The organism is Azomonas agilis, assembly GCF_007830255.1.
Classification (GTDB): Bacteria; Pseudomonadota; Gammaproteobacteria; order Pseudomonadales; family Pseudomonadaceae; genus Azomonas; species Azomonas agilis.
Genome location: NZ_VLKG01000003.1, coordinates 115,344 through 171,749, shown reverse-complemented (window position 1 = coordinate 171,749; position 56,406 = coordinate 115,344). Strand labels below are relative to the sequence as shown.

Genomic DNA, 56,406 nt, shown 5'->3' with positions numbered 1-56,406 from the left:
TACACGACCAGCCTCCTAGCTCCATTAGTTCGTGTAGGGTTGTGCCTGCTTGGGCGTGCCACGATGCCCAAGTATGGCGCAGGTCATGCCATCTGAAGTCTTTGATTCCTGCCCGCTCCAAAGCCCTTTTCCAAGCAACTGTGCTGGTTCGGTCTACTGGGTGTCCCTGATAGACGAATACCCATTCTGAATGCTTTCCCTTCTGTTGGTTCAATACGTCCAGTGCTACGGCATTCAGTGGCACTGAGATGGCCTTGCGTGACTTGAATTCGTCCGCATGAATCCAAGCCATTCCCCGGTCAAGATCGACTTGATCCCAACGCAGGTAACTGACGTTACGCTGGCGTAGGCCCGTAGACAGGCTAAAACGAGCCATAGCAGCGAGATGAGGGGGTAACTCATGCAGGAGACGGGATGCTTCGTCAGGAGTGAGCCAGCGCACTCGTTTGCGGGGTTCGTGCAGCATACGGACGCGAGGGGCGCGGGCAATCCATTCCCATTCATCGCGGGCCATATGAAGAATGGCGCGAATCAGGGCTAGGTAACGGTTGACGGTGGCAGGCTTTGAGCTGGTGAGTTTGATCTGTGCTATGTCGTCAATCAGGTCGCGGGTGATTTCGTCCAGGTGAAGACCAGATAGGTGCTGTGCCAACCAATTCAGTTTGGCCTGATCCTTGGCATGGTCGGCTTTATGAGTGGTTTCGCGGATCCAGCGAACAGCGGCCTCATCCCATGTGTGTCGTGCCTTTAACATCATCGTTTTCTCCAGAAAACGAAAAGCGGCTTACTAGGCACGGGAGGGTCTTGTGTTGATGAACGTCCGTATTTCGCGGATTGGCTATCGTGTTGTTGCAGATTGGGTTCTTGGCCTTGTGCTTGGGTCAGGTTAGGGCCGCTTCGCGGGCTCCAGCGCATTAGCACGGGGGGTTTCACGAAACCCCGTGCCTGCGCTTTATGACAGGCCAAGGCCTGTCAGTCCGAGATTTTGCGAGTTTCCGCTTTTTTATACACCTCGTTTCGTTCTCTGGGGCCAACTGCAATAACAACAATCAGTATTTCGGCATCGCGGACTTCATAGACCAACCGATACCCCACACCCCGTAACTTGATTTTGTATCTGTCCTTACTCCCTGAAAGCTGGGCCGAGGGAATACGGGGGTTTTCACAGCGTTCAGAGAGTTTTTTGCTAAACATGCTTCGGGTGTTTGGATCCAGCTTGCGCCATTCCTTTAACGCCGAATCCAGAAAGCCCAGTTCAAAGGTCACTGAGTTTTACCTTCACAACGGCCTCACCCTGACGTGCATCGGCAATGGCATTTAGCTCTATGTCTTCAAGCCGTTCCATCATGGCTGCATAGACAGATGCCGGAACACAGTAAAAAGCCGGTTCATTACGGTTAAGAATGGCTACTGCTGCACCGTCACCAGCAGCGACAGTGGCCATAGGGTTCTTTTTCAATTCTGAAACACTGGCAGCGACGTTGGCAAAAATGGGATATACCATGAGAAAACGCTCCAAGACCTATTAACAGCATGAATAATAGGCCTTTAAAGCAGTCAATTAGAAGAAACTACAGAAAGAAATGAGCAAAGAAAGTGCCCGCAATGAAAGAAATCAGAACGAGGCAGAAAACAGCAAGACCAGAAAAAGCCAACGATTCTGTACGAGTTTCAGCCTTCCAAGGACAAGAATCGACTGGCTTAGATTGAGATTTGTGTGTTCGAGTTGAAGCCGATTTTGCTTTAGGTTCTGAACTGTAAGTGGATCCAGACGAACTATTAGAAGAATTAGCACGCCGATCCTGATCTTCTTTAAACCAATCCCTGTCTTGTAGTCCCATTTTACTCTCGCTCAAAAGTGATCTGACGGTCAGCTATCAAAACAGAATCACGCTGACGTTGTTGCAGATACTGCCGTTTAAAGCGCTCTGAATCAAATAGAGACAGCCAAAGCAAATACGGGCCCCAAACAGCCCAAAAAGCAAAACGGGCTAGGCGCTGACCAAACGACACCGAAGCAGCAGGCGATGTGATATAGCGGCCTTTAACGTGATATGCAGACAAAACAGAGTACATAGCGCGCATATCGACCAGATCATTACCATGAAACTCTAAGCCATCGCTGAAACACTGGCGTGTGTCGTAAGCGGCATACAGCTCAGTACCACGATACACCCAGCGCTCAACGAAATTGCCTTTATTCGCAGTAGTGCCGTAGTAAACGGTTGCGATATGAAAGCGAGGCAGACGTACTTTAAAAACGCGGTAACGATCCATCCTTCTGCAAATTACCAAGTGCTCACAGAGCGCACGGACAATTTGACCATCACAGGCTTCAATGTCTTGAATGAGAAAAATCACATCCCATCTGTGCTTTCTCGCGTGTAGAAACCAGTCAATAAGAGCTCGTCTTCCCTTGTCATTCCATTCTCGTGAGTTAAGCCAGGTCCCGCACTCGTCAAGAACAATAAGACCATACTTAGACTCAGTATTATCGCGAGGGTCGTCTGATTCATATCCAGAACCTAGGGCTTTCATATCTTCAATACGCGGCTTATCGGGTAAACGCACAATGGAAGATTTGTTATTGGTAAACATGGCATCTAAGTAAATATCGAGATTAGTAGCAACTCGACGACCCGCTTCCAAGTATTCGCGGATTTTACTTACGCTCATTAACGACTTACCCGAACCTAACTTCCCCGTTAAAAAATAGACAGTCATAAGAAGTCCTCAATTAATAGATGCGGGGTGTAGACGGCCTCCTAGAGGCCGCTACACCCCGCCTCAAGAGCTAAACACGACCTTTGATCGTTATTAATGTAGTGATCTCAGTGTATGTCCAAGAAGCCGCATAAGCGGCAGCAATAGCCGCGATACAGGGAAGAGTATTAGATGGAAGAAGGTCTAAAGCATCTTGAACCCAACTTGGTACAGATGAATATAAGTTGCCACTTAATACACCGAGTGCAATCAAGAAAGCAGAAACAGCCGCTAACCAAGCGGCAACTACAACCATCCTAATGGTGTATTTAATACCGAGCCACTTAGTAACGAACGAAGCTAAGTTAGTAAATATTGAAACCAGAGCAGTAATAATTGCCTGCATTATTTAGCCCTCACAATCTGAGTAGTTTCACGCGCGATATGAAAGATATGTAAAACAGTCCAGAGGTAGAAAAAGAACGCTAATGTAGGACGTACATATTGCTCGTGTATCGGGCAATAGTTGGTAGTTAAGTTTCCAATTACCGGCAATTGAAACGTCCATTCACTACAGCCTCCACCACCCATACTAAAAGTGGGAGAGTACGGTAAAAAACTTAGGCCCCCAGAAGTACCACTAATATCAGCAGGGACATCTGTCCAAGGCTCAATAGATAAAAGAGGAAGGGTAGGAACAGTTACTGTCTCAGTTTTAGTTGTAGTAGTACCGTTAGAATTAGTTGTTGTAGTAGTTTGATTCTCAGTATATTCAATCGAATTATCATTATACTGAATACTTACTTCAGACTTATTATTAGTTGTTGTTGTATTAGTATCACCGTTTAACGTGATCTCAGTAGTAGAAAAATCGAGATCAGGTAAATCAATGCTGTCGGGGCCGTCTAATCGCCTACGATCCGGCAAGCTGTCATAACAATCTTTAGGCTGTGCTTTAACTTGACAGGATTCTTTAATTAAATCTTTCTGAAGAGAAACCGGAGAATTTTTAATAAAGTCATCTAAAGCGGTGGAGTTATCAATATCAGCAGAAGTTAAAGGAACTCTAGTTTGGCCAATACAGCCGCCAGCCGTTGTGTTATAAGTTGTGCCAGTTGGGCAAGTTGAACCATAACGATAAGCTGTAGCTAAAGGAGAAGAAAAGCCAGTGTAATAACAATGAGCTCTAAGCTGACCAGAATAAGTAAAAAACTCAAAACGAGAAAATGAATAATGAGGATGAATAGTAGAACAAGCAGAAGAAGGATCAGAATATTTAGTAGTGCCTGAACCGATCCAGTAATAATCAGTAGACGCACTACCTAAAACGGGAGCCCCATTAACTTCTTTAGATATCACCTCCCCTTCAATCACCCAGTCAACCGCTTCTAATAACGCAACAAAAGCAACTGTAGTTAGAGCAGTAGCAGGCGTATTTTTAAGAGTACCCTTAACTAACGAGACAATATTAGATTGCGGAACTGACGTTATAGACTGAACGGGAACAGTCAAAGCCCCACGACTAGACTCAATAAGAACACCTGAAATAGCGGCAGCAATATCTAACGAAGTGCCGTTCTTAGATGCAGTGCCCGATGCAATAACATCAGAAACAGGAGGATGAGCTACATCTTTGCGCGCTGCAAACGCATCAGCAGAAAGAAGAAAGGCGACCGAAGTCGCCAACACTAGGGCCGCCTTTCTCATTAGCTAGCCCCTTTGCGCAGCCATTTTTTGGCAACACCAATGCCGATATCACCGGCAAGCGAGACGAGCAAAATAGCGACACAGGCACCGATACCGAGGCCAACGTAAGTCAAGACTTGACCCTGCAACGAAGCAATGCCAGCAGTAACTTGATCACCGCTACCAGCCTCTTGAGCCAGCGCAATTGCTGGAAGAAAAAAGGCAGCAACTGCTAAAAAGACACGGTTAGACCGTTCTTTTAAACGCCGAAGGTAAGAGAGCATAAAAAACTCCTAAACAACTTTACTAAAAATGCGTCGATAAAAACGAATGACGCTGCCAAAGCCGTACCCCGTTACCCAGAAAAGGCAACAAAGTCCGGCAATTAAAATTGCTAATTCAACTTCCTCAGTCACGAAGTCACTCCCGCTGAATAGCCACTTCCAAAACTAATAACAAAGGCAATGCCAGATATTAGATAATAAATATGATCTAAAGTGATTAAACCAACTTCCATTAACACTTACCCTTCGACTTAGAAGTAAACTCCATAAATAAACAAAACAAAGAAAGACCAGAAACTATACAGCCTGCTAAAACTAAGTAATAAAGTCCGTCAATGTCTGATTGAGTCATAAATACAACCCACTCAAGCAGTACGAGTTATAGGAGCTGATGAAACTCCTGAGTTAGCGTTAGAAGTCCTTAACCGAGGCTTAACTTGCAAATCGGAAAAACGACCTATAAAGAAACTCGAATCATCTAAGTCATACCGACCAACCGGATAAGGAGACTGATCTTCCTCTAAACTAATTGAAAAGCCAGTTGGGTATTTTTGACCCGACTGATGCAAGTAAGCACGTTGCTCACGAATGGTATAAGGCTTACCCGTCCTAGCAGAAACCCCAGAGCGTGACTTAATTTCTAAACTATCAATTTCAATGTAAATAGACATAGCTACTCCTTTAGGCGACATCGGCCCATGAATTAACAAGTTGAGCTTCGATAATGCGGCGACGCAGTTGAACAACTCGACCGGCACTAATGTCCGCATCGCTCAGACCGGCCTTTCTGATTATTTCTAAATGCCGATACCAAGTTGTTTTAGAGAAAGCTTCACGGGCCCGTTCCCAGCCTTCGCTTTGAATCATGAGCCAACAACCATAGGCGGCTTTTCCACGAGATTCCGTTTCAGCAGCAGTAACAATGCGAGTTCTCAAGTCAGTGTCTTCCACGATCTCTGCTCCCCCAATCATTCGTCCGAAGTATTCGTTCCATTCATTTGTCAGCATTTCAGCGGTCACTGTTTGCCATGGATTACGGGCAAACCACTCACGACCCAGCGTTAGTTCTAGGCGCAATAGCCTTTGAGCGAAAGCAAGTTCGGCTTCGTTGTAGCGGCGACCTGTGTAGGTCTTTTTGTCGAGTAAATGGTGTAGGTGTGGGCCTTTGGCGTAAGCCTTGCCCTTACGCAGCTTGGAGGCGTTCGACCAATAGACGGTATCCCCTTCGGTCGCGGAAACGCGATAGCGTCCCCCTTCCACGCCGCGCAGGATGGACAGACCTATGCGAACATCCGCTAGCGACCCCAACAGTAGGTTGCCGGTAACATCCACACGACTCACAAGCCAATGGCTAGCGTCTGGAAGCGCAACACCCAACTGGGTAGCCAAGAAGGAGATCATGCGCTGTAAGGCGGCAGTGATTTCCAGTGAACGGGAAGCTCCAGCCCCAAAAACCGTATCTCCATCCCCAATCACACGGGCGGGTGAGCCTTGAACCCATAAATCTGATCCGGCGCGAGCCACGATCTGGTGGCTGTCAGAGCGAACAGACTCCCACCTAGAGGATTCATACCGAACTATGCCTGTCTTGGGGCAGTAACAGCAGACACGATCATTCAGCAACCGAACGCACTCACGAGCTTCAGGCGTAAGGTGCTGTAGTGGAATGCGAGCTGTAATCCAATCGAGCAGCATAAGAAAAACCCAAAAAACACTGAAAAAAGGCTTGTCGTAAAACCGACAAAGCTGATCATTTTTTAATCAAAAAATGCACTAAGGTGGTGCAAAAACAGTGTTGTCTGGTAGGTCAGTCCCACCCATGGGACAAAGTGGCGGTGTTACAAGGATCGCCACTGCCCTCCGAGCCGACCCAAAAATCGAAAAGCGAATCACCGAAGCCGGAGAAACGGTCAGGGCAAAAGTGCGATGAAGGTCAAAGGAAGAAATGCGAGGTAAGGCGAGAGGAAGGCAGTCCATTGAAAAAAGACTCCATGCTTAGTCAGACTTAGTACTAAGAGAAAATTAGCATTGAAAGCCAGACGAATGCAAAGGCAAACTTAGTATCGGTAGCGGTAGATGCCCCTAGGAGGCTCTAAAAGCGATGAAATCAATTAAGTGGATTGATCTGCTGATCAAAAAGAAAAACCTGCCTAGCGATCGTCAGGCGGCTCTATTGCTGGGAATGTCATCGGCACTAATGAGTCAGCACCGTACAGGAAAGGTGATAACACTAGATGATCAAAACGCTTACAAACTAGAGAAGCTCTTAGAATTACCCCACGGAAAAATCGTCTTAGACCAACATGCTGAAAGGGAAAAAGACCCAGAAGTTAAAAGCATGTGGCAAAAACTGGCAGGGTCAGTAGCAGTGGTAACGCTTTCAGTCGTGGTGCTGATGCCTAATAAAACCGAGGCAAGTCAGCTAGTTAGCACCGGCACAGTAATTGAAAATCCCCGTGTCGGTGGTTCGATTCCGCCTCTGGGCACCATATATGTTTCTCGAGTCATACCGAAAAGACTCGGAACCCCGAGAAAACCGGCTATTAGCCGGTTTTTTTGTCCCCAAGCATTCCCTAAACGTCCCTTGTAAGCCCAAAAGATTGTGAGTAGATTTGTGAGTAGATCCGGTTCGGTCATTAAATCTACTCACACCCAGACTGCTCATGGCGCTTTCAGATAGCTCATGTAATGACCCAGCGGAATCTGCTCAGGTTATACTGCTAATGCGTAGGCCTCAGCAGGTGTCTTCATGGCCAATGCCTGATGAGGGCGCTGATGGTTATAAAACTGGATCCAGTCACCGATCGCTCGACTGGCATGCTGTAAACTCTCGAAGCGTTGGCGATGCACGCATTGCTCCTTGAGTGTACAAATGACCCGCTCAACCATTTCATTCTGCTGCGGACAGTGCGGAGTGATGAACTCCTGCCTTAGGCCATAGCTACGTACCAAGCTTGTGTAGTGGCGTGAAGTGAAGACCAGTCATTGTCCGAGCGCAGCAGAAAACTGGCCGGAACACGCCCCAGAGTACCGAAACGGGCAACCAGAGCATGCTCCAAAGCACTCGCTGCTGTCGTGGCCTTGCCGGTACGTGACAGATGCCAGCCTAGCAACTCACTGAGTTTTATCTTCACAACGGCCTCACCCTGACGTGCATCAGCAATGGCGTTTAGTTCTATGTCTTCAAGCTGCTCTATCATGGCCGCATAAACGGATGCCGGAACACAGTAAAAAGCCGATTCATTACGGTTAAGAATAGCTACTGCTGCACCCTCACCCGCTGCAACCAAGTGAGGCCGTATAGCGCGCTGGGATACGTCCCACCAGAGCAATATGCAAAATAATGGATCTCATCCGAGTGTTGGTACTAGCTGAGGAGGGTCATTCGTATCCAGTCCAACATATGGGAATTCCTAAATGAACTGGCTCCGTAAAGTTAGACACCTAACTGAGTTAAGGTGCAATTCAAGTCGGTCGGGTTGGCAAGGGGTTACGCTGGGTTTTGCTAAAAACTCAGGGCAGAGCTCAGGGTGGGGTCTCTCGCGCAAAAATGGATGACCCGCTATAATTCCCCAATCTCTTACATGACACTCCAGTCATGCCCGCCACCCATCCGAGGGGCGCTGCACCAGGTTACACCTGTCAGGCTCGGAAGGGACGTTGCTACAACGCATCAACGGCGCCCAACTGCACTAGACCATTAATGGAGACTCATTGCATGAGTGCTGTTCTGTCGCCTGTTCCTTTTACCGACTACAAAGTCGCTGATATCAGTCTGGCCGCTTGGGGCCGTAAAGAAATCATCATCGCCGAATCCGAAATGCCAGCCCTGATGGGCCTGCGCCGTAAGTATCTGGCTGAGCAACCGCTCAAGGGCGCTAAGATCATCGGCTGCATCCACATGACCATCCAAACCGCCGTGTTGATCGAAACACTGATCGCACTGGGCGCGGAGGTGCGTTGGTCATCCTGCAACATCTTCTCCACCCAAGACCAAGCCGCTGCCGCTATTGCAGCCGCCGGTATTCCCGTGTTTGCGTGGAAGGGCGAAACCGAAGAAGAATACGAGTGGTGCATTGAGCAAACCATCCTCAAAGATGGCCAGCCTTGGGATGCCAATATGATTCTGGACGATGGCGGCGACCTGACGGCCATCATCCATCAGAAATACCCAGCCATGCTGGAAAAAATCCACGGCATCACTGAAGAAACCACCACCGGCGTACACCGCCTGTTGGATATGCTCAAAGCCGGTACCCTCAAAGTGCCTGCGATCAACGTCAACGACTCGGTGACTAAGAGCAAAAACGACAACAAATACGGCTGCCGTCACAGCCTGAACGATGCCATCAAGCGTGGCGTGGATCATCTGCTGTCCGGTAAACAAGCACTGGTGATCGGTTACGGTGATGTGGGTAAGGGGTCTGCCCAATCCCTGCGCCAAGAAGGCATGATCGTTAAAGTCTCAGAGATCGACCCTATCTGCGCCATGCAAGCCTGCATGGATGGCTTTGAGTTGGTTTCTCCCTACCTCGATGGCTTGAACGATGGCAGCGAAGCCAGCATCGACAAGGCATTGCTGGGCAAGATTGATCTGGTGGTCACTACTACCGGCAACATCAATGTGTGCGACGCTCACATGCTCAAAGCGCTGAAGAAACGCGCCGTAGTGTGCAACATCGGCCACTTCGATAACGAAATCGATACCGCCTTTATGCGCGCTAACTGGGCTTGGGAAGAAGTGAAGCCTCAAGTACACAAAATCCACCGCACCGGCAAAGACGGCTTCGATCCGCATAACGAGGACTACCTGATCCTGTTGGCGGAAGGCCGCTTGGTCAATCTTGGCAACGCCACCGGCCACCCCAGCCGTATTATGGATGGCTCTTTTGCTAACCAAGTACTGGCGCAAATTCACCTCTACAGCGCTCAATTTGCAGCCCTACCCTCTGGCGAAAAAGCAGCCCGCATCAGCGTAGAAGTGCTGCCTAAGAAGCTGGACGAAGAAGTCGCCTTGGAAATGGTTAAAGGCTTTGGCGGCGTGGTGACACGTCTGACCGGCAAGCAAGCGGAATACATCGGCGTGAATGCGGAAGGCCCCTTCAAACCGGACAGCTACCGCTACTAAAAACGGCTAGAGGCCGGGGGCTGAATGGCAAACGACGCGCTAGCGTAGCCTTCAGCCTACCGCCTCAAGCGATCAACGGATTTTCAGGCCTTGACCGCCTCTCCCTTTGGATCTGCCTATGAGCACCTCTGAACGCCGTTACAGCTTTGAATTCTTCCCGGCTAAAACTGAGGCCGGACACGAAAAGCTGCTGGCCACCGCACGCCAGCTTGCCGCATACCAGCCGGATTTTTTTTCCTGCACCTATGGGGCGGGCGGCTCCACCCGTGACCGTACCCTCAATACCGTGCTGGAGCTGGATCAGCAGGTAAAAATTCCCACGGCACCGCATCTGTCCTGCATCGGCGACAGCAAAGCGGAGCTGCGCAGTCTGCTGAATACTTACCAACAGGGCGGTATTCGCCGCATTGTCGCCCTGCGTGGTGATTTGCCTTCCGGCATGGGTTTGGCCAGCGGTGAACTGCGCTTTGCCAACGACTTGGTAGCGTTCATTCGCGCTGAAACCGGCGACCACTTCCATATTGAAGTGGCAGCCTACCCGGAAATGCACCCTCAAGCCCGCCATCTGGAAGATGACCTAGTCAACTTCGTGCGCAAGGCCAAAGCCGGGGCCGACAGTGCCATCACCCAGTACTTTTTTAACGCCGACTGCTATTTTTACTTTGTCGAGCGGGTACGCAAACTGGGCGTAGAGATTCCCATCGTGCCCGGCATTATGCCCATCACCAACTACAGCAAGCTGGCCCGCTTTTCGGATTCCTGTGGTACAGAAATTCCGCGTTGGATTCGTAAGCAGCTCGAAGCCTACGGTGATGACATGGACAGCATCACCGCTTTTGGTGAAGAAGTTATCACCCGGATGTGTGAGCAACTCTTAGCCGGTGGCGCGCCGGGTTTGCATTTCTATACCCTAAACCAAGCCGAGCCTAGCCTCGCTCTATGGCGTAACCTAGGTTTGCCACGTTAATGTCATGGCACAGTCACTATAAAAAAAATTACCTTAGTAGCTAATTGTGGTAATGTCGCGAGCTATGGGCATGGAGAGCCTCCATAACCCATATGCTCTGCCGGACTTGCGCCCGGATGCCTCTCTGTCAGAGGTAGACCGGTCGGGATTACGTTTTAAGACGTTACTCCAGTCAGGCTCAACCGTTTCTAGGGCTCTTGCCCCTATATACAACAGGATCTCGCATGTCCTTTGCTTCCCTCGGTCTCTCCGAGGCTTTAGTCAGTGCCGTTACCGCGGCCGGCTATGCCCAGCCTACTCCCGTGCAACAGCGGGCCATTCCTGCCGTGTTGCAAAAACGCGATCTCATGGTAGCTGCTCAAACAGGCACCGGAAAAACGGGAGGCTTTGCCCTTCCGATACTCGAACTTTTATTCCCCGGTGGCCAACCCTGTGCAGCTTTGCCAACGCCGCCCCGTCAGGTGCGCGTCTTAGTATTAACCCCTACCCGAGAGTTAGCCGCACAAGTGCATGACAGCTTCCGTCTGTACGCGCGCAAGCTGTCCTTAAAAAGCGCCTGCATTTTTGGTGGCGTGGGTATGGGGACTCAGATTAAAGCGCTGGCGGTAGGCTTAGACGTACTGGTCGCCTGCCCTGGTCGCCTACTGGACTTGGCCGCCCAAGACTGCGTGGATCTCTCCAAAGTTGATACCCTAGTATTGGATGAAGCCGACCGTATGTTGGACATGGGCTTTATTCATGACGTTAAGAAGGTCATCGCTTACTTGCCCCATCAGCGGCAAAACCTATTGTTTTCAGCGACCTTCTCCAACGACATCTTGACTCTAGCTAATAAGCTACTCAAAGATCCTGAGCGCATCGACGTAACGCCACCCAATACTACGGTTGAGCGTATTGAACAGTATGTGTACCGGCTCGCCGCGGGACATAAGCGTGCTTTATTGGCACACCTGATTCGTACCGGTAATTGGGAACAAATATTGGTATTTACCCGTACCAAACACGGTGCCAATCGGCTGGCGGAATACCTAGAAAAACAAGGTTTACCCGCCGCCGCTATTCACGGCAACAAAAGCCAAAACGCCCGCACCCGGGCCTTGGCCGACTTTAAAGACAACAAGATTCGAGTCCTAGTCGCAACCGATATTGCTGCCCGAGGCTTGGATATTGACCAACTTCCCCATGTGGTCAACTTCGAGTTACCCAATGTGGAAGAGGACTATGTACACCGCATTGGGCGTACTGGTCGCGCTGGACGCAATGGCGCGGCGGTCTCTTTGGTCGCTCCCGAAGAAGACAAACTGCTACGGAGCATTGAGCGCCTCATTCAACGCCAACTCCCAGAAGGGGACTGGATGGGCTTTGACAGTGTAACCCTCAATACTGAAAAACGAGACACTCAACAAGCCGATAAAGAATCCGCAACCCGTTCAGATCCTGTGTCACCCGAGTATGTAGAACCTGCTAGACCTAGTAGACCCAAAACTCCTCGAACCAATAACAGACGTACAGCTCCACCTGCTACAGAAGACCACACCACGCACTCAGCTAAAAAATGGCCAAACAATCGAACTAACAAACCGAGAGGCCGCTACGAAAAATCTGCCGCACCCTCATCTCCTAATTTTTTATCCGCACCTCGTGATCCCGAAGAGTTTTTAGACGATGAGGTGGATAACTTCGGTAACCGTGTGGACTATGTAAGTCCCTACCCACCACAAAAAAATTCGGGTAATAGAAACCATCGGACTGGTACTCCCAGACAGCCCTACACCCCCGCTACTGATGGTGCAAAAACCGCAGCAAGACCCAGAAAACCGGCATCGGGCCAACCGCAAGCTCAACATGCAGCACAGACTAAGCGCAGAACAGATGCGAGCTATTCAAACAAAGCCCCTGTGCGCAAACCGCGTCCTGCTGGGGCAAGGTCTTACACTCCAGAGCGACAATTAACACCTTTTGAACGCGTGGCCCCCTCAGAGCCTAAGACCCGTGCGCGCCAACCGGTGATTGTACACAAGGAATCTAAGCTGGATCGTCTTAGCCCAGAACAGCTAGAGCAACTGGAGCAATCCAAACGAAACCAGCAGAGCACAGAAAAGCCGCTGCTGTTAAAGCGCAATCCGTCGTCTTGATGATGGGATATAAGCCAGTGGTAAAGACTGCTGGCTTTGCTGATACAGGGATCAAGGGAAAAGAAAAAACGCGAAAGGCAGGACACATCCTAGAAGCAGCCACCCCGCGCAAGCGGGATGGCAGAAGCGATTAGACGCTCAGACCAAACTCAGGAGCAATTTGCTTCAACCAAGCTTCAACGCGCTCGTCAGTCAGATTGCTTTGGTTGTCTAAATCCAGAGCCAGACCTACAAACTTGCCGTCTACAACCGCTTCAGAGCTATCGAACTCGTAGCCGTCTGTTGACCAAGAACCTACGACTTTAGCGCCACGCTCAACCACGAATTGATAGATGATGCCCATAGCATCAAGGAAGTTGTCGGGGTAGCCCACTTGATCACCCAGACCGAACAGAGCAACGGTTTTACCGGTGAAATCTACACCTTCCAGCTTAGGCAGCAGCTCTTCCCAGCTTTCTGTTTCGCAGTCAGCAGACAGACCTGGCAGTAAGCCTTCGCCCTGAGTAGAAGTGCCCAGCAGCAGGAATTGGTATTGAGCAAAATCATCAGCGCCTACTTTGCTGACGTTAACGGCATCAGCCATAGTCTCGTCGTCGAAACGCTTTTTGATCGCTTTAGCAACTTTACGGGTTTTGCCGGTGTTACCACCGAAGAACAGTCCAATCTTGGCCATAACCTACCTCTGACTACTCATGCAGTACGGGATTTATGAGTGATGATTCAGCTTCGAGATGCGCACAAAGCTGTGCCGAAAAGGGGCTTGATGCTCAAAGGCTCAAGCCGCTGGTCGGCAAGGATAACCGATTGCAAACATAAAAATAAGATAAAAATCTAACCCTATACAGGATTGTTACGCACAGTGATTTCGGTCACAACAGCTTGAAATCACTGCTCAACATTAACCCGCCAGCGAGCTTTCTGTCTTAGTCGTTACCACAACTTCCGGCCGTAAAGTTTCGTCCTCAGTGGCGGCTTCGTGGGCCATGTGCCGAGTCACTTCCAGACGCTTACCCTGTTCATCGTCCACCAGATCCAACACGCAGCGGCGCAGTTGGGGTATGGAGGGCATATCGAACATGGTGCGCTGCAAAGCAGCTTCTAATACCGCCCGCAATCCACGTGCCCCGGTTTTGCGCGTCAAAGCTTGATCGGCAATGTAGTGCAATGCGGTATCTGTTACCTCCAAGGCGATACCCTGATAGGCGAACAGTTGCTTGTACTGTTTAACCAAGGCATTACGCGGCTCGGTCAAAATACGCAACAGCATGGAGTGATCCAGCTCTTGCAAGAAGGTGATGATGGGAAAACGGCCAATAAACTCAGGAATCAGGCCAAATTCGTGTAAATCATCCGGCATCAAGGCTTCCAGCAGCTCATTGATGTTGGGGGTTTTTTGACGGGGCTTAGCGTGAAAACCAATGCTGTCTTTAGGCTGAATACGGCTGGAAACCAAAGCCTCCAAGCCTGGGAAGGCACCACCGGCAATAAAGAGAATATTGCGCGTGTCTACCACCAGCTCTTCGCTGTGGTGGTCGTTCTTACGGCCCGATTTGCTGATGCGGACTTCGGTACCCTCTACCATTTTCAGTAGGGCTTGCTGCACCCCCTCACCCGAAATATCGCGCACGGCGGTGCTTCCGTTACCGCGCTTAGCGAGCTTATCCACTTCGTCAATATAGACGATGCCCCACTGTGCTTGCTGTACATCACCACCGGCTGCATCCACCAGACGGGTAATGATGCTGTCTACATCGTCACCCACATAACCGGCTTGGGTTAAAGTAGTAGCATCAGCAGAGGCAAAGGGAACCCCCAGAATACGGGCTAAAGTGCGCACTAACAGCGTTTTACCCGTTCCAGAAGGGCCAGCCATCAGGATGTTGGATTTTTCCAGTTCGACTTGTTCAGTCAACTGGCAGACAGGATCATTACCACAGTTGAGCAAGCGCAAATAATGGCTGTACACCGCAACGGACAGTGTCTCCTTAGCTGCATCCTGACCCACAACGGACTCATCTAAGTGGCGTTTATACTCTGCTGGCGTGCGTAACTGCGGGGCCATCTCTTGGCTTTTACGCCGCTGCCCCCAGCTATTGACTACTTGATAAGCCAACTTGACGCATGCTTCGCAAATACGCCCTTCGTTACCGGCAATCAAGGGAACCGTAGGAGTCTTTTCGGCTCCACAAAACGAGCACCTTGGAGTTTCGTTGTCAGCCATGAACTTTCTCCGAGACGGATTGTTGCAATAGAGCTTTTAACCATTCCCGCTGGCGAATCTGGCGTTGGCGTGATTGCAGCCAATCCAACAAACGAGGCTGAACCTCCTCTAAAGAGCTGGTTCCACCGGGAGTAACCTGTTCACACAACAGCAGATGAAAACCTATGGGCGATTCAAGTACGGGGCTCACTTGGCCTGCTTGCATCTGGAACAGGTAGCTATCCAACTCAGGATAAAGTTTGCCTGGAGTTACCTCACCTAACAGACCACCCTCCATCGCGGTGGGGCACTCAGAATATTTGGCCGCTTGCTTCTCGAAGTTCTGAATTTTACCTTCCAGACGATGGGCGATTGCTTCAATGCGCGTGCGGGCTACCTCGCGGGTATTTTCTGGATAATCTGGGTTAATAGTCACCAGAATGTGGCGCGTCCGACGTGAGGGGGGACGGGTAAAGCGCTCGATATTCGTCTGGTAGTAATCCTGAATTTCCGCGTCGGTAATCGGGGGGAGATCAGCACAGATGCGCTCTAAAACGTTTTCCATACGCAGTTCAGCATGGAGCATTTGGCGGAGTTGGTCTTTATCCATCCCCAGCTCAGTCAAGGCTTGATCCATCGCGCTCGGATCATCGTGCTGGGCTGCAATACGCTCCAGTGCTTCTTCAATCTGTGCATCAGAAACAATCACACCTGCTGCTTCGCTGCTGCGTAGCACTATGCGTTCAATCTGTACTTGGTTGTTTACAATACGCAGGGCTTGCTGGTGTTGCTCATCCGTCAGGGCGGTAGGCTCACATTTAAAGTGCTCTAACGCCACACGCAGTAAACGATAGCGGTTTGTGGCCTCGTTCAAATATTCGTCAGTCATGCTCAGCTTCATCCTCTGTCGCTTCGATGGTGCCTGCTTGAGATGCAACCAGTTGCAGGCTTTGCTCTGGCACTTGAAGCACCAGTCCATCGCCAAAATGTACGTGATACTGCATGCCCATACCCTCTGGTAAGTCGCGCACTACCCTAAGAACCTGACCGGTTTGCCCCTGCTGCACCAACACTTCACCCCGCAGTGCTAAATTGCGGGTCGTGGCGACCATGTCTTTAAATTCGTACAGATTGGGAACCCAAGGCTCTGAAGCAAGGATTAACTCTTCTTCCCGGCAGCCCACCATACGGCCTGCCTCCAGAAAATTCACACTGTAAATCAGTTGATCCTGAAGAAAGGTACCCACGTCGGTTACATAACCCACTGAACCGCGCCGGATCAGTAGGGTGCCGGTATCCATGCCCGGAAAGGTGCCATCGTTACGGACATTACGGATAACCCGGACAGCTTCGCCGTAATCAAAGCGCGGTAGGGGCATGTAACTTCTCCTTAAATCAGACGGACAGCAATCAACTTAAGAGTTGCTCAATGGGCACAAAGGTGGATTTAGGATCATTGCGTTTAAAGACTTTAAACACTTTTTCTGTTAGGGCATCAGAGTCCACAAAGTCTTGATAGGCCCGTGCCAAGAGTTGGCGGAAAATATTGTAGCGGGCTTCTTCCTCATGACTGTCTAAGTCGCCCGCTTGGGTTAAATAATCGTGATAACGCTGCATAATGTGCAAGCGGTTGACCTGTACCACGGGAATATCGAAGGGTATGTCGAAAAACTCAAGGAAGTCTTCGGCTGAAACCAGCTCTTCCATTGCCTCGTCTAAAGTCAGGCCATCTTCGGGTGAAAAAGCGTTCATAGTCGTTTCTCCGCAGCAGGAAATATCAGAATTTCGGCGCTGTGATTGTTCAGCACGTCCAACAAGAGCTGGGCTCCCAAGCGGTTATCTGCATCCAGCTCTACTACTTTCAATAGCATAGTTTTTCCTTGTTCAAAGCGCCCCAAGCGTAAATTCAGGTAGCCTGCACCTTTCAGCGCTAACAAGTAAAACCGTAATAACCCCATACCCTGCTGAGCTGCAAGGCTTAGGTGATCAACTGTCAGAGTATTCCAGTGCGGTGGGAGTTTGAGCTTTGGCGCTAAAATCCCCATTACTCGCTCTGCAATCTGTAATGCCTCTTGATAGCGATGCTGGTAATAGTAAAAGCGATATAAGCCCACCATTACGGTCAGATTATCAGGAGCCAGTGCTTGAGCAGCAAGTAGTAACGCCTCAGCAGTCCCTTGGCTGTACCCCTCACTGGCCGCATTGAGCAGTTGCTCTAACTCTGGGGTTAAGGGTGCATCAAAGTACAGGCCTTCGCCATCAAAATCTTGTAGATCCATAGCTTAGGCTCCCCGGGGATTAGTCCAGTGCGACCGTTTTACGCCGCTCTGTTAGGGATTCAGGAGCCACCGTGCTGGGGTGAGCTGCTCCACCAACGCAGTTTTCTTCGCAAATGCTGTTATCTGGATGACAGGCTGCATAAAAATGCTCCTGAGTACCTGATGCCGGTGTTTGGCCTTGCTCTAACTTCTTTTCCAGTTGATCAATGCGCTCTAACAAACAAGCGATGGCCTTACCCACCGGGTCGGGAATCAGATGATGGTCTAGGTCAATACCGTAGGGATTAACCTGCCCTGCTTCGCGCAGTTTTACCACTTTACCGGGAATCCCTACCACGGTGCATCCCGTCGGGACATCAGCGACCACTACTGAGTTTGCCCCCACCCGCGCATGGGCTCCAATGGTAATAGGGCCCAGAATTTTTGCCCCTGCGCCCACTAAAACGCCATCTTCTAACGTAGGGTGTCGCTTACCCTTGTTCCAACTCGTACCACCTAGGGTTACGCCGTGGTACAAAGTCACATCTTTACCCACTTCGGCGGTTTCACCAATGACCACGCAAGCACCGTGGTCGATGAAAAAGCGGGGGCCAATGGTGGCACCTGGGTGGATATCTACGTTACTGACAAAGCGTCCGAAAAAGGATAGAAAACGAGCCAGATAACGCCAGCCAGACAGCCAGAGACGATGGCTTAGGCGATAAATCATAATGGCGTGTACGCCAGGATAAGTCGTCAATACTTCAAAGGTTGAACGGGCTGCAGGATCGCGCTCAAACACGCAGCGAATGTCATCGCGCCATTCAGAAAAGAGGCTCATGCCATACCCCCTGTGACCAGCTCACTGGCTTGAGTTTCCGTGAGCTGGCGGTAAAAGTCTTGTAATTCTTGAGGTTCTGGGCTGCGTTTAGCCTGTGTCGAGAAAGCCCGAATACAGCCTAAAAGTATCTGAGCTTGCTGGTCACTGAGCTCAATACCCAAATTGTTATAGCTGCTTTTTACCATGTGAGCCCCTGAGTGCTTACCCAGCACTAAGCAGTGCGAACGGCCTAACTCATCGGGGTTTAAACCTTCATAGTTACCACGGTATTTGAGCAAACCGTCTACGTGAATGCCGGCCTCATGGGTAAATACACCGGCCCCTACTACGCTTTTTTGCCAAGCAACGGTGCGCCCAGAAGCTTGCTCAACCAAAGCTGAAATAGCTGGAATCCCTTGGGTATTAACCCCGGTATCAATGCCGTATAGATTTTTTAAGGCTAATACGCACTCTTCCAAAGCAGCGTTACCCGCTCGCTCGCCTAATCCATTTACCGTTGTGTTGATATGGGTTGCCCCGCCCACCACAGCGGCTAAGGTGTTGGCCGTGGCTAAACCGAAGTCATCATGGGCATGGACTTCCAGCTCTAAATCCAGACGCGCTTTTAGAAAGCGAAAGCGATCCAGCATACTGAAAGGTTCCATAATGCCGACCGTATCGGCAAAGCGTAGGCGGCGAATACCCGCTCTCTGAGCCACTTCAGCGACTTGGACGATAAACTCAATATCCGCCCGTGAAGCATCTTCACAGCCTAAACAGACCTCTAAGCCCAGCAGACGTGCCTCAGTTACTAAACGCTCCACTTCCTGTAGAGCCCAATTCCGATCCCGGTTCAATTTATGCTTGAGCATCAAATCCGAGATGGGGAGTGACAAGTCCACCATTTCGACCTTGGTCAGATAGGCGGCCTTTAAGTCGGTGTCACACAGCCGACACCATGCGAGTAATCGGGAAGGGAGCTTAAGGTCTACGATAGCGCGCATGACCTCACGCTCCTCATCCCCCATGCTGGGAATACCAATTTCTAGCTCTTGGACTCCCAGCTCGGACAAAGCCCGCGCGATGGCAATTTTTTCGTCGGCATTAAAGGCTACCCCAGCGCTCTGCTCGCCATCTCGCAGGGTGGTATCGTCGATGATAACTTGGTTCATGGTGTCTCCTTCCTGCGTGAAGGCGTAGCCTCAAAAGAATATCAAGCGTAAACGGGCGCAAACTCCTTACCAGGATCTTGAACCGGCCCGTTGTCACTCCAGTAAGGCGACAACTTACGCAGACGCGCTACGATCGGCGGGACTTCACGGATCACATGGTCAATCTCTTCTTCCGTGGTATAGCGAGACAGAGAGAAGCGCACCGAGCCATGAGCGGCGGTGTAGGGAATATCCATCGCCCGCATCACATGGGAAGGCTCTAAAGAGCCCGATGTACAGGCAGAACCACTGGAAGCGGCAATACCGACCTTGTTCAACAGCAGCAAAATGGCCTCACCTTCGATGTACTCAAAGGCAATGTTGGCGGTATTGGGTAGACGGTTGTCCGGGTCGCCCGTGACAAAGGAGTGGGGAACAGCGGCCAGAATAGCGGCTTCCAATTTATCTCGTAGGCGCTTCACTTCTGTATTTTCGTGCTCCATGAACTCCAAAGCACGCTCAGCCGCCACGCCTAAACCGATGATGGAAGCAGCGTTCTCAGTGCCGGCCCGACGACCACGCTCTTGATGGCCACCGCGCAGCAGCGGACGGAAGCGCGTACCACGACGTAAATACAGCACGCCCACGCCCTTGGGTGCGTGTAGCTTGTGGCCGGACAAAGACAGCATGTGAATGGAGGAGTTTTTTAAGTCGATGGGCACTTTACCCACAGCTTGTACCGCATCGGTATGGAACATGATGCCGGCTTCATCTGCCATGCGCGCCATCTCTTCCACCGGGAACAGAGTGCCGGTTTCATTATTGGCCCACATCACGGATACAATAGCTACATCTTCAGAGAGCAGCTTGGCGTACTCATCCAGATTCAAGCGGCCCTTTTTATCTACGGGCAGCTTGTGGATGGTGTAGCCTTCGGTGGCCAAGTAATCGCACAGAGTCAGAACAGCGGGATGCTCCACCACCGTGGTGATGATGGTTTTGCGCTCCGGCTGAGCCTTCAGGGCCGACAAAATAGCCGTAGAGTCAGACTCCGTACCGCACGAGGTGAACAGGATTTCTGAGTCGTGTTCAGCACCCAAAAGCTTTTGCACGCTCTGGCGTGCACCTTTCAGCGCCTGTCCGACCTGATTGCCAAAGCTGTGTAGGGAGGAGGGGTTACCAAACTGCTCAGTAAAAAACGGCAGCATGGCTTGTACCACTTCATCATCCACCCGGGTGGTGGCGTTATTGTCCAGATAGACGTTGAGCATGGTTAGACCCCCGTATGATTTTGGCCACTGACAGGAATTACCTTGACGAACTCTCCTAAATCTTCAATCAACCTTTGCTGAATACCGCTTAGGGTCATGCTGGCTGCTTGGCAACCGGTGCAAGCTCCCGTCAAACGAACGTACACGTTTTTACCTTCAACATCCAACAACTCCACATCACCTTTATCACGTTGTAAAGCGGGGCGGACGGACTCCAGCACGGTTTCAATGCGGCGAATGCGTTGTAAGTTGGTCAGCTTAGGTGCAACAGGTGCGGCAGCGGCAGGAGTGGGCTCAGGGGATGCAATGGGCGCGGTAGCAGCTTCAGACGGTGGAGGAGAAGGCATACGAGTCACCGCGGCTTTAGCTTTAGTAGGCGCAGGTACGAAAATTTCACCACGGGCGGCCAGCTCTTCGCTCAGGAGGCGCTCAATGCCTTCATGGCACGCGGAGCAACCACCACCGGCTTTGGTGTAGTTGGTGACATCTTCAATGGTGGACAATTTATTGGCGCGAATGGTGTCGCGGATCATGACTTCGTCAATGGCAAAGCACTTACAGATCAGTGCGCCTTCTTCGTGGTCGTCTTCCAGTTCTTCGCCACGGAAGTTAGCGACAGCAGCTTGCAAAGCTTCACGGCCCATGACGGAGCAGTGCATTTTTTCCGGGGGAAGGCCGTCGAGGAAATCAGCAATGTCTTGGTTGCTAATTTTCAAGGCTTCGTCCAGCGTCAGACCCTTAACCATTTCGGTCAAAGCTGATGAGGAGGCAATGGCTGAACCGCAACCAAAGGTCTGAAAGCCTGCATCCAGAATCACGTCAGTTTCAGGGTCTACTTTTAGGGTGAGGCGCAAAGCATCACCGCAGCTCAGTGAGCCTACATCACCAACGGCATTGGCATCCGGCACAGCCCCAGCATTTTTGGGGTTATAAAAGTGCTCTTTTACCTTTTCTGAATAATCCCACATACGGCGTAATCTCCCGGTAAGTCTTTTAAGGTGCCGGTTCTGTGCCAGCACCCTGTTATATAAAGATCAGCAGGCAAAGGATTTGCCGCAGCTGCAACTTTTAGAAGCATTGGGGTTACTGAAGGTAAAGCCACTGCCCTCAACACCCTCTAAAAAGTCCATCACGACACCATCCAACAGGGGGGCACTTTGTGCATCAATTAGCAGGGTCAAAGGGCCGCATCCAATTTGCATATCGTCGTCTTCTGCTACTTCTTCCAGTTTCAGGCTGTATTTAAGACCTGAGCAGCCGCCTCCCTCGACCCGAATACGCAGGCCGGCAATTGGCTTGTTCATGTTGCTCATGAAGCGATTAATGGCTGCTTGCGCATTCTCGGTCAATGTGATCATCGGTATGTTTCCTTCGGCTTTGGGAGTGGCTCGAAAACCTAGTAACGTATTTACTGCAACCCACATGCCACGCGTTAAAAAATCGTTGAATATTTCTGGATGCCACAGATTTAGGGCGCTATCAGTCTATCCTGAGCGCTCAGGAATAACACCCAAACCTATAAATGTCGGCTTTATTACAACTTCAGCATCGCACAGGGGAATTTTGGGCTCAAGATGGGTTAGTTTTGTCAGACGACTGTAGGTTCGACATTAGTCTTCTGTAGTCTTGTATACAAAATAAAGCCTATATTGCTTACCTAAAGTGCTATTTATGACGCTGTAAACAGCCGCTTAAAAAGCCTAAATAACCCAAAAAACAGTGCGTTGGGAACACTCAAGCCGCTTGGAAGTTTTTTTGCAGACAGCTCTACATAACATTTTGCAGTGAGTGCTTGGTCATGCCCCATTCCCATCAACCTACGGGTAACGACGCTTATCTCTGGCCAAATGATGCTGATAAGGAATATCTGACCCATAAAAGCCTCGAACTTTTAGAGCAAATTGAGGCTACGGGCTCCATCAGTCGAGCCGCCAAACAAATAAAGCTCAGCTATAAAGCGGCTTGGGACGTAGTGGATGCGATGAATAACCTATCCGAGCGCCCTTTGGTGGTGTGCTCCGCAGGGGAACAAGAGGGCGGAGGAACCCGCCTCACCGATTTTGGCCGAGATACGGTGTACACATGGCGGCGGATGCAAATCGAATATCAGCGCTATATGAGCCGAGTCTCCCAAGGCGTTGAGCACTTTGCGGACATTGACCGCCTATTACGGGCGGTTGCGGTTAAAACCAGCGCTCGTAACCAATTCCACGGGCGGATCAAAAGCCTTGAATACGGCGCAGTGAACTCCACTTTAACCCTTGATCTAGGCCGTGGGTTAGAGATTGTCGCCAGCATCAATACCGATTGCGTGGAAGAAATGCAGTTATCGCCGGGTAAAAATGCCATGGCACTGATTAAATCAAGCTTTGTTCTGCTGTCCCTTGAGCCCAACCTTCGTGTCAGTGCCCGCAATCAGCTGCATGGCAAACTGGTATCCATCATTCCAGGGCCGATTAACAGTGAGGTTAAGCTGTATTTATCCGGAGATCGCACCCTAACGGCTACCGTTACCAATGAAAGCATCACTGAGTTGGGTTTGGCTCCGGGGCAACCCTGCACGGCCTTGATTAAGGCCTCCCATGTGATCGTGATTGCTACCTGATTAAGACTGCCTCAACCAATCCATAATGCCTTGGGCCGCCCAATGGCCTGTGGCAAAACACGCGGTCAGCAGATAGCCTCCGGTAGGAGCCTCCCAATCCAGCATTTCACCCGCGCAAAAAATGCCGGGAAACTCCTGCACCATCAGGTGCTGATCTAAAGCCTCAAAAGACACTCCGCCCGCAGTGCTGATGGCCTCAGCCAAAGGGCGAGGACGTTTTAGGTAAATGGGTAAGCCCTTAATCGCTTGGGCCAACTGTCGTGCATCGGTGCGGATTTCTGCTGAGGTAAGCTCATAAATCAAGGCAGTTTTTGGCCCCTCTAAGCCTAATTGGCGCTTCAGATGAGTAGATAGTGATTTCGAGCCACGCGACTGACTCAAAGCCGCTATCACCTGATCTAGCGAACGCTCAGGCACTAAATCCAGGTGCACTAACGCCTGACCTTTTTGTAGGATTTCTTGTCGTATTTCCACCGCAAGGGTATAAATGAGACCGCCTTCAAGACCGTGCTGAGTTAGGATGCACTCCCCTTTGTGCGATGGCTGATTATGGTGCGACAAAATGACACCCTTTAAGGGGGCTCCGGCCCAGTGTTGTTTAAGGTGCGGACTCCAAGCTTCCACCTCAAAACCACAGTTAGCCGGTTGTAAGGGGGTAATGGGTATTTGACGCTCTTGAAGTAGATTGACCCAACGCCCATCAGAACCAAGTTGTGGCCAGCTTGCTCCCCCTAATGCCAGCAAAATCGCAGCATAATGAACGCTTTTCTCCCCTTCTGGCGTATCAAATATTGCTGCTCCTTGTTCATTCCATCCCCGCCAATAGTGGCGTGTATGTATACTCACGCCCTGTTGCCGTAACCGATGCAGCCAAGCCCGCAACAAAGGAGCAGCTTTCATATCGCGTGGAAAAACCCGTCCAGAGCTGCCAACAAAGGTTTCAATACCTAAACTTTGAGCCCAAGCAGATACTGCAACTGGGTTGAAGCTGTCTAAGATAGGGCGTAATACTGTGCTTTTTGCACCATAACGGCGCACAAAATCAGCAAAAGGTTCGGCATGGGTGAGGTTCAGTCCACCGATTCCAGCACGCAAAAATTTACGCCCCACCGAGGGCATGGCATCAAAGACCGAAACTCCGTAACCAGACTGACTCAACACCTCCGCTGCCATCAGTCCTGCGGGGCCAGCGCCTATAACAAGGATGGGATGTGTGGTGTATGGCTGGGTCATGGTGGCTTTCTCAAAACGGCTGCGCAGTGTAGAGGATCAGGAAGGCTCAGTCTGGTGGCTAGATAAACTCTTAAAAGCCTGTAGCGCCCGTTTACGGCTTTGAGCTAAATCGAGAATGGGTCTGGGATAACCAGAAATGCCGAAGAGTCCACCTAAAGTCGCCGGATTATGAATTTTTTGCGCAGATACATGGGCTAATTCGGGAACCCAACGCCGGATAAAATCCCCTTGCGGATCGAATTTCTCAGACTGCGTAATGGGGTTAAACAGGCGAAAATAGGGAACCGCATCCGTACCTGTAGAAGCACTCCACTGCCAACCGCCGTTATTCTGAGCTAAATCGCCATCCAGCAGATGCTGCATAAACCACTGCTCGCCGACTCGCCAATCAATCAGCAAGTTTTTACTCAGGAACATGGCCACAATCATGCGCAGCCGATTGTGCAGCCAACCTGTAGCTTTTAAACAGCGCATGGCCGCATCCACGATGGGAAATCCTGTGCGCCCCTGTTGCCAAGCGGCTAAATCCTCGGGAGCCTGCCGCCACAGTAGAGCCTCGGTCTCTGGCTTAAAGGCATAGCCCCTAGAAAGACGCGGATAGGCGTGCAAAATATGTCGATAAAACTCACGCCACAGCAATTCATCCACCCAAGTGATAAAGCCAGAATGTTGGGTATCAAAATGACCATGGGTCAGGCTTAATGCGGCTTGCACACATTGGCGCACCGAGAGCACACCCGCAGTTAAATAAGGCGATAAGCGGCTGGTTCCTGTTTGGGCGGGAAAATCCCGTGCCTTGGCATATTGCGCCAAATGTTCGCTGACAAAGAGCTCCAACAAGCTGTGGGCCGCTGACTCACCCATTGGCCAATCAGATAGGGAAATAGCCTCAACTTCGGAAAAGCGCTCCGGTATCTGATCAGGAGGAATACCCACAGGCTGCTGAGCCTTAGGCCGAGGCAGAGGTTTAGGCAGATGGTGCAGCAAACGGGCATGGCATTGGTTACGAAATGCGCTGTACACCTGAATAGCTCGACCTGTCTGAGTCAATAACGTACCCGGTGCAAAAAACACTTGATCTAAATAAGAATGGCAGCTGATGCCCAAGGCGCTCAGGCGCTGTTGTACGTCCTGATCACGGCGCTGCTCGTTCACACCGTATTCATCATTGAAATGCAGCGTCTGAACGGAGTACTGCTGACAAAGCTGAATCAAGTGCTCAGCAACATCGACCCAGCGCGGTACGCAGCGTACCAGCAAAGGAACCTTGAGCTGCTGAAGCTGCTCAGCAAGACGGATAAGGCTCAGCCGCCAAAATTCGAGCTTGTTGGGGGAGTCCTGATGTACTTTCCACTGTTCAGGCGTAACCAAATACAGTGCCAAAGTCGGTCCCTGACTCATGGCTTTATACAACGCAGGGTTATCGGCTACGCGCAAATCGGTGCGTAGCCAGACCAACTGGTAAGACATGACGTATCTCAGAGTGGGTTAGATGGCATGACGCAAGTTGAGGGTTTCTGGGTAGGGCTGCAAATAACTTTGGGCGGCCAAATAAGCCTCTGGATGCTTGCGCAGGTGGTGTTTAATCAGGGTCAGGGGAACCACTAAAGGCGTATGCCCTTGTCGGTATTGATGGATGAGTTGGTGGATTTCCTGACGATCCGAAGCCTCTAAATGATCCTTCAGATAGCCCGATAGGTGCTGCAAGCTGTTACTGTGCGTGCCTCGTGTGGCTGGCTTTTTCAGAGCCTGCATCAACTGAGCAAAATAACGTGGCCCAATGTCCTCGGCAGGATAGCGGCCAATGTCGGCCAGCAATCGACCAAGTTGCTTATATTGCGGGGGGTTATGGGCCAGTAACTGAAACTTACAGCGCGCATGAAATGCCAAAATCCCCTGATACGTCAGCCCTTGCGCGCACAGCTCCCGCCACTGCGCATGGGTAAACACCCGGACGAGGAAGTTTTCCAACAGTACCGGATCGTTCAGGCGGCCATCTTCCTCAATCGGCAACTCAGGTCGAGCCCGACTAAAAGCATGGGCATAGATACCGGGCGCACTGCCTAGTGGATGGCCATTGTCCTGATACAGCTTCACCCGCTCCATACCGCAGGAGGGTGACTTTTGCATCAGGATATAGCCGCTGATGTCCTGTAGTTGCTGTGCCATCTTTTGGCCGTATTCGGTGAGTGGTTGCGTCACATCAAGCTCAGCATCTTTCACACCCAAAGCACGGGGTGCTTCTGGATTTCCTACCAGACGGATGGGCTCACGCGGCGTTCCCAAACCGATGGCCATTTCAGGGCATACCGGAACAAATTCAAAATAGGGAGCCAGTACCTCCAGACACAACTTAGAAGCTTTGTGTCCACCATTAAAGCGTACCGGCTGCCCCAACAGACAGGCGCTCACAGCAATTTTGATTGAGGACATACCCAACTCCGATAATCACAGGCTTTGATTTAGGATAGGAGACTGTACTTTGGCTTATTTATTACTGAAGGAACATAGCATGCTTTGGCGTATGCAACCGAGTCCGCCTAATGTTCTAGTAATAGAGTTAAGCCACCAAGGGTGCAAGAGCAACTAAACTCTGAATAAACCTCGGTGTGCCACCACTTCGGGCCCAGCGCATCGGCTGACAGAGGACTTACCATGCATATTTTATTGACCGGAGGCACAGGGCTAATTGGCCAAGCCCTATGCCGATATTGGACGAATCAAGGGCATAAACTCTGGGTACTCAGCCGCCGACCTAATCAAGTCGCTTCCTTATGTGGCGCTAACGTCATAGGCATTGCCGATTTGGGGGCGATTGAGGAGCAATCTTTAGATGCGGTCATCAATCTGGCTGGTGCTCCTATCGCTGATCGTCCTTGGACTAAAGCGCGCCGTACTCTGTTATGGGACAGTCGTGTCCGCTATACCGAGCAGTTAGTTCAGGGATTGGCTCAGCGACGGCATAAACCCAAGGTATTGATTTCAGGCTCTGCGGTCGGCTGGTACGGCGATGGAGGCGAACGCTTATTGGCCGAGGATCAACCCGCGGGTACCGACTTTGCTAGCCAACTCTGTGTGGCGTGGGAAGATGCCGCCAGCGAGGCCAGTATCCATGATATACGAGTGGCCTTAGTGCGCACGGGGTTGGTGCTGGCCCCTAAAGGGGGCTTTCTAGCACGATTATTGCCTTTGTTCCGGCTGGGGTTGGGTGGGCCACTGGGAACAGGCCAACAATGGATGCCTTGGATTCACCTTCAAGACCAAGTGGCCTTGATTGACTTTATCCTGCATCACCCGGAAATGGCGGGCCCCTATAATGCTTGTGCGCCTCATCCAGTACGCAACAAAGATTTCTGCAAAACCTTGGGTCAGGTGTTACACCGTCCGGCGGTGTTATCCGCACCCGCTTGGGCTCTTAGACTGGGCTTAGGGGATTTATCGGAGTTGTTGCTGGGAGGACAGCACGCCGTACCCGCGCGCACTCAGGCTGCAGGATTTCGGTTTCACTTTACCGATTTAGAACCGGCTCTATGCGACCTTTTGCAGTCGCATTGAAATAAAGGGCTTTTATCCGTGTATCAAAGAGTTTTTCCGGTATGACCGAACAGGCATTGCTGTTAGTGAATTTGGGATCGCCTGCCTCTCCTGAAGTGACGGATGTGCGGCGCTATCTCAACCAGTTTTTAATGGATCCTTACGTCATTGATTTACCTTGGCCCCTGCGCCGCCTGTTGGTTACCTTGATTTTGCTGACGCGCCCTAAAGCCTCGGCCCATGCCTATGCCTCCATCTGGTGGCCTGAAGGATCGCCTTTAGCGGTACTCAGTCAGCGCCTGCAACGGGCGGTGCAATCCCATTGGGAGCAAGGCCCGGTATTTTTGGCCATGCGCTATGGAGAGCCTTCCATAGCGCAGAAGTTACAGCAGATCGCCCAACAAGGGATCTCTCAGGTCGTCATTGCGCCTTTGTACCCGCAGTTCGCAGACAGCACGACCACCACGGTACTGACAGAGGTTCAGCGCGTATTAGTTCAGCATCGACTGCCCCTATCTATCAGTACATTGCCTGCTTTTTACGATCAGCCTGCCTATTTGGATGCGCTCGCAACTCAGGTACAACCTTATTTAGAGCAAGGCTTTGACCATTTGCTCATGAGCTATCACGGTCTGCCTGAGCGCCACATTCATAAGGCCGACCCTAGCGGTCAACATTGCCTAACTAACACAGATTGCTGCCAGCAGGCGCAGGGGGCCGTATTAGCCCAGTGTTATCGAGCCCAGTGCTATCGAACCAGCCAGGGCTTGGCACAACGCTTGGAGTTAATGCCTGAACGCTGGTCGGTCTCCTTTCAATCCCGTTTGGGTCGCGCAAAATGGATAGCGCCCTATACTGAAGAGCGCTTACAGGCACTAGCCGCTCAGGGGGTTAAAAAGCTGCTGGTTATCTGCCCTGCTTTTGTTAGTGACTGTCTGGAAACCCTAGAGGAAATCGGCGTGCGTGCTAGAGAACAGTTTTTAGCCGCAGGAGGGGAAGACTTACAACTGATTCCTTGCCTGAACGATCATCCTCAGTGGGCGATGGCACTGGCTCAGCTCTGTCAGCAACAAGCCGTACCCTTTAACCTCTAAGGCCAAGGCTAAGATCATGGATTTGAGTATAGGACACAGGGTAGTGATGAGATTCCATCGGTCGGTCTGTGTCTCAACCAAGCCAGAGGCCGACTAGGCTTATACACAGAAAGCCCAGTATGTGAGGTGTAGCATGAGAGTATTTCCCGAAGATGAAACTGAGGGGCTTTATGACCGGCTGTTGGAGCAAATAGCTCAGGTCATGCAAAAGCTGGAGCAAACCCCAGAACATCCCAATACCCAACATGAGGGAGAACTAGAGTTGCAAGGGCTCACCCACGCCGAATGGGAGTTGGTTCAAGCGTATTTACGACGGGACGTACAGTGGCTGGCGGGATGGCAAGCCGCGGCTTATCAACAGAGAATGCTGGCTCAGCAACACTTCCAGAAGCGGCGCTCATTGATTGGACATGAGCTCACGCAGCCTAGCTCTTCCTGTGCTCAGTGTACGACCGGGTTACTTTGGCTGGAGCGTCCAGAGGCATCCTGCACTCAATGCACCTCTGAAACCACCCCCAAGCACCCAAGCAAAGCAACCCGTCACTGAATTAAAAAGCCCATGGCAGCGCTGTAATAGGCTGCCGAAAAGGCTTAAGCTAACTCTTCGATGGAGGTAATCAGTTTTACCCCACCCTCTTCAGCAGTTTTTGCTTGAATACCCGCTTTCTCAGCCTTAGCTTTGGCACGCTCCACCCAGCTTAATCCACCACAATGCAGCGCTAGACTCACTTCGTTGAGCAAGTCCTCAATGGTCTGTCCTGTGCCCACAATAATGGGCTGTAAACCGGCCATGATTAAACGCTTAATGGAAGAGGTGCCGATGGAAGCTGCATACACCGCAGAACAATCTTTAAGAAAATCCAGTTTAGCGATGACTTTATCTTCAGGCGGCTTAGCGTTCAGACGCTCGATTTCTTCCGGGCTTAAATGCAGGTCGATGACGCTGGTCTCGTTGGCATCGGTTAAGGATTTATGACGGTTTTCACCCTTCATATTCACCTTAACAAATTCGCCAACCCCGACTAACTCAGCATATCCGGGGGAGACATCGTAGATCACGAGGGTGTCGGCTGCGCCAAAGTGCAGATCAACATTGACTCGATCGCTGGAGGCAAAGGCAACACGAATCATGACAAAAGACTCCTTGCGGGTTGTTCAACCAGATGGGCGGTCGGGACTTGATTAAAATTTTGACGTAACTCTGAGTGATAAGGCGCAATACCACCGTTTTGGGCGCAACGCAGGTTGGCTAACTCAAATACCAATTGCCGCATACCGCGATAACCCACCCACTGACGTGCAGAAGCGCCGTAATAGTCGTATTGGGGAAAACCGGCCCGAATCAGTGGAATGCCCAAACGCTCAGCACTTTGTAGGGCATGGGAGTTACCAATCATGACCTGAGCACCCGTAGCACGAGCTCGATCCTCTAAGTCCTCAAAATCACCGACCAGCACTTCCTCGGTATTGAGGCGCTCCAGCAACTGGGTATTGCACGGACTGACCGAAGCCACCAAGCGCAGGCCGGTATCATCAAAGAAATTGCCCAAAGCCAGCAGTTGATCACTATCAGCCCCAATTGCCACCCGCACATCGCCCAAGCCCATATAACTATCCACCAAAGCATCCATTAATTGGGCCCGCTGGCGTTGGATTTTGGCCGGTACTGGTTGCCCCGATACTTCGGTTAGAGCTTGGATAAAGGCATCACATTCAGCGATGGAGCTAAGTCCGGTAAAACGTACATCAGGGATTCCGGTGCGCTCATGCAGTAAATCCGCCGCCGCATTTAAGGAGTTACCGATGACCAGAGTAAGGCGCGAGTTATTCATGGAGGCTAAAGCGGGACGAGTCAAGCCGCCAATAGTGAGGTTACTAAAGCCTTCTTCCGTCAGATGGCCGTCCAATGAGTCACTCAAATCCGGTAAAAGGATTGCTTGCAGACCAAAGCTTTCAATCCAATCCCGCAGCGCCTCTAAATCCGCTGGTGTCAGCATAGAGGAAGCCAACACATTAACCTGTGGTGGACGGTAAATGTCCGGTAAACGGATGGAGCTAGGCAGCAGTTGCTCAATTAAGGCATAAACCGCTAGCGCAAAACCACTTTCAAGGCCACCCAGAGTATCGGGCGTGTTTACCGCCACAATGCTTGGGCCTTTTTTTCCATAACGCAGATTAAAGGTACGCAGCACTCGCTGAATATCCGCACCTTGCATCTCCGACAATCCGGTGGTGATTAAACCAATCACCTCGGGATTGTGTTGTTCGGTAATGGTGAGCAGGGCTTCTTCCAGCCGCTCATCGCTGCCCATTACCGTGCTGACCATATCCATAGCGGTGGTTTGCAGCGGAATAGGCTCGCGGAAATGCCGCGTGAAGAATACTTTGCTAAAAGCCGTACATCCCTGAGCACCGTGCTCTAAGGGAATGCTGCGGTTGAGGCCCAAAAAAGCCAGAGCCGCGCCCATAGGTTGGCTCACCCGCAACGGGTTCACACTAAGCGGCTTATTGGTTTGGGTAATGCGTGCCATCTTAAACGCCTCCCGCCTGAGCAGCTATGGCGCTCGAAGCACTGGCCTGTAGCCAAGCCGGTTGTTGATGCAGACGCTGCCAGATGGGGCTTTCCACCGCCAAAGCCAACTGCTTAGCCAGCTCCACCAATCCTGTGTAACCGGCATAGCCGAAGTCACGCTCGTGGTTAATATCGAGAAAGGCCAGTTTGGACTTGAGTGCGGCGTACAGATAACGACCACCGGCAATCAGAATATCGGCTTGGGTTTCCCGACAGGTGGCCATAAGGGCGGCTTGATCGTTGTCATCAATCATCCGCGCTTGATCGCCCATCAGCTCAAGGATACGAGCCCGATCTTCAGCGGTGGATTTTTCGGTGCCGGTAGCAATGATGTCCATGCCAAGATCTTGCAGAGCCGAAACAATGGACCAAGACTTCACACCACCGGAGAAAATCAGCGCGCGTTTACCCGTCAAGCGCTCACGCCAAGGTTCTAGGGCGCGCTGTGCCTTGGCCTCTTCGCGCAGGATTAACAGCTCTGTGCGCACGATGAGCGAAGGATCGCCGATGATGCGTGCAATGTCCCGCAGCGCTTGCGAGGTATCAGCGATGCCGTAAAAACTGCCCTCAAAGAAAGGGGTGCCGAAATCGTCTTGCAGATGGCGGGCAACGTTGAGCATGGCTTTGGAACAGACCACCATGTTCACTTCTGCACGGTGCATGGTCTGTACTTCTTGGAAACGGGCGTCCCCGGACAGGGTGCAGAGAATACGCAGGCCCAACTCATCAAACAGGGGAGCTACGCGCCAGAACTCTCCGGCAATGTTGTACTCACCGATCAGGTTAATGTCGTGAACCTTAACATCGGTAGGCACCACGCCTTGAGGAACCGGAGCCGGCTCACGAGTACCGATCACCCGCTGATACAGGGTTTCACCGGCAATACGGTTGCCAAGGCTTTTGGTGCCGTAGAAACCCGCACAGTCAACGGGAATCACCGGAATGTTCCAACGCTGGCTGGCATCACGGGCTACTGCCTCAATATCGTCGCCTTGCATGGCAGGAACACAGGTTCCATACACGAATACAGCGGTGGGCTTGTAGCGCTCAACGGCACGATGGATGGCATGAAAGAGCTTTTTCTCGCCCCGTCCCATGATGACATCGACATCGGATAATTCGGTAGTCATGCCCATGCGATACAGCTGCGGGCCCGAAGACAGGCTACCCCGTAAATCCCAAGAGCTACCGGCACACCCAATGGGGCCATGAACAATATGGGCCGCGTCAGCAATCGGCAACATGGCAATCTGAGCACCATCGAACGCACAGCCGCCTTGGGTAGCACCGGGTTTAGCCCGGGCGCATCCGGTTTTTCCGGCAGTGTTATGGTCACAAGCAGGCTCGTCGAGCAGGTTCTGGATATCGGTCTGATTCATCGTTGTCCCTCTCCGGATGACCACAGTCACCCTGATGCATGGATGAAAGGCAGCCGCTGTCCAGCGGCCAGGCCAAAGGCACAGGTACATAAGCTCCTGAGCAAACACTGAGCCAACCTTCTGAATCCCTTACTGCATCAGGCTTTGAGCAGATTTCGACGGCTTATGACGTACCACCGCGAACGAAGGTTTAACACCGAGGTACATTCAGGAACGCTTTACTGAAATGATGAAACCTCCAGCCATCCTTGGCAGGAGGAAGTCGTTTAAAAGGAGGTTCAGCAGGGCGCAGTTTTTAGCGGAAATTCTTGTAATCGAGGTCGTACTTGGCCATGCGCAAACCCAGTACTCGACGGGTTAAACCAAGATGGGTTGCAGCATCGGTCATATTGCCCTGATGCAGCTTTAAAGCATCCACGATCAACTCGTACTCAATGGCATTCAGTCGCGCTTCTAAACTGCCCGGAGGCACATCAGGATCACCCACCACCGGCGCTTGTAATGAGGGCGGCAAGTTGTAGCCATGAATTACACCATCCTCACTGAGCAAAATGGCACGCTCGATGATATTTTCCAGCTCCCGCACATTACCCGGCCAGTGGTAGGAATAGAGCATATTCAACGCTGGCGTAGAAATGCGCTTCACCTCAATCCCCATCTCCCGTGAAAAGCGGGAAACAAAGTAGTCAGCCAAGGTGATGATATCGCTGCCCCGCTCACGCAAAGGTGGAATGGTGATGGGGAATACATTCAGACGGTAGTACAAGTCTTCGCGGAAGGTACCGGCGGCCACCATATCGGCCAGATTACGGTTAGTCGCCGCAATCACCCGCAAGTCCACGCTGATGGTGGAATTTCCGCCCACCCGCTCGAAGCTGCGCTCCTGCAACACGCGCAACAACTTGGCCTGAGTGGTTAGGGACATCTCTCCCACTTCATCCAAAAAAATGGTGCCGCCGGCGGCTTCCTCAAACCGGCCTTTGCGCAGACCGATGGCTCCGGTGAAGGAGCCTTTCTCATGGCCAAAGAGTTCGCTTTCAATCACTGATTCCGGTAAAGAGGCGCAGTTGAACTTAACAAAGGGCCCTTTAGCAATCGGACTGTTGTAGTGAATGGCGCTGGCGACTAACTCCTTACCCACACCACTTTCTCCCAAAACCAGTACCGTGGTTTTGGTACGCACTACGCGCTCAATCAAGCGATAAACTTCTTGCATCGGCTTAGAGCTGCCGATGATATTGGCTGGCTTAAAGCGCTCACCTAACTCGACCCGCAGCCGCTGATTTTCCGACTCCAGCGCAACGTGCTCAATGTTTTCCAGCAGATACAACTCAACGGACTGAGCGGTAATGGTGGCCAGAATGGACAATACTTCCACGTCCATTTTCAGCAGCTCAGCGTTATCGTAGATCCGCTCCGCACTGATGGTACCCATCACTTTGCGCCCGCGCATGATGGGCACACAGATGAAGGATAAATTAGCGTCCTGAGCTTCTAAATCACGGCTGCCGGTACGATTTAAAAAACTCGGCTCATCGGAGATATTGGGCACCACAATGGTTTGGCCCGTTTCTACCACTGAACCAATAACCCCTTCTCCCATCAGATAAACGCCTTTACGGGCCTCATCGGGGGTTAGGCCAAAGCTTTCGTGCAAGACGATATTGCCCGACTCTTTATCGAATAGGCTGACCATACCGCGCACGATGTTCATATGCCTTTTCATCAGGCGCAGCAGGATATTGAGAATACTGGATAGATCACCGGTTTCCGTAGCGATCTGGCTCATCTCATAGAGTAAAGGCAGAAGATCGGTACGGCATTCGCCCAGATCGCATTCGCAAAGGTGTGGGTTAGAAGCAGTCATGGCAGTAGCAACTCCTGACGAACGTTCTGGCGGCTTGGCTGATGGCTGAGACTGTGAACCGGCAGGAAGGGCAGGTTGCTTTCCCTGAGTACGAGTTACAGACATTCAGACCGCCGGTACAACACGAATTCCCGGATTACCCAAGGCTTGAACCAAGGCCCGACGTACGCCCCCTAACGTCTGAGCGGCTAAAGAACAGCCCACACAGGCTCCCTTAAGGCGTAGGCGCACTAAATTACCCTGCACTTCAACCAGTTCAAGATCACCGCCATCACGCTGCACATTAGGGCGTAACGCCTCAATGATATCCCGTACCTGTTGTAAGGATTCCGCAGGAATCGGCTCGACACGCAACAAGGGCGCATCATCAAAGGCTTCAGTATCGGAGTTAGTCGGTTGATTCATCATGGCATGAACTCCTAGATCGGCTCGTATTCCACCTACAGCACAGGTAGGTTGAACATCCAGAACTTGTGTCGCTGATCTACAGCTTTTTGCAACAAGACCGGATAACTGTACAGAAGTGTACGGCACGCGCTATATACTAGTAAATATAACGATGCATTGAGGACGATCAGCCACTGGAGGCTACTAAGCTTAGCTCATACCTGCGCGGGCTTGTTTTGGGAGTCCGAAGCCGCACCGCAGGCCGGACAAAAGGGGAAAAAGGCATTATGCCGCAGTCCACATTTGGGACATTGATCGTACAGCTTCAAACCACAATGCATACAGTAATTTACCTGAGCTCCCTCCACTGCGAGCAAGGTGCGCTCACAGCTTGGGCATTGGTTGCGTCCTATGGCGGTCAAGGCTTGTTCATAACGAATTTCTTGCTGGCGCTCCTCTTGGGGCGCTTGCTGCTCGTGGCGTTTACGCTCCAAATACTCTTGCAGGGAGCGAATCAGGGCCCGTCCTCCCAGAAAGGTCAGTACCGCGCCCACACCATAACGAACATAACCGCCAAAGCTGGGCAAATAGGGCACCAGCTCGAAGAAGAATGCAAATAAGGCGAAGAAAATAAAGCCCCACACAAAGGGCCAATTTTGGCCGTTGCGGTGCCGACGAAACAGCCAAATAGCCAGCAGTAACAGAGGGCCAACAAACACCAAACGCACCCCAAAAGCCTTGAGGGAGGCCTGATAGATCGCCTCTTGATACTGTTGCTGTGCTTGCTGATGTAACTGGCGGATTGCCTCTGATTGAGGAGCGATGCTTTGGGCTAGCTGGCGACGCTCCTGTTGTAGGGCATAGATCTGAGCCTGAAGCTGTTGTTGTTGCTGCAACTGCTGCTCTAACACGCGCACCTTAGCCAATACTTCGGGGTTTTGATCCGATTGTTCGGTACTGGAGCGCGCAGCCCGCCAATTATCAAAATTTTCCTTATCCTGCTGATAACGGTATTCCAGCTCGTGCAGTTGGGTGCGTAAGACTTCGCTGTCCCTTTGCTGCCCGCGCATCTGCTCCTGAGCCGGTTGAACAACCTGCTCAAGAGGCTCTAAGGCTTTTTGATCCACAAAATCTTCGTATTTAGGCGGGGCGTAGATCGAGGGTAAATCTGCGATCAGATGCGCGCCTACCTGCACTAAAAAGTAAGCGAAGAGTAGCGCTACCAACCATTGCCCAAAACGAAATAAGCGTTCAGGTCTGCGCAAGGACTTATACATAAGATCACTACCCTGTGTTGGATGACGATTAACCACGCCCCCGAGTGCGGGTCAGGCCGTGTTCAGCGTTCTTTTCCAAATATTGGATGATAATGCCGGCAATGTCCCGCCCTGTCGTTTCTTCGATACCTTCAAGACCGGGGGAGGAATTCACCTCCATCACCAAAGGCCCGTGATTGGAACGCAAAATATCCACCCCTGCCACACTCAACCCCATAGCTTTAGCAGCTCGAATAGCGGTGGAGCGCTCTTCCGGGGTAATTTTAATCAGGCTGGCGGTTCCGCCTCGATGCAGGTTGGAACGAAACTCACCGGGAGCCGCTTGGCGCTTCATAGCCGCAATCACCTTGTCACCCACCACAAAGCAACGAATGTCCGCGCCCCCGGCTTCGCCAATGTACTCCTGCACCATGATGTCCTGCTTTAAGCCCATGAAGGCTTCTATTACCGATTCGGCAGCCTTTTGGGTTTCACACAGCACCACCCCGATGCCCTGAGTGCCTTCCAGCACCTTAATCACTAAAGGCGCTCCCCCCACCATTTGAATCAAGTCAGGAATGTCATCGGGTGAATGGGCAAACCCCGTAATGGGTAAACCAATTCCTTTGCGCGATAACAGTTGCAGAGAGCGCAATTTATCCCGTGAACGGCTGATGGCCACCGACTCATTCAACGGAAACACACCCATCATTTCAAACTGACGCAATACGGCACAGCCGTAAAAGGTGATGGAGGCGCCAATGCGTGGAATCACCGCATCAAAGCCCTCCAAAGGAGCCCCTCGGTAGTGGATTTGGGGCTTATGGCTGGCAATGTTCATATAGGCACGCAGGGTATCAATCACCACCATTTCATGGCCACGCTGCTGACCTGCTTCTACCAAACGCTGAGTCGAATACAAACGCGGATTACGCGACAACACGGCGATTTTCATGGGGCACCGGGAGTAAGAATTTGGGGTTTGTTTTGCAGATAAGTCTGTGAAGGATCAACCAACCAATGACCATCAATCAGTGCTTTAGAGCCCAGCAGCATCCGATAACGCATGGTCTTACGGCAGGTTAGAGTGAATTCGACCGGCCAGATATGGTGGCCTAGTACCAACCGGGTCAAGATGACGTAACGTATTTGAGTTTGGCCGTTTGAGCTTTTAATCGCTTTACGGGCGACCAACGGTGCCTCGCAACGGTGACGACGCAGAACTAAAGTGCCTAAGTGAGCCGTAAAGCGTACCCAGCGCTGGCCATCGCGCTCGAACTCTATAATGTCTGTGGCATGCAAAGCCGAAATGCTGGCTCCGGTATCAATCTTCGCACGCAGGCCCACCACGCCTAGGTCTGGCAGAGCCACCCATTCGCGCAAGCCGATAATGTTGAGGCGATTAGTCATGTCAAGCGTCCGACGGATAGGGCCACATCGCCCCACATAACAAAAAAGTACAGCTTAGATATTTCGGTACGAACCTGTCTTGAGAAGCATTGGAACTCCTTGAGCGCTGCCACGCACAGGCTCAGCACCGTCGTGAACAACGACTTTATTCTTCCGTACCTCGCTGAACGAAAAACCCTAGGACGTACCGCTGGGTAACGAAGCATAGTGCCCCGGTTATAGGCCAAAAATACCTGTTACGTCGAGATAGGTTACTCAGAACAATGCGGATAACTATTTGTTTTAAAAGTAATTTAACCCGATTTAATTGAGGCATCCTGACAGATTTTTGAGCGAGCGTTAAAGACTGGCACGCATCCTGCCACTCCATTGAGGACAACCACCACCGCCCGTTGTGCGAGAACAGACGGTGGTGCTCAACCTCACGCATATATGCCTAGGAGACAATGCCATGCCCATGGTACTGCTGGAGTGCGACAAAGATATCCCCGAGCGCCAGAAGCATATCTACCTGAAAGCGCCGGATGAAGATACCCGTGATTTCCTGCCGATCGCCAACGCGGCTACCATTCCCGGCACCCTGTCTGAGCGCGGTTGCGCCTTCTGTGGTGCTAAGCTGGTAATCGGTGGCGTTCTGAAGGACACCATCCAGATGATCCACGGCCCACTGGGCTGCGCTTATGATACCTGGCACACCAAACGTTATCCTACTGATAACGGACACTTCAACATGAAGTATGTCTGGTCTACCGACATGAAAGAAAGCCATGTCGTGTTCGGTGGTGAAAAGCGTCTTGAGAAGAGCATGCACGAAGCCTTCGACGAGATGCCTGACATCAAGCGCATGATCGTTTACACAACTTGCCCTACCGCGCTGATTGGTGACGACATCAAAGCTGTGGCCAAGCAAGTGATGAAAGATCGTCCTGATGTAGACGTGTTCACTGTTGAATGCCCTGGCTTCTCCGGCGTATCCCAATCTAAAGGACACCACGTCCTCAACATCGGCTGGATCAACGAAAAAGTTGATACCCTGCAAAAAGAAATCACCAGCGATTACACCATTAACTTCATCGGTGACTTCAACATCCAAGGCGACAGCCAACTGCTGCAAACCTACTGGGACAAGCTGGGCATTCAAGTGATTGCTCACTTTACCGGTAACGGCACTTACGACGACCTGCGTTGCATGCATCAAGCGCAACTGAACGTCGTGAACTGCGCCCGTTCTTCGGGCTACATCGCCAACGAGCTGAAAAAACGTTACGGCATCCCACGTCTGGACATCGACTCCTGGGGCTTTAACTACATGGCTGAAGGCATCCGCAAAATCTGCGCCTTCTTCGGCATCGAAGAACGCGGTGAAGCGCTGATCGCTGAAGAAGAAGCCAAGTGGAAGCCGAAGTTGGATTGGTACAAAGAGCGTCTGCAAGGTACTAAGATGGCGATTTGGACTGGCGGCCCTCGTCTGTGGCACTGGACCAAATCCGTTGAGGACGATCTGGGCGTACAGGTCGTCGCCATGTCCTCCAAGTTCGGTCACGAAGAAGACTTCGAGAAAGTCATCGCCCGTGGTCGCGAAGGCACCTACTACATTGATGACGGCAACGAGCTGGAATTCTTCGAAATCATCGAGCTGGTTAAGCCTGATGTGATCTTCACTGGCCCTCGCGTCGGCGAACTGATCAAAAAGCTGCACATTCCTTACGTCAACGGTCATGCGTACCACAACGGGCCGTACATGGGCTTCGAGGGCTTCGTAAACCTCGCTCGCGATATGTACAACGCCGTGTACAACCCACTGCGCCACTTGGCGGCTGTGGACATCCGTGACAAGTCTCAAACTACTCCCATCATTACTCGTGGAGCCGCCTGATGAGCCAGTCCCATCTCGATGCCCTGTACGACTACGTTCAGGAACGCTGCCTGTGGCAATTCTTCTCCCGTAGCTGGGACCGTGAAGAAAACATCGAAGGCGTACTGAACCAAGTGGTACGCCTGTGGAGTGGCGAAGAGCCCCTGCGTGGCACTCCTCAAGAGCGTCTGTTCTACGCCGACGCACTGCCGATTGTGAGCGACATCAAAGGCCGCTTTGACTGGGCCAGCACCATTCCGGCTGAGGAAGTGAAGTTCTTGATCGAAGGTCTGAAATCGCGTCTGACTGAAACCGTTATCACGCGCTCGACCAACCGCGAACTGAACCACCACCTGTATTGATTTGAGACGAGGGGAGCAGCATTACTCGCTGCTTCCCCGCCAAGGAGTTCCCATGAGTAATTGCGGTTGCACTACCGAGCAAAAACCCGCTGAAGTTTCAGTTTCTGGACGGGATCGTGACGGCATCATCAACCCGATGTACGACTGCCAGCCTGCTGGTGCTCAGTACGCCGGTATCGGCATCAAGGATTGCATCCCACTGGTCCACGGTGGCCAGGGTTGCACCATGTTCGTCCGCCTGCTGTTCGCTCAACACTTCAAAGAAAACTTTGACGTTGCTTCTACCTCTCTGCACGAAGACTCCGCCGTATTCGGTGGTGCTGGCCGCGTTGAGGAAGGCGTTCTGGTACTGGCTCGCCGTTACCCAGAACTGCGCGTGATCCCAATCATCACCACCTGCTCTACTGAGGTAATTGGTGATGACATCGAAGGCACCATCCGCATCATCAAAAAAGCCCTGAAAGCTGAGTTCCCTGAGCGCGAAATCTATCTGGCTCCGGTTCACACTCCTAGCTTCAAAGGCAGCCATGTTACCGGTTACGACGAGTGCGTGAAGTCTGTATTCCAGACCATCGCCACTAAGAAAACCAAGCCTACGGGCAAACTGAACGTGTTCCCTGGTTGGGTTAACCCCGGTGACGTAGTGCTGCTCAAAGACTACTTCAAAGCTATGGGTGTTGATGCCACCATCTTCATGGATACCGAGAACTTCGATTCGCCCATGCTGCCTAGCAAGGCCATCGAAACTCAAGGTAACACCACTGTTGAAGACATCGCGGACAGCGCCAACGCCATTGGTTCTCTGGCTCTGGCCCGCTACGAAGGTGCCAGCACGGCCAAGTACCTGAACGAAAGCTTCGAAGTACCGGATTATCTGGTTAACACTCCGTATGGCATCAAAAACACCGATGACATGCTGCGTAAGATCTCCGAAGTGACTGGCAAAGAGATTCCTGAGTCGCTGGTTCGTGAGCGTGGTATTGCTCTGGACGCTCTGGCTGACTTGGCGCACATGTTCTTCGCCAACAAGAAAGTAGCCATCTTCGGTCATCCGGATCTGGTACTGGGTCTGGCCCAGTTCTGCATGGAGATCGAACTGGAACCTTGCTTGCTGCTGATCGGCGACGACCAAGGCCGTAAGTACAAGAAAGATCCGCGCATCGAAGAGCTGAAAAACACCGCTCACTTCGATATGGAGATCATCCACAACGCCGACCTGTGGGAGTTGGAGAAGCGCATCAACGCTGGCCTGAAGCTTGACCTGATCATGGGTCACTCCAAAGGCCGTTACGTGGCCATCGAAGCCAACATCCCAATGGTTCGCGTAGGTTTCCCAACCTTCGACCGCGCGGGTCTGTATCGCAAACCCACCATCGGCTACAAAGGGGCTATGGAGCTGGCGGAAACCATCGCCAACACCCTGTTCGCCCACATGGAATACACCCGCAACAAAGAGTGGATCCTCAATACTTGGTGAGTTAGAGCGGTTGTATCGAGGGTTTGTCCTGTCACAAATCCTCACACGACCGATCTAAGCTGTATCGCGGATAGACTCCGGCTTTGGCCGGGGCTACCCGCCCGAATTCCGATAGGCTGCTTGAGTGAATTTCTGCATAAGGAGTAACCCATGAAACAGCAACAGGAGATGGTGGCTGCCTTTCGCGCCCGTTTCGGTGAGCTGTGCCGTATGCCGGAACACCGGCACATGGAGCCCTATACCCGGCCACGTCGTTTGGCCTTTGCAGATCCTGAAGTGGCTACCGAACATCAGGTTCCCGGCCATCTGATCTTGGCTTTGACCAGCACTTACAACCTGCTGGCCGATTGGTACGAATACCAAAACCCTGAGTTAGCGACCCTAGGCAGTTGGCAACGCTATTTAGCCCTGCCCAAACGCACCGGCTCTGAAAAGCTGATGGCGGAGATTTTCCGTACTCTGCGCATTGTGCGCTTGGCGGCAATTCAGCGTAACGGCCGTATTGAAGTTAAAGACAATGGCTTGATCCGAGCCTTTTGCGAATACAACCGCTGTGCCCTGAGCCTGCTCACCACCGAAACCGGTTTAGAGCTTCTGGTATCCAGCGTGGTTTATTATCTGGATGCCCAAAATCAGCCCCACAGCGAAGCCTACGTCGAGTTGATGTTAGGGCAATACTTCACCGATATCGTGGGCGAGATTCGCTCCTTTGGTGACGATGATCGCGTGCTGTTCCAATTCCGCCAGAAATGCTGGTTTAACCGTCATCAACGCTTTGAGGTGGATAACCCCCGCGTACAGATTGAAGAAGACCACTATCGCATTGATATGGGGCGTTACGGTAATAACCCCGCCCGTTACCCACTGGATTTCTACATTACCTTGGATGACTCCCTCTACATCGTCCCCGTAGAGGTGCTCAAGGATGATGGCTTTATCAGTGCTAAAGATTTTGCCCAGTGGAAAGCCCATACCCGGCAAGGCGCTGCCCTGCCCGATGCCTTTCGCCTGCGCTTTGCCCATGAGAAAAACATTGTTGGCTTGCCCATGACCTAAGAACTGGCATGGCTTAACTGCTGCCCAACGGACGCAAGGAGTCTGGAAATGACTGAGATCGGACATGTAAAAATAGCCGTGACCACCAACGACCTGCTGCAAGTTGATGCCAACTTTGCGAACACCCGGCAGATCGTGTTTTATGACGTTAGCCAAGATGAAGCTGAGTTTTTAGACTGCGCGCAGTTTAAAGGCGGTGGTCGAGCGGCTAAACGCGGCCCCGGTGGTGGCTCAGGCTGCTCTATGGGCGATGCCAACGATGGAGATACCGTCGATCAGGTTCAGATCCGCGTGGATGCCTTAGAAGGCTGCCATGTGCTCTTCACTCTGGCGCTAAGCGACTTTGCCGCCGTGAGCGTAAAAAATCGGGGCGTGTTTCCGGTAAAAATGGAAAAAAGACGCGAAGTACAGGATGTGATCGACAGTCTGCAACGGATGATGAAGCACAACCCGCCCCTATGGTTGCGTAAAGCTATGCGCTGTGAAGTGCGTAACCCTGAGTTTTTATTGGTTCAGGATGCCTAATAACAGCCAGTCCATCTGAGACATACTGTTAGCAATACGGCCTGATCCCCAAACGCCTCTCCATCACTGGAGGGGCGTTTTTTATTGCGCCCCATTTATCTCTGCCTTATCCCAGTAACGTCTGAGCGTTACGGATAACTGGGTACATTCTGCTGCCTATCTCCATACCCGAACTTCAATAGAGCCTGCAAATTAGGTCAACCTTTGCTCAATTGGCATTGATTGTGCGTTATACCTTTGCAACAACAGCCGGTTTGAAGCCTACCTAAAACCTGCAAACTGAACTAAAACCCGCGATCTACAAGGTTACCAAGGAGAACACTGCACCAAAGCGCGCACATTAGAGGGTTCATTTAAGGGGCCATAAACCGTACTTTAGAGTGCAAATTGGCCAAAAGCCGTACCGAGCAGAACAAAGTCACTCAACGCCACACTCGGACTCAGAGGGCGGACAGTGATTAAACTCGGGCACTTTGCTATGGCTTAGAAATTTTTTCTTACGGCTTAAGGCCGCATTATTACTTGCTCATCTCCCGCTTTACCCCTTCCTGCTTCGGTATCGTCCAAAACTCTGGCACATATTCTGCCGTAGGGACTCTATCAGCCTTAGTTCTGAGATTTTCGGCCTTAAGGCCCGTTCAGGAGATAGAGCAATGTCTACGGCACTGCTGGACTACACCCAAGACCTTTCTGCGGCTCTTGCGCCTACAACGGAACATCAGAGCAGCGAATCCGTATTAGCCTTGCAGCAGGTGTCTGTGGTACGCCACGGAACTCCAGTATTGGAAGACATCAACCTCCAACTCTATCCCGGCAGTATCACAGCGGTTGTTGGCCCTTCGGGAGCGGGTAAAAGTACCCTGCTAGCTACCTTAAATGGCCTGTTAACACCCAACTCAGGCTCTGTGGTAGCCAGCGGGATCGGCCCTTTGAATACCAGCGCTCACCTGTTAGCCCATCGCCAACGTACCGCTACGGTATTCCAAGAACATGCCTTGATTGCTCGCCTATCCGCCTTAGATAACGTGCTCTTGGGCTTAGCTGACCGCCGGCATCCTCTGTCGATATTGCCTTGGCCTCGTGCCCTGCGCGAACAGGCAATTTCCGCCCTGACCGAAGTTGGCTTGTTAGAGAAAGCCCTAAAACCCGTAGCTCAACTGAGCGGTGGAGAACGCCAGCGCGTCGGCATTGCCCGCGCTTTGGTACGCAAACCTTTGCTGCTACTGGCCGATGAGCCTTTTGCCTCGGTCGATCCAGCTTTGTGTGACCACATGGCCGATGAGTTTCTGCGCCTAGTACGAGACCAAGGGTTAACTCTAGTGATTGTGCTGCACCAAATCGAACTGGCGTGCCGTTTAGCCGATCGCATCATCGGTATTTCTGGCGGCCATTTGGTCTTTGACGGACTCCCCAACCAATTCACCCCCGAAGAGCGGGTACGTATTTTCCCGCGTTGGGCCTCAGCTACTGATTCAACAAATCAAGCATCCAGCCCCGGTTATGCGGAATAGGCCTTAGAGCTTGGTTCGCCACCTCACCTAAGCAGTACCTAGGAAATCCCCCCAGCTTTCTACCAATAACTAGGAGATAAAATCCCATGCGTCACCTGCTCAAAGCCTTATTGCTGTCTTTGATCGTGCCTATGGCCGCTCAGGCAGCGGAAGACTCAGCCAACCCCACCAAACTGAAAATCGGCTTACTGCCGGGTGAGTCTGCACCCACCGTCATGCGTTTAAACGAGCCTCTGCGGGCTTATTTAGAAAAAGCCCTGAGCATGCCAGTTGAGATGAGCGTAGGTGCCAACTATGCGGCCACCAGTGAAGCGCTGCGCTTTGGCCGCATTGATATCGCCTACCTTGGGCCTGTGACCTACATCCTACAAAGCCGCAAGGTGCAATTAGAGCCTTTTGCTCGACCTTCCCACGCGGTGGTTGGCCCAACCTTCCAAGCGGTGGTGATTGTACCGGCAGATAGCACGGCCCAAACCCTGAAGGATCTGAAAGGCAAAGAAGTAGCCTTCGGCGATCCAGCTTCTACCTCCGGTACTTGGGTACCCCGCTATATGCTAGCCGATGCCGGACTGGTCTCTGGCCGTGATTACACCCTGCGCGTTCTGGGCGCTCACGATGCGGTAGCCTTAGCCGTAGCCGGCAAGAAAGTCGCCGCCGGTGGTCTGTCTGGGCCGGTTTATGAGCGTCTGCTCAAAGAGGGCAAAATCGACTCCAAAGCCGTGCGCGTACTGAGCTACTCCCCAGCTATTCCTGAGTACATGTGGGTATTCCGCGAAGGTTTATCACCCGAGATGAAGGAAAAAATCCGCAAAGCCTTCATTGGTGTTACCGATCCAGAAGCCTTGAAAGTGTTCCGGGCTGAATCCTTTATCCCTGCGGTGGACTCTGACGTAGATCGGGTACGCAATTGGATTTCAACCATTGAGCGCGATCATCCCGAAGACGCTGTGGTTAAGGCGAAGTAAATCGTGACCCTGTCCATCGGAAGCACCGAACAACAAATCCTACGCGCTGCGGTGCGTAAGGCTTGGGGAACAGGTTTGATTGTGGCTGCCATTATCGCCGCAATCTTGGCAGCAGCCCTGCAAACGGGTGCTTTGGATGGCAGCCGTTACGAGGAAATGCTCCCCACTATGTTGACCTTAGCTCAGGAGGCTTGGCCTCCAGACTTTGAGCGCTGGCCTAAGTGGGGTGGCCCCCTGCTGGACACCCTGATGATGAGCATCGCAGGGACAGCCGGCGGTATTCTGGGAGCTTTACCTTTGGGGCTACTGGCCGCTCGTGGCCATGCCCCAGAGGTGATACGTCAGGCCGTGTTGTTGTTATTAAATACCATCCGGGCGATTCCCAGCATTTTGTGGGGTATCGTCTTTGTGGCGGCGGTAGGTTTTGGCTCCTTACCTGGTGTATTGGCCTTGGCTTGTCACTCAACCGGTATGTTAGGCAAGTTTTTTGCTGAGATTTTTGAGCACGTAGATCGCGCCCCCGTGGAAGCCCTGCGTAGTCAAGGCGTAGCCCCCCTTGGGCAGCTGCGCTTTGGTGTTCTGCCACAGGTTTTACCGCGCTTGGTGGACGTAGCTGCGTACCGTTGGGAACATAACATCCGAGCCGCTACTACTCTGGGCGTTGTGGGAGCCGGTGGCTTGGGGTTAGAGATCATTACGGCCTTTCATTTGTTTGAGTACCGAGAAGCCTTGGCGTTAATCGGTGTTCTGTTAGTGCTGGTCACTCTGGTTAACCTGTTGGGTGCCTTTATCCGGCGGCGTTTTCTAGATCGTACGAGCGCGTAGTCTGTAGCCAAACAAGGAGCTCATTATGAGTGTTGAATCTGCCAAAACCTACATCACCCGTATGCGTAACGATGAAGATTTTCGCCGCATCATCAATGCGGCCTCTGAAGATGAAGCCGCCAGCTGGGCCCTGATCAAAGAGCATGGATACGACTTCACCATGCAAGATTTTCAGTTAGCCCGTGATGAAATCTATAAGGAATACGGCATTACCCCCATGTAAGAGGATAGTGCTCTACCACAAGAGCCTAAGTTTGATCAGCAGCCCTTTTTGAACACCTAGAAAGGGCTGTTTTTTTGGTGCGTACTCCCTAAGCTTAGGGGTTTCCAATTTACGACTTTGGCACCATGAATCCTGTTAGCACCGCTGTACTACTGTTGCTCTGCAGCAATATCTTTATGACCTTTGCGTGGTATGCCCACCTAAAGGAGCTCAACAATAAACCTTGGATTATTGCAGCGCTGATCAGTTGGGGTATTGCGCTGTTCGAGTACCTGTTTCAGGTACCCGCCAACCGTATCGGCCATCAGGTATTGAGTGTGGGCGAGCTGAAGGTGATTCAAGAAGTGATCACGCTGTCGGTGTTTGTGCCCTTTTCCGTCTGGTATTTGAAAGAGCCCGTGAAGTTAGATTACCTCTGGGCCGGGCTCTGTTTACTGGGTGCGGTGTACTTTATGTTCCGCAGTCGGTTTTAGGTGTGTGCAAGTACTTCGCGTTGCCACAGGGCATAGTGTACCTGTCCGGCCTTTTTCTCCCGGTGGTTACGCCAGTGGCTAGGTAGTTGAAGCTGTTGCGGAGCCAGTTCGCTCTCGGTGTAAATCCAAGCCCTTGGGCTTAACCAACCGTAAGACTCCAACAACTGGCAGCAAGGCTCCAACAACTGAGCGTGAAAAGGTGGATCGAGAAACACCAGATCAAAGGGCTCAGGAGCAGGCTGCGCCAAATACTGCAAGGCATCGGCCTGCACCAGTTGAGCCCGAGTGCAGTGCAATACGCTTAGCTGCTGGCGCAGGCTGCTTAGGGTGGCCGGATTAAGCTCTAAAGCCAAAGCCTGACGAGCGCCCCGCGACAACGCTTCCAAATACAGTGCCCCCGATCCCGCGAAGGGATCAAGGACACGGGCTCCGGGAACATAGGGAGCCAGCCAATTAAACAGCGTCTCCCGCACCCGATCTGGGGTAGGACGTAGGCCATCGGCGGCAAAGAAACTCAAGCGCCGACTGCGCCATTCACCGCCAATGATGCGCACCTGACTCACAGGAGCCAGCGGAGTTTTACGGGCTGAACGATTAGTCATCAATGCTCCGGTACGCCCAAAGGCTCAGCTTTAGGGGCATCGGCACTGGGCTCAGGCAAAGGCTGTTGTGCCACCTTGGGGCCTGCGGTCACGATTACAAACTGCTCCGGCGATAGGTGCCGCTGCATCGCTTCTTTCACCTGCTGTACCGTCAATTGCTGAATCTGGCGGGTAAAATCCTCTAAAAAGCTGGAGGGCAGGTTATAAAATCCAATATTGCTGATTTGTCCGGCAATATCCGCATTACTGGCAGTGGATAAAGGGAAGCTACCCGTGATTTCACGCTGATTGCGGTCTAGCTCTTCTTGGGTTGGGCCTTCAGCCAAGTAGTCTTGCACCAACTTTTGAATCAAGGCTAAGGTGCCTTCGGTTTGCTCGGCCCGTGTCTGCACACTGATGCTAAAGGGGCCGGGCGCGTCCATGGGGCTAAAGCGCGAATAGATACCATAGGTCAGGCCACGTTTTTCCCGCACCTCTTCCATCAAGCGCGTGCCAAAGCCGCCGCCGCCCAGAATTTGGTTGCCCAAATACAGAGCTGCGTAGTCAGGATCGGTACGACGAATACCGAGCTGAGCCATCAGCACATGGGTTTGCTGTGAGGGATATTCGACTTGGTAACGCCCCGCCACTGGAGCTTGTGGCTCAGGTAGGGCAGGAAGAGCTGGGCCTTTGGGTAAGACCGCCGAAAGCTGCGCTGCAATCTGCTCTGCCTCGCTGCGCTGTAAATCCCCGACCAGCGCAATCACCAAATTACCGGCGGCATAACCCTGTTGATGGAACTGGCGCACTTGAGCTTCATCAATACGCGGCAGAGACTCGAAGGTGCCCTCGGTAGGAATGCTGTAAGGATGCTGGCCATACAAACGGCTGAACAACTCTAAGCTGGCCAATTTGGCGGGATTTTGCTTTTGTTGCTCCAAACCTGCCAACAACTGGTTGCGAATACGCTCCAAAGCATCCGCCGGGAAGCTCGGCTGACTCACCACTTGTTGGAACAGCGCTAACGCCGGTTCACGCTGCTCCGTTGCACTGAGACTACGCAGACTGACCAGAGCCATATCACGATAAGCACCGTTGCTAAATTGCGCCCCTAAGCCCTCAAAGGTTTGCGCAATGGCGGTGGCATCTTTGTCGGCAACCCCTTCATTTAATAGGGCATTGGTCATCAGCGCTAATCCCGGCAGCGTACCATCCCGACTGCTGCCTGCGGCGAAGGTCAGACGCAAATCAAACATGGGCAACTCATGGGCTTCGACAAAGAGCACGCGGGCACCTTCAGCAGTTTGCCAGCGCTGGATGTTCAAAGCACGGCGGGTCGGGGCTTCCGCATTCAGATTGCGTAAGGACTCCAAAGCGGGCGGCGTTTGCGATTCAGCCAACACAGAACCACTGATCCCTATACCCCACAGGGCACAAAACAGGCTGGTCAGTAAAAAGTTTTTACTGGTCATGGGCGGCCTTCTCCAGAGGTAAAACATGGGCAGTGGTTAAGCGTGAGCGGGTGAAATAGGTACGGGCGGCTTGTTGAATGTCTTCTGGAGTCACCGCACTGATGGCGGCCAGCTCCTCATCCATCAAGCGCCAAGATAAGCCAATACTTTCCAATTGCCCGATCACTGAGGCTTGTTGGGTGATGGAGTCACGCTCATACACCAATTCGGCAATTACTTGAGCCCGCACCCGCGCTAACTCTTCAGGGCTGGGCGGGGTGGTTTTCAAGGCCTCTAACTCGCGCCAAATACCAGCCTCCACTTCTTCCAAAGTGCGTTGCTTTTGTACGTTGGGCGTAGCGGTCAGGATAAACAGGCTATCCCCGCGCGTATCCGCATCGTAGCCGGCATTGGCAGAGGCCACTAATTCTTCCCCCCGCTCTAAGCGCGTGGCTAAGCGAGCACTGTAGCCGCCATCCAACAGCGCCGACAGCAGACGCAGCGCATGCACGGCGCGCGTATTCTCTGTGGAGGTGAGGCTAGGGGTATTAAAGGCCATTAATAGACTAGGCAGTTGGGTGCGCACCTCTAGGGTTAAACGGCGCTCACCGGGCTCGGCCAACTCCAGTGGACGACGCGCTTCCGGCGTAGCGCGGCGCGGAATAGGGGCAAAATAACGCTGGGTTAGGGTACGCACCTCATCTACCGTCACGTCCCCCACAATCACCAAGGTGGCGTTATTGGGTGCATACCAGCGTTGGTACCAATCCTGTACATCCTCTACCTGCATTCGGTCTAGGTCGTGCATCCACCCAATGGTCGGGTTGCGGTAGCCACTGGCAGGGTAAGCAAGGGTTTTAAAGCGCTCAAAGGCCAATACGTTGGGCCGATCATCGGTGCGTAGGCGGCGTTCTTCTTTCACCACCTCCAGCTCGCGCACAAACTCCTCAGTGGGCAAACGCAAGCTGGCCATGCGATCGGCTTCTAACTCTAACGCCACCGCCAGCCGATCACGGGCCAACACTTGGTAATAAGCCGTGTAGTCGTCACTGGTAAAGGCATTTTCCTCCGCCCCCAGCTCACGCAAAATGCGCGAAGCCTCTCCGGGGCCAAGGCGAGCACTGCCTTTAAACATCATGTGCTCTAGCAGATGGGATAGACCGGTGCGCCCCGAGGTTTCAAAGCTAGAACCTACCCGATACCACAGCTGAGAAACCACCACGGGCGCTCGATGATCTTCTCGAACAATAACCTTAAGTCCATTATCTAGAGTAAACTCATGCGTTGCTTGAGAGGACGCGCCGTCCCCCAAGGCACTCAAGCTGAATACCATCAGCAGAGCATAAGTAATAGGGCGAATCACTGAAATCATGAGCTAGGCCTGTACGTGATGCTCTCCGGCGAGCAGAGCGGTAGCCCATGGTACTGATCGCTGCCGCTCTGGCAAAGGGTTACTCCTTTGCCTTCTGACGGGATTTAATGCATCTATCCGGGGAGGTGCTAGGATAAGCCCTGTTAAACAGTCGGTCTGTAGCCCAGAGAAACCCTGCATGCTTGGTTCAAAAGACGATAACATGACCCCAGAGTCCACGGATAAAAAAGGATTGTTTGGCTGGTTGCGCAAAAAAGGCCCAGCTCATGAACAATCATCGGCTTTAGCAGAAACCCAAGAGCCCTCATCCTCTGAAGGCCAAGACCCAACAGCGGCGGATATTCCCCTACTCCCCGCCTCCGATATTGGCCCCGACCCCGTCAAGCCCGGTTTTTTTGCTCGCCTCAAGCGGGGTTTATCCAAAACCAGCGCTAACTTAGGTGAGGGCATGGCCAGCCTGTTTCTGGGCGACAAGGCCATTGATGACGACCTCTTAGATGAGATCGAGACCCGGCTATTGATGGCTGACGTGGGTGTCGAGGCAACTACCGCCATCCTGCACAATTTAACCCAACGCCTAAAGCGCAATGAATTAGCCAATAGTGCAGCGCTCTATAAAGCCTTGCAGGAGGAGTTGGTGTGTTTATTGCGCCCTGTAGAACAGGCGCTGAGTATCCCTGCTGAAACAAAGCCTTACGTTATTTTGGTCGTGGGTGTGAACGGTGTGGGTAAAACCACCACCATCGGCAAGCTGGCCAAAAAACTCCAGTGCGAAGGCAAAAGCGTGATGCTGGCCGCTGGGGATACCTTCCGAGCAGCGGCAGTGGAGCAACTCCAAGTCTGGGGCGAGCGCAACCAAATTCCGGTGATTGCCCAACATACCGGAGCTGATTCGGCCTCGGTGATCTTTGATGCGGTACAGGCCGCCACTGCCCGAGGTGTCGATGTACTGATTGCTGACACCGCAGGCCGTCTGCACACCAAAGACAATCTGATGGACGAGCTGAAAAAAGTGCGCCGTGTCATCGGTAAACTCGATCCTCTCGCGCCCCATGAGGTTTTGCTGGTGCTGGATGCCGGAACTGGCCAGAACGCCATCAACCAAACTCGCCAATTCAATCAAGCGGTTGATCTCACCGGACTGGTATTGACTAAGCTAGACGGTACGGCCAAAGGGGGGGTTATTTTTGCCCTTGCCAAGCAATTTGGCCTGCCTATGCGCTACATTGGCGTGGGTGAGGGTGTGGATGATCTGAGAACCTTTCAAGCGGATGCCTTTGTGCAAGCACTCTTTACCACGCACGAATAGGCTTACCATGAACGTATAAGCCTGCGGAACTCATTAAAGGAATGAGTTTCCAAAACCATCTTAGGTGATTAATCAAAAGGGGAAGGCATGATTCGTTTTGAGCAGGTCGGCAAGCGCTACCCCAATGGCCATGTCGGGCTGCACGAACTCTCCTTTCATGTGCAGCGGGGTGAGTTTTTATTCATTACCGGCCATTCGGGCGCGGGTAAAAGCACTCTGCTGCGCCTGCTGTTGGCGATGGAGCGCCCCACCAGTGGCAAGCTCTTGTTGGCCGGACAAGATTTGGCCCGCATCGGTAATGCCCAGATTCCCTATTTGCGCCGGCAAATTGGCGTGGTGTTCCAAAACCACCAACTGCTGTTTGACCGTACCGTATTTGATAACGTGGCCTTACCGCTTCAAATACTGGGTCTGCCTAAAGCGGACATTAGCGAGCGAGTACAGATCGCGTTAGAGCGAGTCAGCTTACGCGAGAAGGCCGAACAATTCCCCCATGATCTTTCTACAGGACAGCAACAGCGGGTTGGTATTGCCCGCGCCGTAGTACATCGCCCAGCCTTGCTACTGGCAGATGAGCCCACCGGAAACCTAGACCCCCGATTGGCCGCCGAAATCATGGGTGTCTTTGAAGACATTAATCAATTGGGTACTACGGTACTGATCGCCAGCCACGACTTAGCCTTAATTGCGCGTATGCGGCACCGCATGCTGACCTTACAGCGTGGGCGCTTGATCGGAGATGGAGAAGCCACCGAATGAGCGGAACCAAAACACCCGATGGACGTACCTCTGAGCGCTTAGGGGGGCCAGCCCGTAAAATCACCCCACTCCCCCAGCAAGATCCAAGCTTTGGGCGCTTAATGCGCTCTTGGCTGGAAAACCATAAAGCCAGCCTACTGGACAGCCTGTGGCGTTTAGGTCATCAGCCGATTGGGAGTTTCTTCTCCTGTTTGGTGATGGCCGTAGCCCTCAGCTTGCCTATGGGATTGGCTTTACTGCTGGATAATGTGGAGCGTTTAGCGGGATCTTGGCAAAAAGCCGCTCAAATTTCCCTATTTTTACAACAGGATATTAGCGATAACGCCAGTCAAGCGGTGCGCGACCGAGCTACCAGCCTGCCTGAAGTTGCCAAAGTAGATTGGATTACCCCAGAGCAAGCCCTGCAAGAATTTCAACAGCTCTCTGGTTTGAGCGAGGCCTTAAAAGCCTTACCCGAAAATCCACTCCCAACCGTTGTTCTGGTTACGCCCAAAGAAATCGACAAAGCCGCCTTAGAGCAATTACGCACTCAACTGGCCAATTGGCCGGAGGTAGCTTTGGCACAACTAGACATGCTGTGGGTGGAGCGTCTGACCGCTATCTTGGGTTTAGGAGATCGTTTTGTATTTGGTCTAGCCTTACTGCTGATTGCGGCTCTTCTGCTGGTGATTGGCAATACTATTCGCCTACACATTGAAAACCGACGGGCTGAAATTGAAGTAGTGAAGCTGGTGGGGGGAACTGATAGCTATGTGCGTCGTCCATTCTTATACATGGGGACGCTCTACGGTTTAGGCGCAGGACTGGGTGCTTGGCTACTGTTGGCTTACGGTTTAGGTTGGCTTAACGAAGCGGTGTTAAACCTAGCAGGGCTGTACAGCAGCGACTTCACTCTGGGTGGTGTTCCCCTAGCAGATGGCCTATCGTTGATGTGCGGAGCCATATTGCTGGGATATATTGGCGCTTGGTTGGCTGTGGCGCGCCATCTAAGAGAATTAGCGCCAAAATAATAAAAGTACTTAAAATTCAACAAGTTAATAATTCTGCAAGAATAGTTCCAGATACTTGCAGTCCCATACCAGAGTGCTACACTGGTGTAAAGAAGTTAACTTGCATGTAGCGGGAGGAATTGTATGGCAACTTCTCTGCGACCTGTTCTGGCCCTGACTCCAGGTGCCAACTTGGATGCTTATGTGCAGACCGTGAACAGTCTGCCGCTGCTGTCCGCCGAGCAGGAACGCACACTGGCTGAACAACTGTTCTACCATCAGGATCTGGATGCAGCCCGTGAGTTAGTAATGGCCCATCTGCGCTTTGTGGTGCATATTGCGCGCAGTTACTCAGGCTATGGTCTGGCACAAGCTGACCTGATTCAAGAAGGTAACGTGGGATTGATGAAGGCTGTTAAGCGCTTCAATCCAGAAATGGGCGTGCGCTTAGTTTCCTTTGCTGTGCACTGGATTCGCGCTGAAATCCATGAGTTTATCCTGCGTAACTGGCGCATCGTTAAGGTGGCTACGACCAAGGCTCAACGCAAACTCTTCTTTAATCTGCGTAGCCAGAAAAAGCGTTTGGCTTGGCTAAATAACGACGAAGTTAACGCAGTAGCAGATAGCTTAGGTGTTGACCCTAAAGAAGTGCGCGAGATGGAAAGCCGCTTGACTGGCCAAGACATGGCCTTTGATCCGGCGGCCGATGCAGACGATGATACAGCCTATCAATCACCTGCAAGCTATTTGGAAGACTACCGTTATGATCCAGCCCGCCAATTAGAGGCTGAAGACTGGACGGATAACTCTAGCCATAATCTGCACGAAGCCTTAGAGCAGCTAGATGAGCGTAGCCGTGACATCCTGCAACAACGCTGGCTAACCGACGATAAGGCAACGCTGCACGAATTAGCAGCAAAGTATAACGTCTCTGCTGAACGCATCCGCCAGTTGGAAAAAAATGCACTGAACAAGTTAAAAGGATCGCTACTAGCCGCTTAAATTAAAGCCTGTACAGCCCAGCCCCTCTTAACCCCTAAGTAATCAGTAGGCCAGTACATCGCAACGACGACGCTGGCCTATTTACTTAGCCTGTAACATACGGCTAACACTGATCGGATCCCAATCTACCTCAGCGGCTGGAACGGGACGACCAAAACCATATCCTTGCACTAAATCGCAACCGTTATTGAGCAAAAAGGCGGTTTGCTGTGCATTTTCTACGCCCTCTGCCACTACCTGTAACCCTAGGTTATGGGCTAGCCCAATCACTGAGCGGGTAATAGCCGCATCTTCAGCATCTTGGGGAAGGCCAGCGATAAAGCCCTGGTCGATTTTAAGTTTGTGTACCTTCATATGCTTGAGGCGCTGCAAGGAGGAATAGCCCGTCCCAAAGTCATCAATGGCTAAACGGACACCAAGATTGCGTAGGCGCTCTAGTAGCACCATAGCTGCATCAGCATCTTGCATTACGGCGCTTTCTGTAATTTCTAACGCCAAATGCTGTGGCTCAAGGCCCGTAGTCGCTAACAGATCAGCAATGCGTTGATCTAATTCACCGCGATGAAACAGGCGACTGGAAATATTTACCCCAATAAACTCCACGTTTCGACCTTGATCTAACCATTGGCGCATTTGCTGACAAGCCTGTTCTAACATCCAGTAGTCAATAGCTCCAATGAGATCGTTTTCTTCGGCTACGGGGATGAATAAGGCAGGGGAAATCAAGCCGCGTTCCGGATGGCGCCAACGCACCAGGGCTTCAAATCCAATGATCTCTCCCTTGGGAAGAAGATGCAGAGGTTGATAATAGGCTATTAATTGATGCTGCTCTAAAGCCTGACGCAGTGCCGGAGCAAGCTCCACGCGTTGCAAGGCTTGCGTGGTCATTTCTTGGCTGTAAAACGCATAGGTCGAGCGCCCACAGGCTTTTGCTTTAAAGAGTGCAGAGTCGGCATTGCCCAATAACTGCTCTACTCCTTGGGCATCATTGGGATACATCACAATACCAATACTGGCACTGACGCACAGCTCATGCTCTTGCACATAAAAGGGCTGGCCCAACACCTCAAGCAGTTGTGTAGCCAAGGTTGCTGCCCGTTCGGTGTGCGTGTTGCCACAGAGTAAGGCGAATTCATCGCCGCCTAAGCGCGCCAGCACCATGCCATTTTGCTGGTACTGTCTTAGTCGGTTGCCCACATGCTGTAGGAGCGCATCTCCAAAGCTGTGCCCTAGGCTTTCGTTAACATCTTTAAAACGATCTAGGTCTATCAGCAGTAACGCCCCAGTGCTGGAGCCTTCCAGTTCTTTACTCAACAACTCTATAAACAGTAGCCGGTTCGGGAGCTCGACTAACTGATCGTAGTGAGCCAAATAGGCCAGTTCTTGCTGAGAGCGCTTAATGGAGCTGAGGTCGGAAAATACCGCAACATAATGCAGCACTTGACCCAAATCATCATGTACCACCCGAATGTTTTGCCACTCGGGATACACTTCTCCACTTTTACGGCGGTTCCAAATCTCTCCGCTCCAAAAACCTTCTTGATTCAGGGCGTGCCACATTTTTTGATAGAAAGCTTTGTCGTGCAGACCAGACGAAAATAACTTAGGCGTTTTACCCAAGACTTCGGATTTTTCGTAACCTGTGATTTGGCATAAAGCTTTATTGATATGAATAATGCATTGGTGAGCATCCGTAACTACAACGCCTTCTTGGGTAGACTCAAAAACAGC

60 protein-coding genes and 1 riboswitch (2 of these 61 running past the window's edge) are annotated in these 56,406 nt (G+C 51.8%); of the genes, 22 read left to right on the top strand and 38 right to left on the bottom strand.

Going from position 1 to position 56,406, the window contains the following annotated elements:
• From LX59_RS05510 to LX59_RS05470, 10 genes are all read right to left on the bottom strand, one after another.
• A protein-coding gene (locus LX59_RS05510; RefSeq protein WP_144570849.1) for a tyrosine-type recombinase/integrase crosses the window boundary here: on the bottom strand, positions 1-757 show its 5' portion. 80 nt of this gene lie to the left of the window's left edge; the window shows 757 of its 837 coding nt (coding positions 1-757); its start codon is at positions 755-757; its stop codon lies beyond the left edge, outside the window.
• 215 nt (positions 758-972) lie between these two features.
• Positions 973-1,266 (bottom strand): type II toxin-antitoxin system RelE family toxin, encoded by a 294-nt coding sequence (locus LX59_RS05505; RefSeq protein ID WP_144570848.1) that lies wholly within the window; start codon positions 1,264-1,266, stop codon positions 973-975.
• Positions 1,256-1,504, bottom strand: a complete 249-nt coding sequence (locus LX59_RS05500; protein ID WP_144570847.1) for a type II toxin-antitoxin system Phd/YefM family antitoxin — start codon at positions 1,502-1,504, stop codon at positions 1,256-1,258. The genes LX59_RS05505 and LX59_RS05500 overlap by 11 nt, the downstream gene beginning before the upstream one ends.
• Positions 1,505-1,842: 338 nt before the next feature.
• A complete protein-coding gene (locus LX59_RS05495; protein WP_144570846.1) occupies positions 1,843-2,724 on the bottom strand; it encodes a zonular occludens toxin domain-containing protein in 882 nt (293 codons plus the stop codon).
• A gap of 70 nt (positions 2,725-2,794) precedes the next feature.
• Positions 2,795-3,109 carry a DUF5455 family protein gene (locus LX59_RS05490; protein WP_144570845.1) on the bottom strand — a complete coding sequence of 105 codons (315 nt, stop codon included), beginning with the start codon at positions 3,107-3,109 and terminating at the stop codon, positions 2,795-2,797.
• A complete protein-coding gene (locus tag LX59_RS05485) occupies positions 3,109-4,410 on the bottom strand; it encodes a hypothetical protein (protein WP_144570844.1) in 1,302 nt (433 codons plus the stop codon). Before LX59_RS05485 ends, LX59_RS05490 begins: the two co-directional genes overlap by 1 nt.
• A complete protein-coding gene (locus LX59_RS05480; protein WP_144570843.1) occupies positions 4,410-4,673 on the bottom strand; it encodes a hypothetical protein in 264 nt (87 codons plus the stop codon). The genes LX59_RS05485 and LX59_RS05480 overlap by 1 nt, the downstream gene beginning before the upstream one ends.
• 9 nt (positions 4,674-4,682) lie before the next feature.
• Positions 4,683-4,805, bottom strand: coding sequence for a hypothetical protein (locus LX59_RS16055; RefSeq protein WP_281284835.1), 123 nt, complete (start codon positions 4,803-4,805; stop codon positions 4,683-4,685).
• Positions 4,806-5,038: 233 nt separating this feature from the next.
• Positions 5,039-5,344, bottom strand: a complete 306-nt coding sequence (locus LX59_RS05475) for a single-stranded DNA-binding protein (RefSeq protein WP_144570842.1) — start codon at positions 5,342-5,344, stop codon at positions 5,039-5,041.
• Between the two features lie 10 nt (positions 5,345-5,354).
• A complete protein-coding gene (locus tag LX59_RS05470; RefSeq protein WP_144570841.1) occupies positions 5,355-6,368 on the bottom strand; it encodes a phage/plasmid replication protein, II/X family in 1,014 nt (337 codons plus the stop codon).
• A 406-nt stretch (positions 6,369-6,774) separates the two neighbouring features.
• On the opposite strand from LX59_RS05470, the gene LX59_RS05465 reads away from it, so the two are divergent.
• Positions 6,775-7,263, top strand: coding sequence for a DUF3693 domain-containing protein (locus LX59_RS05465; RefSeq protein WP_144570840.1), 489 nt, complete (start codon positions 6,775-6,777; stop codon positions 7,261-7,263).
• A 122-nt stretch (positions 7,264-7,385) separates the two neighbouring features.
• Here the strand turns inward: LX59_RS05465 and LX59_RS15740 are convergent, their stop codons facing one another.
• Positions 7,386-7,562 carry an integrase core domain-containing protein gene (locus tag LX59_RS15740; RefSeq protein WP_246118682.1) on the bottom strand — a complete coding sequence of 59 codons (177 nt, stop codon included), beginning with the start codon at positions 7,560-7,562 and terminating at the stop codon, positions 7,386-7,388.
• Between the two features lie 41 nt (positions 7,563-7,603).
• Positions 7,604-8,005: a hypothetical protein gene (locus LX59_RS15735; RefSeq protein WP_211354824.1), complete on the bottom strand. Its 402-nt coding sequence runs from the start codon at positions 8,003-8,005 to the stop codon at positions 7,604-7,606.
• Positions 8,006-8,282: 277 nt separating this feature from the next.
• A riboswitch (S-adenosyl-L-homocysteine riboswitch) is annotated at positions 8,283-8,365 on the top strand.
• Between the two features lie 26 nt (positions 8,366-8,391).
• Here LX59_RS15735 and ahcY point away from each other — a divergent pair.
• From ahcY to rhlE2, 3 genes are all read left to right on the top strand, one after another.
• Positions 8,392-9,801, top strand: a complete 1,410-nt coding sequence (gene ahcY / locus LX59_RS05455) for an adenosylhomocysteinase (protein ID WP_144570839.1) — start codon at positions 8,392-8,394, stop codon at positions 9,799-9,801.
• A 118-nt stretch (positions 9,802-9,919) separates the two neighbouring features.
• Complete coding sequence (gene metF, locus LX59_RS05450) at positions 9,920-10,768, top strand: methylenetetrahydrofolate reductase [NAD(P)H] (RefSeq protein WP_144570838.1); 849 nt, start codon at positions 9,920-9,922, stop codon at positions 10,766-10,768.
• A gap of 224 nt (positions 10,769-10,992) precedes the next feature.
• A complete protein-coding gene (rhlE2, locus tag LX59_RS05445) occupies positions 10,993-12,903 on the top strand; it encodes an RNA helicase RhlE2 (RefSeq protein ID WP_144570837.1) in 1,911 nt (636 codons plus the stop codon).
• 130 nt (positions 12,904-13,033) lie between these two features.
• Here the strand turns inward: rhlE2 and LX59_RS05440 are convergent, their stop codons facing one another.
• The 11 genes from LX59_RS05440 to LX59_RS05390 form a co-directional block, all read right to left on the bottom strand.
• Positions 13,034-13,576 carry a flavodoxin gene (locus LX59_RS05440; protein WP_144570836.1) on the bottom strand — a complete coding sequence of 181 codons (543 nt, stop codon included), beginning with the start codon at positions 13,574-13,576 and terminating at the stop codon, positions 13,034-13,036.
• Between the two features lie 225 nt (positions 13,577-13,801).
• Entirely contained in the window at positions 13,802-15,124 is a 1,323-nt protein-coding gene (gene clpX / locus LX59_RS05435; RefSeq protein ID WP_144570835.1) for an ATP-dependent Clp protease ATP-binding subunit ClpX, read from the bottom strand.
• Positions 15,117-15,992: a nitrogen fixation protein NifM gene (gene nifM, locus LX59_RS05430; protein WP_144570834.1), complete on the bottom strand. Its 876-nt coding sequence runs from the start codon at positions 15,990-15,992 to the stop codon at positions 15,117-15,119. The genes clpX and nifM overlap by 8 nt, the downstream gene beginning before the upstream one ends.
• On the bottom strand, positions 15,985-16,482 hold the full coding sequence (locus LX59_RS05425) for a nitrogen fixation protein NifZ (RefSeq protein WP_144570833.1): 498 nt from the start codon (positions 16,480-16,482) through the stop codon (positions 15,985-15,987). Before LX59_RS05425 ends, nifM begins: the two co-directional genes overlap by 8 nt.
• Before the next feature lie 31 nt (positions 16,483-16,513).
• On the bottom strand, positions 16,514-16,855 hold the full coding sequence (gene nifW / locus LX59_RS05420; RefSeq protein ID WP_144570832.1) for a nitrogenase-stabilizing/protective protein NifW: 342 nt from the start codon (positions 16,853-16,855) through the stop codon (positions 16,514-16,516).
• Positions 16,852-17,382: a hypothetical protein gene (locus LX59_RS05415; protein ID WP_144570831.1), complete on the bottom strand. Its 531-nt coding sequence runs from the start codon at positions 17,380-17,382 to the stop codon at positions 16,852-16,854. Before LX59_RS05415 ends, nifW begins: the two co-directional genes overlap by 4 nt.
• A gap of 19 nt (positions 17,383-17,401) precedes the next feature.
• Positions 17,402-18,202 carry a serine O-acetyltransferase gene (cysE, locus tag LX59_RS05410; protein WP_144570830.1) on the bottom strand — a complete coding sequence of 267 codons (801 nt, stop codon included), beginning with the start codon at positions 18,200-18,202 and terminating at the stop codon, positions 17,402-17,404.
• Positions 18,199-19,353, bottom strand: coding sequence for a homocitrate synthase (nifV, locus tag LX59_RS05405; RefSeq protein WP_144570829.1), 1,155 nt, complete (start codon positions 19,351-19,353; stop codon positions 18,199-18,201). The genes cysE and nifV overlap by 4 nt, the downstream gene beginning before the upstream one ends.
• Positions 19,354-19,394: 41 nt before the next feature.
• Positions 19,395-20,603: a cysteine desulfurase NifS gene (gene nifS, locus LX59_RS05400; RefSeq protein ID WP_144570828.1), complete on the bottom strand. Its 1,209-nt coding sequence runs from the start codon at positions 20,601-20,603 to the stop codon at positions 19,395-19,397.
• Positions 20,604-20,605: 2 nt separating this feature from the next.
• Complete coding sequence (nifU, locus tag LX59_RS05395; RefSeq protein WP_144570827.1) at positions 20,606-21,571, bottom strand: Fe-S cluster assembly protein NifU; 966 nt, start codon at positions 21,569-21,571, stop codon at positions 20,606-20,608.
• Between the two features lie 66 nt (positions 21,572-21,637).
• Positions 21,638-21,961 (bottom strand): iron-sulfur cluster assembly accessory protein, encoded by a 324-nt coding sequence (locus LX59_RS05390; RefSeq protein WP_144570826.1) that lies wholly within the window; start codon positions 21,959-21,961, stop codon positions 21,638-21,640.
• Between the two features lie 440 nt (positions 21,962-22,401).
• On the opposite strand from LX59_RS05390, the gene LX59_RS05385 reads away from it, so the two are divergent.
• Positions 22,402-23,208, top strand: a complete 807-nt coding sequence (locus tag LX59_RS05385; RefSeq protein WP_144570825.1) for a TOBE domain-containing protein — start codon at positions 22,402-22,404, stop codon at positions 23,206-23,208.
• Here LX59_RS05385 and LX59_RS05380 read toward each other — a convergent pair whose 3' ends face one another.
• From LX59_RS05380 to LX59_RS05370, 3 genes are read right to left on the bottom strand one after another with little or no spacing between them, the layout of a single operon-like run.
• Positions 23,209-24,441 (bottom strand): TIGR03862 family flavoprotein, encoded by a 1,233-nt coding sequence (locus LX59_RS05380; RefSeq protein ID WP_144570824.1) that lies wholly within the window; start codon positions 24,439-24,441, stop codon positions 23,209-23,211. It abuts the gene before it with no gap.
• 36 nt (positions 24,442-24,477) lie between these two features.
• Entirely contained in the window at positions 24,478-25,911 is a 1,434-nt protein-coding gene (gene phrB / locus LX59_RS05375; protein ID WP_144570823.1) for a deoxyribodipyrimidine photo-lyase, read from the bottom strand.
• A gap of 18 nt (positions 25,912-25,929) precedes the next feature.
• Positions 25,930-26,874, bottom strand: a complete 945-nt coding sequence (locus tag LX59_RS05370; RefSeq protein ID WP_144570822.1) for a YbgA family protein — start codon at positions 26,872-26,874, stop codon at positions 25,930-25,932.
• 222 nt (positions 26,875-27,096) lie between these two features.
• On the opposite strand from LX59_RS05370, the gene LX59_RS05365 reads away from it, so the two are divergent.
• From LX59_RS05365 to LX59_RS05355, 3 genes are all read left to right on the top strand, one after another.
• Positions 27,097-27,996 carry a TIGR01777 family oxidoreductase gene (locus LX59_RS05365; protein ID WP_144570821.1) on the top strand — a complete coding sequence of 300 codons (900 nt, stop codon included), beginning with the start codon at positions 27,097-27,099 and terminating at the stop codon, positions 27,994-27,996.
• A 41-nt stretch (positions 27,997-28,037) separates the two neighbouring features.
• Entirely contained in the window at positions 28,038-29,069 is a 1,032-nt protein-coding gene (gene hemH, locus LX59_RS05360) for a ferrochelatase (protein ID WP_144570820.1), read from the top strand.
• A 133-nt stretch (positions 29,070-29,202) separates the two neighbouring features.
• Positions 29,203-29,616 carry a hypothetical protein gene (locus LX59_RS05355; protein ID WP_144570819.1) on the top strand — a complete coding sequence of 138 codons (414 nt, stop codon included), beginning with the start codon at positions 29,203-29,205 and terminating at the stop codon, positions 29,614-29,616.
• A 44-nt stretch (positions 29,617-29,660) separates the two neighbouring features.
• On the opposite strand, the gene LX59_RS05350 is transcribed toward LX59_RS05355, so the two are convergent.
• The 8 genes from LX59_RS05350 to rimB form a co-directional block, all read right to left on the bottom strand.
• Positions 29,661-30,200, bottom strand: coding sequence for a NifB/NifX family molybdenum-iron cluster-binding protein (locus tag LX59_RS05350; RefSeq protein WP_144570818.1), 540 nt, complete (start codon positions 30,198-30,200; stop codon positions 29,661-29,663).
• A complete protein-coding gene (gene nifN, locus LX59_RS05345; RefSeq protein WP_144570817.1) occupies positions 30,197-31,600 on the bottom strand; it encodes a nitrogenase iron-molybdenum cofactor biosynthesis protein NifN in 1,404 nt (467 codons plus the stop codon). The genes LX59_RS05350 and nifN overlap by 4 nt, the downstream gene beginning before the upstream one ends.
• Position 31,601: 1 nt before the next feature.
• Positions 31,602-33,020, bottom strand: a complete 1,419-nt coding sequence (gene nifE, locus LX59_RS05340) for a nitrogenase iron-molybdenum cofactor biosynthesis protein NifE (RefSeq protein ID WP_144570816.1) — start codon at positions 33,018-33,020, stop codon at positions 31,602-31,604.
• 295 nt (positions 33,021-33,315) lie between these two features.
• Positions 33,316-34,887 (bottom strand): sigma 54-interacting transcriptional regulator, encoded by a 1,572-nt coding sequence (locus LX59_RS05335; protein WP_144570815.1) that lies wholly within the window; start codon positions 34,885-34,887, stop codon positions 33,316-33,318.
• Between the two features lie 105 nt (positions 34,888-34,992).
• A complete protein-coding gene (locus LX59_RS05330) occupies positions 34,993-35,295 on the bottom strand; it encodes a NifU family protein (RefSeq protein WP_144570814.1) in 303 nt (100 codons plus the stop codon).
• A 194-nt stretch (positions 35,296-35,489) separates the two neighbouring features.
• On the bottom strand, positions 35,490-36,551 hold the full coding sequence (locus tag LX59_RS05325; RefSeq protein WP_144570813.1) for a zinc ribbon domain-containing protein: 1,062 nt from the start codon (positions 36,549-36,551) through the stop codon (positions 35,490-35,492).
• Positions 36,552-36,579: 28 nt separating this feature from the next.
• On the bottom strand, positions 36,580-37,485 hold the full coding sequence (gene rimK / locus LX59_RS05320; protein ID WP_144570812.1) for a 30S ribosomal protein S6--L-glutamate ligase: 906 nt from the start codon (positions 37,483-37,485) through the stop codon (positions 36,580-36,582).
• Positions 37,482-37,940: a retropepsin-like aspartic endopeptidase RimB gene (gene rimB, locus LX59_RS05315; protein WP_144570811.1), complete on the bottom strand. Its 459-nt coding sequence runs from the start codon at positions 37,938-37,940 to the stop codon at positions 37,482-37,484. Before rimB ends, rimK begins: the two co-directional genes overlap by 4 nt.
• A gap of 451 nt (positions 37,941-38,391) precedes the next feature.
• Between rimB and vnfD the strand changes: the two genes are divergently transcribed.
• From vnfD to LX59_RS05265, 10 genes are all read left to right on the top strand, one after another.
• A complete protein-coding gene (gene vnfD, locus LX59_RS05310; RefSeq protein ID WP_144570810.1) occupies positions 38,392-39,816 on the top strand; it encodes a nitrogenase vanadium-iron protein, alpha chain in 1,425 nt (474 codons plus the stop codon).
• Positions 39,816-40,157: a V-containing nitrogenase subunit delta gene (gene vnfG / locus LX59_RS05305; RefSeq protein ID WP_144570809.1), complete on the top strand. Its 342-nt coding sequence runs from the start codon at positions 39,816-39,818 to the stop codon at positions 40,155-40,157. The genes vnfD and vnfG overlap by 1 nt, the downstream gene beginning before the upstream one ends.
• Positions 40,158-40,209: 52 nt before the next feature.
• Positions 40,210-41,634, top strand: a complete 1,425-nt coding sequence (gene vnfK / locus LX59_RS05300; RefSeq protein WP_144570808.1) for a V-containing nitrogenase subunit beta — start codon at positions 40,210-40,212, stop codon at positions 41,632-41,634.
• Positions 41,635-41,784: 150 nt separating this feature from the next.
• On the top strand, positions 41,785-42,690 hold the full coding sequence (locus LX59_RS05295; protein WP_144570807.1) for a hypothetical protein: 906 nt from the start codon (positions 41,785-41,787) through the stop codon (positions 42,688-42,690).
• Between the two features lie 48 nt (positions 42,691-42,738).
• Positions 42,739-43,215 carry a NifB/NifX family molybdenum-iron cluster-binding protein gene (locus LX59_RS05290; RefSeq protein WP_144570806.1) on the top strand — a complete coding sequence of 159 codons (477 nt, stop codon included), beginning with the start codon at positions 42,739-42,741 and terminating at the stop codon, positions 43,213-43,215.
• A 653-nt stretch (positions 43,216-43,868) separates the two neighbouring features.
• Complete coding sequence (locus LX59_RS05285) at positions 43,869-44,726, top strand: phosphonate ABC transporter ATP-binding protein (RefSeq protein ID WP_144570805.1); 858 nt, start codon at positions 43,869-43,871, stop codon at positions 44,724-44,726.
• 86 nt (positions 44,727-44,812) lie between these two features.
• Entirely contained in the window at positions 44,813-45,691 is an 879-nt protein-coding gene (gene phnD / locus LX59_RS05280) for a phosphate/phosphite/phosphonate ABC transporter substrate-binding protein (protein ID WP_144570804.1), read from the top strand.
• 3 nt (positions 45,692-45,694) lie between these two features.
• Entirely contained in the window at positions 45,695-46,516 is an 822-nt protein-coding gene (gene phnE / locus LX59_RS05275; protein WP_246118681.1) for a phosphonate ABC transporter, permease protein PhnE, read from the top strand.
• A gap of 25 nt (positions 46,517-46,541) precedes the next feature.
• The gene (locus LX59_RS05270) at positions 46,542-46,739 is read left to right on the top strand and encodes a Nif11-like leader peptide family natural product precursor (RefSeq protein ID WP_144570803.1); all 198 of its coding nucleotides are present in this window, start codon (positions 46,542-46,544) and stop codon (positions 46,737-46,739) included.
• A 125-nt stretch (positions 46,740-46,864) separates the two neighbouring features.
• Entirely contained in the window at positions 46,865-47,212 is a 348-nt protein-coding gene (locus LX59_RS05265; protein WP_144570802.1) for a DMT family protein, read from the top strand.
• Here LX59_RS05265 and rsmD read toward each other — a convergent pair.
• Genes rsmD through LX59_RS05250 form a run of 3 tightly spaced genes read right to left on the bottom strand, consistent with a single transcriptional unit; the run spans position 47,209 to position 50,577 of the window.
• The gene (rsmD, locus tag LX59_RS05260) at positions 47,209-47,814 is read right to left on the bottom strand and encodes a 16S rRNA (guanine(966)-N(2))-methyltransferase RsmD (RefSeq protein WP_144570801.1); all 606 of its coding nucleotides are present in this window, start codon (positions 47,812-47,814) and stop codon (positions 47,209-47,211) included. The two genes, LX59_RS05265 and rsmD, sit on opposite strands and share 4 nt — an antisense overlap.
• A complete protein-coding gene (locus LX59_RS05255) occupies positions 47,814-49,265 on the bottom strand; it encodes a M16 family metallopeptidase (RefSeq protein WP_144570800.1) in 1,452 nt (483 codons plus the stop codon). Before LX59_RS05255 ends, rsmD begins: the two co-directional genes overlap by 1 nt.
• On the bottom strand, positions 49,255-50,577 hold the full coding sequence (locus tag LX59_RS05250; protein ID WP_246118692.1) for a M16 family metallopeptidase: 1,323 nt from the start codon (positions 50,575-50,577) through the stop codon (positions 49,255-49,257). Before LX59_RS05250 ends, LX59_RS05255 begins: the two co-directional genes overlap by 11 nt.
• 217 nt (positions 50,578-50,794) lie before the next feature.
• On the opposite strand from LX59_RS05250, the gene ftsY reads away from it, so the two are divergent.
• The 4 genes from ftsY to rpoH all read left to right on the top strand — a co-directional run bounded on the left by ftsY (position 50,795) and on the right by rpoH (position 54,675).
• Positions 50,795-51,925 (top strand): signal recognition particle-docking protein FtsY, encoded by a 1,131-nt coding sequence (ftsY, locus tag LX59_RS05245; RefSeq protein ID WP_144570798.1) that lies wholly within the window; start codon positions 50,795-50,797, stop codon positions 51,923-51,925.
• Between the two features lie 87 nt (positions 51,926-52,012).
• Positions 52,013-52,684, top strand: a complete 672-nt coding sequence (gene ftsE / locus LX59_RS05240; protein ID WP_144570797.1) for a cell division ATP-binding protein FtsE — start codon at positions 52,013-52,015, stop codon at positions 52,682-52,684.
• Positions 52,681-53,694: a permease-like cell division protein FtsX gene (gene ftsX / locus LX59_RS05235; protein WP_144570796.1), complete on the top strand. Its 1,014-nt coding sequence runs from the start codon at positions 52,681-52,683 to the stop codon at positions 53,692-53,694. Before ftsE ends, ftsX begins: the two co-directional genes overlap by 4 nt.
• Before the next feature lie 123 nt (positions 53,695-53,817).
• Positions 53,818-54,675 (top strand): RNA polymerase sigma factor RpoH, encoded by an 858-nt coding sequence (gene rpoH / locus LX59_RS05230; RefSeq protein ID WP_144570795.1) that lies wholly within the window; start codon positions 53,818-53,820, stop codon positions 54,673-54,675.
• Positions 54,676-54,756: 81 nt separating this feature from the next.
• On the opposite strand, the gene LX59_RS05225 is transcribed toward rpoH, so the two are convergent.
• Positions 54,757-56,406, bottom strand: the 3' portion of a protein-coding gene (locus tag LX59_RS05225; protein ID WP_144570794.1) for a putative bifunctional diguanylate cyclase/phosphodiesterase. 249 nt of this gene lie beyond the right edge of the window; only the last 1,650 of its 1,899 coding nucleotides appear in the window; its start codon lies off the right edge, out of view; its stop codon occupies positions 54,757-54,759.

Bases quoted from the DNA above. Each gene is read 5' to 3' on its own strand.
- LX59_RS05385 (WP_144570825.1), top strand. From the start codon at position 22,402: ATGCCCCATTCCCATCAACCTACGGGTAACGACGCTTATCTCTGGCCA.
- LX59_RS05330 (WP_144570814.1), bottom strand. From the start codon at position 35,295: ATGATGAATCAACCGACTAACTCCGATACTGAAGCCTTTGATGATGCG.
- hemH (WP_144570820.1), top strand. From the start codon at position 28,038: ATGACCGAACAGGCATTGCTGTTAGTGAATTTGGGATCGCCTGCCTCT.
- cysE (WP_144570830.1), bottom strand. From the start codon at position 18,202: ATGAGCCTCTTTTCTGAATGGCGCGATGACATTCGCTGCGTGTTTGAG.
- ahcY (WP_144570839.1), top strand. From the start codon at position 8,392: ATGAGTGCTGTTCTGTCGCCTGTTCCTTTTACCGACTACAAAGTCGCT.
- LX59_RS05290 (WP_144570806.1), top strand. From the start codon at position 42,739: ATGACTGAGATCGGACATGTAAAAATAGCCGTGACCACCAACGACCTG.
- clpX (WP_144570835.1), bottom strand. From the start codon at position 15,124: ATGGCTGACAACGAAACTCCAAGGTGCTCGTTTTGTGGAGCCGAAAAG.
- LX59_RS05495 (WP_144570846.1), bottom strand. From the start codon at position 2,724: ATGACTGTCTATTTTTTAACGGGGAAGTTAGGTTCGGGTAAGTCGTTA.
- rimB (WP_144570811.1), bottom strand. From the start codon at position 37,940: ATGACTAATCGCCTCAACATTATCGGCTTGCGCGAATGGGTGGCTCTG.
- LX59_RS05255 (WP_144570800.1), bottom strand. From the start codon at position 49,265: ATGACCAGTAAAAACTTTTTACTGACCAGCCTGTTTTGTGCCCTGTGG.
- ftsE (WP_144570797.1), top strand. From the start codon at position 52,013: ATGATTCGTTTTGAGCAGGTCGGCAAGCGCTACCCCAATGGCCATGTC.
- LX59_RS05480 (WP_144570843.1), bottom strand. From the start codon at position 4,673: ATGCTCTCTTACCTTCGGCGTTTAAAAGAACGGTCTAACCGTGTCTTT.
- nifW (WP_144570832.1), bottom strand. From the start codon at position 16,855: ATGAACGCTTTTTCACCCGAAGATGGCCTGACTTTAGACGAGGCAATG.
- LX59_RS05470 (WP_144570841.1), bottom strand. From the start codon at position 6,368: ATGCTGCTCGATTGGATTACAGCTCGCATTCCACTACAGCACCTTACG.
- nifM (WP_144570834.1), bottom strand. From the start codon at position 15,992: ATGACTGACGAATATTTGAACGAGGCCACAAACCGCTATCGTTTACTG.
- LX59_RS05485 (WP_144570844.1), bottom strand. From the start codon at position 4,410: ATGAGAAAGGCGGCCCTAGTGTTGGCGACTTCGGTCGCCTTTCTTCTT.
- rpoH (WP_144570795.1), top strand. From the start codon at position 53,818: ATGGCAACTTCTCTGCGACCTGTTCTGGCCCTGACTCCAGGTGCCAAC.
- LX59_RS05355 (WP_144570819.1), top strand. From the start codon at position 29,203: ATGAGAGTATTTCCCGAAGATGAAACTGAGGGGCTTTATGACCGGCTG.
- rimK (WP_144570812.1), bottom strand. From the start codon at position 37,485: ATGAAAATCGCCGTGTTGTCGCGTAATCCGCGTTTGTATTCGACTCAG.
- vnfD (WP_144570810.1), top strand. From the start codon at position 38,392: ATGCCCATGGTACTGCTGGAGTGCGACAAAGATATCCCCGAGCGCCAG.
- nifS (WP_144570828.1), bottom strand. From the start codon at position 20,603: ATGCTCAACGTCTATCTGGACAATAACGCCACCACCCGGGTGGATGAT.
- LX59_RS05365 (WP_144570821.1), top strand. From the start codon at position 27,097: ATGCATATTTTATTGACCGGAGGCACAGGGCTAATTGGCCAAGCCCTA.
- nifE (WP_144570816.1), bottom strand. From the start codon at position 33,020: ATGAATCAGACCGATATCCAGAACCTGCTCGACGAGCCTGCTTGTGAC.
- phnD (WP_144570804.1), top strand. From the start codon at position 44,813: ATGCGTCACCTGCTCAAAGCCTTATTGCTGTCTTTGATCGTGCCTATG.
- phrB (WP_144570823.1), bottom strand. From the start codon at position 25,911: ATGTCTTACCAGTTGGTCTGGCTACGCACCGATTTGCGCGTAGCCGAT.
- ftsX (WP_144570796.1), top strand. From the start codon at position 52,681: ATGAGCGGAACCAAAACACCCGATGGACGTACCTCTGAGCGCTTAGGG.
- LX59_RS05325 (WP_144570813.1), bottom strand. From the start codon at position 36,551: ATGTATAAGTCCTTGCGCAGACCTGAACGCTTATTTCGTTTTGGGCAA.
- metF (WP_144570838.1), top strand. From the start codon at position 9,920: ATGAGCACCTCTGAACGCCGTTACAGCTTTGAATTCTTCCCGGCTAAA.
- LX59_RS05265 (WP_144570802.1), top strand. From the start codon at position 46,865: ATGAATCCTGTTAGCACCGCTGTACTACTGTTGCTCTGCAGCAATATC.
- LX59_RS05380 (WP_144570824.1), bottom strand. From the start codon at position 24,441: ATGACCCAGCCATACACCACACATCCCATCCTTGTTATAGGCGCTGGC.
- rhlE2 (WP_144570837.1), top strand. From the start codon at position 10,993: ATGTCCTTTGCTTCCCTCGGTCTCTCCGAGGCTTTAGTCAGTGCCGTT.
- LX59_RS05370 (WP_144570822.1), bottom strand. From the start codon at position 26,874: ATGTCCTCAATCAAAATTGCTGTGAGCGCCTGTCTGTTGGGGCAGCCG.
- LX59_RS05440 (WP_144570836.1), bottom strand. From the start codon at position 13,576: ATGGCCAAGATTGGACTGTTCTTCGGTGGTAACACCGGCAAAACCCGT.
- vnfG (WP_144570809.1), top strand. From the start codon at position 39,816: ATGAGCCAGTCCCATCTCGATGCCCTGTACGACTACGTTCAGGAACGC.
- LX59_RS05490 (WP_144570845.1), bottom strand. From the start codon at position 3,109: ATGCAGGCAATTATTACTGCTCTGGTTTCAATATTTACTAACTTAGCT.
- LX59_RS05350 (WP_144570818.1), bottom strand. From the start codon at position 30,200: ATGATTCGTGTTGCCTTTGCCTCCAGCGATCGAGTCAATGTTGATCTG.
- LX59_RS05465 (WP_144570840.1), top strand. From the start codon at position 6,775: ATGAAATCAATTAAGTGGATTGATCTGCTGATCAAAAAGAAAAACCTG.
- rsmD (WP_144570801.1), bottom strand. From the start codon at position 47,814: ATGACTAATCGTTCAGCCCGTAAAACTCCGCTGGCTCCTGTGAGTCAG.
- LX59_RS05390 (WP_144570826.1), bottom strand. From the start codon at position 21,961: ATGATCACATTGACCGAGAATGCGCAAGCAGCCATTAATCGCTTCATG.
- LX59_RS05295 (WP_144570807.1), top strand. From the start codon at position 41,785: ATGAAACAGCAACAGGAGATGGTGGCTGCCTTTCGCGCCCGTTTCGGT.
- LX59_RS05500 (WP_144570847.1), bottom strand. From the start codon at position 1,504: ATGGTATATCCCATTTTTGCCAACGTCGCTGCCAGTGTTTCAGAATTG.
- nifV (WP_144570829.1), bottom strand. From the start codon at position 19,353: ATGAACCAAGTTATCATCGACGATACCACCCTGCGAGATGGCGAGCAG.
- LX59_RS05250 (WP_246118692.1), bottom strand. From the start codon at position 50,577: ATGGTATTCAGCTTGAGTGCCTTGGGGGACGGCGCGTCCTCTCAAGCA.
- ftsY (WP_144570798.1), top strand. From the start codon at position 50,795: ATGCTTGGTTCAAAAGACGATAACATGACCCCAGAGTCCACGGATAAA.
- LX59_RS05425 (WP_144570833.1), bottom strand. From the start codon at position 16,482: ATGCCCCTACCGCGCTTTGATTACGGCGAAGCTGTCCGGGTTATCCGT.
- LX59_RS05285 (WP_144570805.1), top strand. From the start codon at position 43,869: ATGTCTACGGCACTGCTGGACTACACCCAAGACCTTTCTGCGGCTCTT.
- vnfK (WP_144570808.1), top strand. From the start codon at position 40,210: ATGAGTAATTGCGGTTGCACTACCGAGCAAAAACCCGCTGAAGTTTCA.
- LX59_RS05270 (WP_144570803.1), top strand. From the start codon at position 46,542: ATGAGTGTTGAATCTGCCAAAACCTACATCACCCGTATGCGTAACGAT.
- nifU (WP_144570827.1), bottom strand. From the start codon at position 21,571: ATGTGGGATTATTCAGAAAAGGTAAAAGAGCACTTTTATAACCCCAAA.
- nifN (WP_144570817.1), bottom strand. From the start codon at position 31,600: ATGGCACGCATTACCCAAACCAATAAGCCGCTTAGTGTGAACCCGTTG.
- LX59_RS05335 (WP_144570815.1), bottom strand. From the start codon at position 34,887: ATGACTGCTTCTAACCCACACCTTTGCGAATGCGATCTGGGCGAATGC.
- LX59_RS05475 (WP_144570842.1), bottom strand. From the start codon at position 5,344: ATGTCTATTTACATTGAAATTGATAGTTTAGAAATTAAGTCACGCTCT.
- LX59_RS15740 (WP_246118682.1), bottom strand. From the start codon at position 7,562: ATGGTTGAGCGGGTCATTTGTACACTCAAGGAGCAATGCGTGCATCGC.
- LX59_RS05415 (WP_144570831.1), bottom strand. From the start codon at position 17,382: ATGGATCTACAAGATTTTGATGGCGAAGGCCTGTACTTTGATGCACCC.